The 57,093-nt window shown below is 71.4% G+C and carries 51 protein-coding genes, 2 pseudogenes and 1 riboswitch (2 of these 54 cut by a window edge); of the genes and pseudogenes, 45 read left to right on the plus strand and 8 right to left on the minus strand.

The window, feature by feature from the left end:
- The 8 genes and pseudogenes from recG to mutM all read left to right on the plus strand — a co-directional run.
- On the plus strand, positions 1-1,188 hold the 3' portion of the coding sequence (recG, locus tag ACH4S7_RS18480) for an ATP-dependent DNA helicase RecG (protein ID WP_398522254.1). Its footprint begins 1,095 nt before the window's first position; only the last 1,188 of its 2,283 coding nucleotides appear in the window; its start codon lies beyond the left edge, outside the window; its stop codon occupies positions 1,186-1,188.
- Between the two features lie 91 nt (positions 1,189-1,279).
- A complete protein-coding gene (gene rsmD / locus ACH4S7_RS18485) occupies positions 1,280-1,882 on the plus strand; it encodes a 16S rRNA (guanine(966)-N(2))-methyltransferase RsmD (protein ID WP_398522255.1) in 603 nt (200 codons plus the stop codon).
- Positions 1,883-1,908: 26 nt separating this feature from the next.
- Positions 1,909-2,403: a pantetheine-phosphate adenylyltransferase gene (coaD, locus tag ACH4S7_RS18490; RefSeq protein ID WP_398522256.1), complete on the plus strand. Its 495-nt coding sequence runs from the start codon at positions 1,909-1,911 to the stop codon at positions 2,401-2,403.
- 135 nt (positions 2,404-2,538) lie between these two features.
- Positions 2,539-3,870, plus strand: coding sequence for a cell division initiation protein (locus ACH4S7_RS18495; protein WP_398522257.1), 1,332 nt, complete (start codon positions 2,539-2,541; stop codon positions 3,868-3,870).
- 221 nt (positions 3,871-4,091) lie between these two features.
- On the plus strand, positions 4,092-4,730 hold the full coding sequence (locus ACH4S7_RS18500) for a YceD family protein (RefSeq protein WP_398522371.1): 639 nt from the start codon (positions 4,092-4,094) through the stop codon (positions 4,728-4,730).
- A 2-nt stretch (positions 4,731-4,732) separates the two neighbouring features.
- Complete coding sequence (gene rpmF, locus ACH4S7_RS18505; protein ID WP_052579726.1) at positions 4,733-4,906, plus strand: 50S ribosomal protein L32; 174 nt, start codon at positions 4,733-4,735, stop codon at positions 4,904-4,906.
- A 19-nt stretch (positions 4,907-4,925) separates the two neighbouring features.
- Positions 4,926-5,664: pseudogene (rnc, locus tag ACH4S7_RS18510) on the plus strand (ribonuclease III); the annotation flags it as partial.
- A 406-nt stretch (positions 5,665-6,070) separates the two neighbouring features.
- A complete protein-coding gene (gene mutM, locus ACH4S7_RS18515) occupies positions 6,071-6,940 on the plus strand; it encodes a bifunctional DNA-formamidopyrimidine glycosylase/DNA-(apurinic or apyrimidinic site) lyase (RefSeq protein ID WP_398522258.1) in 870 nt (289 codons plus the stop codon).
- A gap of 64 nt (positions 6,941-7,004) precedes the next feature.
- Here mutM and ACH4S7_RS18520 read toward each other — a convergent pair whose 3' ends face one another.
- Complete coding sequence (locus tag ACH4S7_RS18520; RefSeq protein WP_398522259.1) at positions 7,005-7,865, minus strand: CAP domain-containing protein; 861 nt, start codon at positions 7,863-7,865, stop codon at positions 7,005-7,007.
- A 196-nt stretch (positions 7,866-8,061) separates the two neighbouring features.
- On the opposite strand from ACH4S7_RS18520, the gene ACH4S7_RS18525 reads away from it, so the two are divergent.
- From ACH4S7_RS18525 to ACH4S7_RS18540, 4 genes are all read left to right on the plus strand, one after another.
- Entirely contained in the window at positions 8,062-8,343 is a 282-nt protein-coding gene (locus tag ACH4S7_RS18525) for an acylphosphatase (protein ID WP_392020349.1), read from the plus strand.
- Between the two features lie 395 nt (positions 8,344-8,738).
- On the plus strand, positions 8,739-8,957 hold the full coding sequence (locus ACH4S7_RS18530; protein WP_313943858.1) for a hypothetical protein: 219 nt from the start codon (positions 8,739-8,741) through the stop codon (positions 8,955-8,957).
- Positions 8,958-9,118: 161 nt separating this feature from the next.
- The gene (gene smc / locus ACH4S7_RS18535; protein WP_398522260.1) at positions 9,119-12,754 is read left to right on the plus strand and encodes a chromosome segregation protein SMC; all 3,636 of its coding nucleotides are present in this window, start codon (positions 9,119-9,121) and stop codon (positions 12,752-12,754) included.
- Positions 12,755-13,042: 288 nt separating this feature from the next.
- Positions 13,043-14,464, plus strand: a complete 1,422-nt coding sequence (locus ACH4S7_RS18540; protein ID WP_398522261.1) for a sugar porter family MFS transporter — start codon at positions 13,043-13,045, stop codon at positions 14,462-14,464.
- Positions 14,465-14,588: 124 nt separating this feature from the next.
- Here ACH4S7_RS18540 and ACH4S7_RS18545 read toward each other — a convergent pair whose 3' ends face one another.
- Both ACH4S7_RS18545 and ACH4S7_RS18550 read right to left on the minus strand, forming a co-directional pair.
- Positions 14,589-15,560 carry an LLM class flavin-dependent oxidoreductase gene (locus ACH4S7_RS18545; RefSeq protein ID WP_398522262.1) on the minus strand — a complete coding sequence of 324 codons (972 nt, stop codon included), beginning with the start codon at positions 15,558-15,560 and terminating at the stop codon, positions 14,589-14,591.
- Between the two features lie 106 nt (positions 15,561-15,666).
- Positions 15,667-16,908 (minus strand): GNAT family N-acetyltransferase, encoded by a 1,242-nt coding sequence (locus ACH4S7_RS18550; protein WP_398522263.1) that lies wholly within the window; start codon positions 16,906-16,908, stop codon positions 15,667-15,669.
- Between the two features lie 122 nt (positions 16,909-17,030).
- Between ACH4S7_RS18550 and ftsY the strand changes: the two genes are divergently transcribed.
- Positions 17,031-18,248, plus strand: coding sequence for a signal recognition particle-docking protein FtsY (ftsY, locus tag ACH4S7_RS18555; protein WP_398522264.1), 1,218 nt, complete (start codon positions 17,031-17,033; stop codon positions 18,246-18,248).
- Positions 18,249-18,381: 133 nt separating this feature from the next.
- Here the strand turns inward: ftsY and ACH4S7_RS18560 are convergent, their stop codons facing one another.
- Entirely contained in the window at positions 18,382-19,056 is a 675-nt protein-coding gene (locus ACH4S7_RS18560; protein ID WP_398522265.1) for a bifunctional DNA primase/polymerase, read from the minus strand.
- Between the two features lie 426 nt (positions 19,057-19,482).
- On the opposite strand from ACH4S7_RS18560, the gene ACH4S7_RS18565 reads away from it, so the two are divergent.
- The 23 genes from ACH4S7_RS18565 to ACH4S7_RS18675 all read left to right on the plus strand — a co-directional run bounded on the left by ACH4S7_RS18565 (position 19,483) and on the right by ACH4S7_RS18675 (position 43,555).
- A complete protein-coding gene (locus ACH4S7_RS18565; protein WP_398522266.1) occupies positions 19,483-20,955 on the plus strand; it encodes a hypothetical protein in 1,473 nt (490 codons plus the stop codon).
- 340 nt (positions 20,956-21,295) lie between these two features.
- Positions 21,296-22,681 (plus strand): ammonium transporter, encoded by a 1,386-nt coding sequence (locus ACH4S7_RS18570; RefSeq protein WP_398522267.1) that lies wholly within the window; start codon positions 21,296-21,298, stop codon positions 22,679-22,681.
- On the plus strand, positions 22,678-23,016 hold the full coding sequence (locus ACH4S7_RS18575) for a P-II family nitrogen regulator (protein WP_398522268.1): 339 nt from the start codon (positions 22,678-22,680) through the stop codon (positions 23,014-23,016). The genes ACH4S7_RS18570 and ACH4S7_RS18575 overlap by 4 nt, the downstream gene beginning before the upstream one ends.
- 127 nt (positions 23,017-23,143) lie before the next feature.
- Positions 23,144-25,633: a [protein-PII] uridylyltransferase gene (locus ACH4S7_RS18580; protein ID WP_398522269.1), complete on the plus strand. Its 2,490-nt coding sequence runs from the start codon at positions 23,144-23,146 to the stop codon at positions 25,631-25,633.
- Positions 25,634-25,781: 148 nt separating this feature from the next.
- Positions 25,782-27,332: a signal recognition particle protein gene (gene ffh, locus ACH4S7_RS18585; protein WP_398522270.1), complete on the plus strand. Its 1,551-nt coding sequence runs from the start codon at positions 25,782-25,784 to the stop codon at positions 27,330-27,332.
- 86 nt (positions 27,333-27,418) lie between these two features.
- On the plus strand, positions 27,419-29,332 hold the full coding sequence (gene ftsH / locus ACH4S7_RS18590; RefSeq protein ID WP_398522271.1) for an ATP-dependent zinc metalloprotease FtsH: 1,914 nt from the start codon (positions 27,419-27,421) through the stop codon (positions 29,330-29,332).
- Between the two features lie 471 nt (positions 29,333-29,803).
- Positions 29,804-30,397 (plus strand): hypothetical protein, encoded by a 594-nt coding sequence (locus ACH4S7_RS18595; protein WP_398522272.1) that lies wholly within the window; start codon positions 29,804-29,806, stop codon positions 30,395-30,397.
- Between the two features lie 205 nt (positions 30,398-30,602).
- A complete protein-coding gene (gene rpsP / locus ACH4S7_RS18600; RefSeq protein ID WP_398522273.1) occupies positions 30,603-31,049 on the plus strand; it encodes a 30S ribosomal protein S16 in 447 nt (148 codons plus the stop codon).
- Between the two features lie 2 nt (positions 31,050-31,051).
- Positions 31,052-31,291: an RNA-binding protein gene (locus ACH4S7_RS18605; RefSeq protein WP_215097147.1), complete on the plus strand. Its 240-nt coding sequence runs from the start codon at positions 31,052-31,054 to the stop codon at positions 31,289-31,291.
- Between the two features lie 80 nt (positions 31,292-31,371).
- Complete coding sequence (gene rimM, locus ACH4S7_RS18610; protein ID WP_398522274.1) at positions 31,372-31,995, plus strand: ribosome maturation factor RimM; 624 nt, start codon at positions 31,372-31,374, stop codon at positions 31,993-31,995.
- A complete protein-coding gene (trmD, locus tag ACH4S7_RS18615) occupies positions 31,995-32,816 on the plus strand; it encodes a tRNA (guanosine(37)-N1)-methyltransferase TrmD (protein WP_398522275.1) in 822 nt (273 codons plus the stop codon). The genes rimM and trmD overlap by 1 nt, the downstream gene beginning before the upstream one ends.
- Positions 32,817-32,946: 130 nt before the next feature.
- Complete coding sequence (rplS, locus tag ACH4S7_RS18620) at positions 32,947-33,297, plus strand: 50S ribosomal protein L19 (protein WP_398522276.1); 351 nt, start codon at positions 32,947-32,949, stop codon at positions 33,295-33,297.
- 372 nt (positions 33,298-33,669) lie between these two features.
- Complete coding sequence (gene lepB, locus ACH4S7_RS18625; RefSeq protein WP_398522372.1) at positions 33,670-34,443, plus strand: signal peptidase I; 774 nt, start codon at positions 33,670-33,672, stop codon at positions 34,441-34,443.
- Positions 34,436-35,569: a signal peptidase I gene (gene lepB / locus ACH4S7_RS18630; RefSeq protein ID WP_398522278.1), complete on the plus strand. Its 1,134-nt coding sequence runs from the start codon at positions 34,436-34,438 to the stop codon at positions 35,567-35,569. Before lepB (ACH4S7_RS18625) ends, lepB (ACH4S7_RS18630) begins: the two co-directional genes overlap by 8 nt.
- Positions 35,490-36,353: a signal peptidase I gene (gene lepB, locus ACH4S7_RS18635; RefSeq protein ID WP_398522279.1), complete on the plus strand. Its 864-nt coding sequence runs from the start codon at positions 35,490-35,492 to the stop codon at positions 36,351-36,353. Before lepB (ACH4S7_RS18630) ends, lepB (ACH4S7_RS18635) begins: the two co-directional genes overlap by 80 nt.
- Positions 36,354-36,456: 103 nt before the next feature.
- A complete protein-coding gene (gene lepB, locus ACH4S7_RS18640) occupies positions 36,457-37,224 on the plus strand; it encodes a signal peptidase I (protein ID WP_398522280.1) in 768 nt (255 codons plus the stop codon).
- Between the two features lie 145 nt (positions 37,225-37,369).
- Positions 37,370-37,879, plus strand: a complete 510-nt coding sequence (locus ACH4S7_RS18645; protein ID WP_398522281.1) for an NUDIX hydrolase — start codon at positions 37,370-37,372, stop codon at positions 37,877-37,879.
- A 54-nt stretch (positions 37,880-37,933) separates the two neighbouring features.
- The gene (locus ACH4S7_RS18650) at positions 37,934-38,242 is read left to right on the plus strand and encodes a DUF2469 domain-containing protein (RefSeq protein ID WP_003965949.1); all 309 of its coding nucleotides are present in this window, start codon (positions 37,934-37,936) and stop codon (positions 38,240-38,242) included.
- An 84-nt stretch (positions 38,243-38,326) separates the two neighbouring features.
- Positions 38,327-38,689, plus strand: a complete 363-nt coding sequence (locus ACH4S7_RS18655) for a YraN family protein (RefSeq protein WP_398522282.1) — start codon at positions 38,327-38,329, stop codon at positions 38,687-38,689.
- Positions 38,689-40,314, plus strand: coding sequence for a YifB family Mg chelatase-like AAA ATPase (locus ACH4S7_RS18660; protein ID WP_398522283.1), 1,626 nt, complete (start codon positions 38,689-38,691; stop codon positions 40,312-40,314). Before ACH4S7_RS18655 ends, ACH4S7_RS18660 begins: the two co-directional genes overlap by 1 nt.
- 329 nt (positions 40,315-40,643) lie before the next feature.
- On the plus strand, positions 40,644-41,837 hold the full coding sequence (gene dprA / locus ACH4S7_RS18665; RefSeq protein WP_398522284.1) for a DNA-processing protein DprA: 1,194 nt from the start codon (positions 40,644-40,646) through the stop codon (positions 41,835-41,837).
- Between the two features lie 252 nt (positions 41,838-42,089).
- Positions 42,090-42,926 (plus strand): RNA polymerase sigma factor WhiG, encoded by an 837-nt coding sequence (gene whiG / locus ACH4S7_RS18670; RefSeq protein ID WP_398522285.1) that lies wholly within the window; start codon positions 42,090-42,092, stop codon positions 42,924-42,926.
- A gap of 71 nt (positions 42,927-42,997) precedes the next feature.
- Entirely contained in the window at positions 42,998-43,555 is a 558-nt protein-coding gene (locus tag ACH4S7_RS18675; RefSeq protein WP_398522373.1) for a TetR/AcrR family transcriptional regulator, read from the plus strand.
- Between the two features lie 177 nt (positions 43,556-43,732).
- Here the strand turns inward: ACH4S7_RS18675 and ACH4S7_RS18680 are convergent.
- A pseudogene (locus ACH4S7_RS18680) lies at positions 43,733-44,224 on the minus strand (peptidoglycan DD-metalloendopeptidase family protein); the annotation flags it as partial.
- Between the two features lie 217 nt (positions 44,225-44,441).
- Between ACH4S7_RS18680 and rpsB the strand changes: the two are divergent.
- The 9 genes from rpsB to ACH4S7_RS18725 all read left to right on the plus strand — a co-directional run bounded on the left by rpsB (position 44,442) and on the right by ACH4S7_RS18725 (position 54,523).
- Complete coding sequence (rpsB, locus tag ACH4S7_RS18685; protein ID WP_398522286.1) at positions 44,442-45,389, plus strand: 30S ribosomal protein S2; 948 nt, start codon at positions 44,442-44,444, stop codon at positions 45,387-45,389.
- Between the two features lie 143 nt (positions 45,390-45,532).
- A complete protein-coding gene (gene tsf / locus ACH4S7_RS18690; protein WP_398522287.1) occupies positions 45,533-46,369 on the plus strand; it encodes a translation elongation factor Ts in 837 nt (278 codons plus the stop codon).
- A gap of 193 nt (positions 46,370-46,562) precedes the next feature.
- Positions 46,563-47,354 (plus strand): UMP kinase, encoded by a 792-nt coding sequence (gene pyrH / locus ACH4S7_RS18695; protein ID WP_398522288.1) that lies wholly within the window; start codon positions 46,563-46,565, stop codon positions 47,352-47,354.
- 152 nt (positions 47,355-47,506) lie between these two features.
- Positions 47,507-48,064, plus strand: coding sequence for a ribosome recycling factor (frr, locus tag ACH4S7_RS18700; RefSeq protein ID WP_398522289.1), 558 nt, complete (start codon positions 47,507-47,509; stop codon positions 48,062-48,064).
- Positions 48,064-49,215, plus strand: coding sequence for a phosphatidate cytidylyltransferase (locus ACH4S7_RS18705; protein WP_398522290.1), 1,152 nt, complete (start codon positions 48,064-48,066; stop codon positions 49,213-49,215). Before frr ends, ACH4S7_RS18705 begins: the two co-directional genes overlap by 1 nt.
- Before the next feature lie 101 nt (positions 49,216-49,316).
- The gene (gene rlmN, locus ACH4S7_RS18710) at positions 49,317-50,423 is read left to right on the plus strand and encodes a 23S rRNA (adenine(2503)-C(2))-methyltransferase RlmN (RefSeq protein WP_398522291.1); all 1,107 of its coding nucleotides are present in this window, start codon (positions 49,317-49,319) and stop codon (positions 50,421-50,423) included.
- A gap of 86 nt (positions 50,424-50,509) precedes the next feature.
- Positions 50,510-50,620, plus strand: a riboswitch (TPP riboswitch).
- Between the two features lie 74 nt (positions 50,621-50,694).
- Positions 50,695-51,810 carry a thiamine ABC transporter substrate binding subunit gene (locus tag ACH4S7_RS18715; protein WP_398522292.1) on the plus strand — a complete coding sequence of 372 codons (1,116 nt, stop codon included), beginning with the start codon at positions 50,695-50,697 and terminating at the stop codon, positions 51,808-51,810.
- A 59-nt stretch (positions 51,811-51,869) separates the two neighbouring features.
- Positions 51,870-53,489, plus strand: a complete 1,620-nt coding sequence (locus ACH4S7_RS18720) for an ABC transporter permease (protein ID WP_398522374.1) — start codon at positions 51,870-51,872, stop codon at positions 53,487-53,489.
- On the plus strand, positions 53,489-54,523 hold the full coding sequence (locus ACH4S7_RS18725) for an ABC transporter ATP-binding protein (protein WP_398522293.1): 1,035 nt from the start codon (positions 53,489-53,491) through the stop codon (positions 54,521-54,523). Before ACH4S7_RS18720 ends, ACH4S7_RS18725 begins: the two co-directional genes overlap by 1 nt.
- A gap of 29 nt (positions 54,524-54,552) precedes the next feature.
- On the opposite strand, the gene ACH4S7_RS18730 is transcribed toward ACH4S7_RS18725, so the two are convergent.
- The 3 genes from ACH4S7_RS18730 to ACH4S7_RS18740 all read right to left on the minus strand — a co-directional run.
- Positions 54,553-55,089 carry a nuclear transport factor 2 family protein gene (locus ACH4S7_RS18730; RefSeq protein ID WP_398522294.1) on the minus strand — a complete coding sequence of 179 codons (537 nt, stop codon included), beginning with the start codon at positions 55,087-55,089 and terminating at the stop codon, positions 54,553-54,555.
- 245 nt (positions 55,090-55,334) lie between these two features.
- Positions 55,335-56,474, minus strand: a complete 1,140-nt coding sequence (locus ACH4S7_RS18735; protein ID WP_398522295.1) for a hypothetical protein — start codon at positions 56,472-56,474, stop codon at positions 55,335-55,337.
- Positions 56,456-57,093: the 3' portion of an ABC transporter ATP-binding protein gene (locus ACH4S7_RS18740; RefSeq protein ID WP_398522296.1), read on the minus strand. It continues 85 nt past the right edge of the window; the window shows 638 of its 723 coding nt (coding positions 86-723); its start codon lies off the right edge, out of view; the stop codon is at positions 56,456-56,458. Before ACH4S7_RS18740 ends, ACH4S7_RS18735 begins: the two co-directional genes overlap by 19 nt.

The following is a 57,093-nucleotide window of genomic DNA, read 5'->3' on the forward strand; positions in this document are numbered from 1 at the left end:
CACCACCGGTCCACGGTGGAGATGATGGGCGAGCTGGCCGGGGCGGGCGTGCTGGGCGCCGCCGAGCAGGCCACGAAGGTGGTGCTGCTGACCGGCTCGATGGGGGTCCCCGCGCGGCGCCAGGCCCTGCTCGACCTGGTGACCGGTGAGGCGGGCATCGTCATCGGCACCCACGCCCTCATCGAGGACAAGGTCCGGTTCCACGATCTGGGCCTGGTCGTCGTGGACGAGCAGCACCGCTTCGGGGTGGAGCAGCGCGACGCCCTGCGCTCCAAGGGGAAGCAGCCGCCGCATCTGCTGGTCATGACCGCCACCCCCATCCCCCGCACGGTGGCGATGACGGTCTTCGGCGATCTGGAGACCTCGGTGCTGGACCAGCTCCCGGCCGGACGTTCGCCGATCGCCAGCCATGTGGTCCCGGCCCAGGACAAGCCGCACTTCCTGGCGCGCGCCTGGGAGCGGGTGCGCGAGGAGGTGGACAAGGGCCACCAGGCGTATGTGGTCTGCCCCCGCATCGGGGACGGCGAGGACGAGAAGACCAAGAAGAAGTCCCAGGCGGACGAGGCGGAGAAGCGCCCGCCGCTCGCGGTGCTTGAGGTCGCGGACGAGCTGCGCGGGGGTCCGCTCGCCGGGCTGCGGGTCGAGGTGCTGCACGGCCGGATGCAGCCCGACGACAAGGACGCGGTGATGCGCCGCTTCACCGCGGGCGAGGTGGATGTCCTGGTCGCCACCACCGTCATCGAGGTCGGGGTGAACGTCCCCAACGCCACCGCGATGGTGATCATGGACGCCGACCGGTTCGGCGTCTCCCAGCTCCACCAGCTCCGCGGCCGGGTGGGCCGGGGCTCGGCCCCCGGGCTCTGTCTGCTGGTCACCGATATGCCGGAGGCGAGCCCGGCCCGCGCCCGGCTCGGCGCGGTAGCCGCCACGCTCGACGGCTTCGAACTCTCCCGTATCGACCTCGAACAGCGCCGAGAGGGCGATGTGCTGGGCCAGGCCCAGTCCGGGGCGCGCACCTCGCTGCGGATGCTCACCGTCATCGAGGACGAGGAGATCATCGCGGCGGCCCGCGAGGAGGCCGTCGCCGTCGTCCGCGACGACCCGGAGCTGACCCGTTCCCCCGGGCTGCGCACCGCCCTCGAAGCCCTCCTGGACACCGAGCGCGAGCAGTATCTCGACAAGGGCTGAGAGACTGATCGGAAAGGATTCCCGGACCGATCCCGGGTCCGGCCCGGACACCGTCCGGACCCGGCCCGGACCCGACTCTGTAAGGAACGAGATGACCCGCGTGATCGCCGGTTCGGCCGGCGGACGCCGCCTCGCCGTCCCGCCCGGCACCGGCACCCGCCCGACGTCCGACCGCGCTCGTGAAGGGCTCTTCTCCAGTTGGGAGTCGTTCCTCGGCACGCTCGACGGCGTCCGCGTCGCCGATCTGTACGCCGGCTCCGGCGCGGTCGGCCTGGAGGCGCTCTCCCGGGGCGCGTCCCACGCCCTGCTGGTCGAGGCGGACGCCCGCGCCGCCCGCGTCGTCCGGGAGAACGTCCGGTCGCTCGGACTGCCGGGTGCCGAGGTCCGTACCGGCAAAGCGGAACAGATCGTTACAGGTCCGGCCCCCGATGCCCCCTATGACGTGGTTTTCCTCGACCCTCCGTACGCCGTCACCGACGACGATCTTCGGGAGATCCTCCTCACACTCCGGACCCAGGGCTGGCTCACGGACGACGCGCTCGCCACCGTGGAACGCAGCACACGGGGCGGCACCTTCGTCTGGCCACCGGGCTTCGAGCCGTTGAGGGCCCGTCGTTACGGCGAGGGGACCCTTTGGTACGGTCGCGCCGCCTCCTCGTGCGAAGAGGCTTCCACCTGCGAAGACAGCCCATGACCGGACCGGAGAGCGAGGGACTTCCAGTGCGCCGCGCAGTCTGTCCGGGGTCATTCGACCCCATCACCAACGGACACCTCGACATCATCGGCCGCGCCTCGAAGCTGTACGACGTCGTACATGTCGCGGTGATGGTCAATCAGTCGAAGAAGAGTCTGTTCAGCGTCGACGAGCGCATGGACCTGATCCGCCGGGTCACCACGGAGTACGGAAACATCTCCGTCGAGTCCCACCACGGACTCCTCGTCGACTTCTGCAAGGCGCGTGACATCCCCGCCATCGTCAAGGGACTGCGGGCGGTCAGTGACTTCGACTACGAACTCCAGATGGCCCAGATGAACAACGGCCTCTCGGGCGTCGAAACGCTCTTCGTGCCGACCAACCCGACCTACAGTTTCCTCTCCTCCAGCCTGGTGAAGGAGGTCGCCGCCTGGGGTGGCGACGTCTCCCACCTGCTGCCGCCCGTCGTCCATGAGGCGCTGGTCCAGCGACTCGCGGAGCGGGCCGGCGAAGCCGGGTGAGCCGCTACGGCGGTCGGGGGATGACGGTTCGTCATTCGGCGACGGGGTGGCACTCCCCGCCGTAGAGTTTTTCCGTCCGGCTCGGCCGGGCCGGACGGCGGCTCCGACGTACCAGGCAGAGAGTGGCGAACCACGGTGGACGTGCAGAAGAAGCTCGATGAGATCGTCGAGGCGGTCGGGGGCGCCCGGTCCATGCCCATGTCGGCCTCGTGCGTGGTCAACCGCGCCGAACTGCTCGCCATGTTGGAGCAGGTGCGCCAGGCCCTGCCCGGTTCGCTCGCCCAGGCCCGGGAGCTGATCGGCGGCCAGGAACAACTGGTCGAGCAGGCCCGCCAGGAGGCCGAGCGGATCATCGAGGGCGCCCACGCCGAGCGCGGCTCGCTGATCTCGGACACCCAGGTCGCGCGCCGGTCCCAGGACGAAGCCGACCGGATCCTCGCCGACGCCCGCCGGGAGGCCGAGGAGATCCGCGCCGAGGCCGACGACTACGTCGACTCCAAGCTGGCCAACTTCGAGGTGGTCCTCACCAAGACCATCGGCTCCGTGGACCGGGGCCGGGAGAAGCTCCTCGGCCGGGGGCCCGGACTGGACCAGGACGGATACGCGGACGACGACGCCCCCGAGTACAGCGCGGACCCGGCGATCCTCGTCCAGCGCGCCGACGGCTATGTGGACGCCAAGCTCGGCGCCTTCGAGGCGGTGCTCTCCAAGACCCTCGAAGCCGTCGGCCGGGGCCGGCTGAAGCTGCACGGCCGCACCACCAGTGACGCGCTCGGCGAGCACATGGCCGCGCAGGACGCGGCGGCCGGTGGCCGCCACCATGCCAGTGACGCGGAGTACCTGGCCGGTCTCGCGGAGCTGGCGGACGCCGGGCCGGTGGCCGAGCGGCCCTCCCCGGCGCCTGCGGAGCGGCCGGCCGCGGTGCCCGAGCCCCGGCGCGGCGCCGTACCGCTGACCGCCGAGCCGACTCCCGCCCCCGAGCCGCTACCCGCACTGGCCACCCAGCCGCTCCACCACCCCCAGGCGCCCCCGTCACCGCCCCAGCAGCCCGCCTATGCGCCGACCGCCGAACAGCCGCCGCCGTTCCCGGACCCGTACGACCGCCGGGACCCGTACGACCAGCGGAACCAGTACGACCAGCAGGGCGGGCACGACCCCTTCGCCGGATACCAGGCCCAGGACGCCTACCCGGGCTACCAGCAGGACCCGTACGCCGGAGCCGGGTACCAGCAGCAGGGGTACGACCCCCAGCCGTACGCCCCCCAGACGCCGGAGACGTACGGCGGGCAGTACGCGCAGCAGGACCCCTACGCTTATCAGCAGCAGCAGCAGCAGCAGCAGCAGCAGCAGCAGCAGCAGCAGCAGCAGCCCGCCCAGCCGGCGGCTGCCGGCCTCGATGAGACCAGTCTCTTCGACACCAGCATGATCGACCTCGACCAGCTCCGCCGGTACGAACAGGGGCGGTGAGCCCCCGGCACCCCCGGGCAATGCGCCCCGCGGCGGTCCCGTACGGTGTTCCCCGGCCGTCCTCGCAGGCCGAGGGGGTCCGATTGGGCCCACGGCGACCGGTCAAGTATCCTGGTTCTTCGGTCGCGCGTACTGTCGTGATCTCGGCTGCTCGCATCCCTCGTCAACCAGGGACGGCAGCACCTCCCCCCAGCATTACCGGATCGAAAGTAGGAAGACCCCTGAACGCCCGCCTCGACCACCGCAACCCCCTCGTGTTCGACACGCACGAGCTGGGTCGGCGTCCCGGCGCGCTCCAGCGGCTCTCCCGCTCGATCCAGGCGCCGAAGAATCTCGGTGTCGAAGGGGTCGTCGGCGTGCCGGAGGGCGCGGCCGTGGAGATCGACCTCCGCCTTGAGTCCGTCATGGACGGTGTGCTCGTCACCGGCACCGCCCGTGCGTCGGCCGAGGGGGAGTGCGTAAGGTGTCTGGAGCCGCTGCGCCTCGATGTCGCGGCGGACTTCCAGGAGATGTTCACGTACCCCGACGCCGATGACCGGAGCCGCAGTCGTACCGCGGAGCCCGGCGACGACGCCGAGGGCGAGGACATCCTCACTCTTGAGGACGGCTTGTTCGACCTCGAACCCGTGCTGCGTGACGCGGTGGTACTCGCACTGCCGATGCAGCCGGTGTGCCGGGAGGACTGTGCCGGTCTCTGCGTCCAGTGCGGAATCAGGCTGGACGACGACCCGGACCACCATCACGATGCCGTCGACATTCGTTGGGCGGCACTGCAAGGACTCGCCGAAACCATCACGGACGGCGAGAAGGACAACATGGGCGGCGCCGAAGCGGGCGTCGACGAGAAGCAGGAGAAGTAGCCGTGGCTGTTCCGAAGCGGAAGATGTCGCGCAGCAACACGCGCCACCGCCGGTCGCAGTGGAAGGCTGCGGTCCCCGTCCTGGTTTCGTGTGAGCGTTGCCAGGAGCCCAAGCTGCAGCACATCGCGTGCCCGAGCTGTGGAACCTACAACAAGCGCCAGGTCCTCGAGGTCTGAGCGGCTGGTGAGAGGCCCGATGTCTGAGCTGTCCAATGCCAAGAAGTTGGCGGACAACGTCAACGCAGCCTCGTCCCACACGCTTCTGGAAGGGCGGCTCGGTTATCAGATCGAGTCCGCCCTTCTGGTGCGTGCGCTGACCCACCGGTCGTACGCCTACGAGAACGGCGGCCTGCCCACCAACGAGCGGTTGGAGTTCCTCGGGGACTCCGTGCTCGGTCTGGTGGTCACCGACACGCTCTACCGCACCCACCCGGATCTGCCGGAGGGGCAGCTCGCCAAGTTGCGGGCCGCGGTGGTCAACTCGCGAGCACTCGCCGAGGTCGGCCGTGGGCTCGAACTCGGTCTCTTCATCCGGCTCGGCCGGGGCGAAGAGGGCACGGGTGGCCGGGACAAGGCATCCATCCTCGCCGACACCCTGGAAGCGGTGATCGGCGCGGTCTATCTCGACCAGGGCCTCGAAGCGGCGTCGGAGCTGGTGCACCGCCTCTTCGATCCACTGATCGAGAAATCCTCCAACCTCGGTGCCGGCCTGGACTGGAAGACCAGTCTCCAGGAGCTGACGGCTGCCGAGGGTCTCGGGGTTCCGGAGTATCTCGTCACCGAGACCGGTCCGGATCACGAGAAGACCTTCACCGCTGCCGCCCGCGTCGGTGGTGTCTCGTACGGCACCGGCACCGGCCGCAGCAAGAAGGAGGCCGAGCAGCAGGCGGCGGAGTCCGCGTGGCGGGAGATTCGTGCCGCTGCGGACGAACGCGCGGTTGCCGCGAAGGCCGAAAAGGCCGAGCAGACGGCGAAGGTGGCGTCGGCGGTCGAGCCGGAGCCGTCCGGCGAATCCCAGGAGGGCGCGGTCGATCAGGCCGGGCCCGCCGAAGACTCCATCTCGTCGCAGGAACAGCAGGAACGGTCGGTGCAGCCGGAACTGTCGGGACCCGCTCCCGTACGGGCCCGGCCCACCGCGGAGCAGCCCGCTCCGGCACAGGCTGATCCGGCTCAGCCCGCTCCGGAACAGGTGGACCGGGCCTCGGCCTGAACCCCGCCCTCCGTATCGATGGCGCCGAGGCCCCTCGTCCCTCCGTGGGCGAGGGGCCTCGCCGTCTTCCCCCCGCCGGTCGGGGAGTACGCTGCGGGCGTCGTCACGAGTGTGTATGCCGAAGGAGGCCCGTGCCCGAGCTGCCCGAGGTCGAGGTCGTACGTCGCGGACTCCAGCACTGGGTCAGCGGACGCACGATCGCCGATGTGCAGGTCCTGCACCCGCGCGCGGTCCGCCGCCATCTCGCGGGCGCCGAAGACTTCAGGGCCCGGCTCAGGGGACACAGCGTCGGCATCGCCCGCCGCCGGGGGAAGTATCTCTGGCTGCCCCTCGCGGACACCGGCTCCTCGGTCCTCGGCCATCTCGGCATGAGCGGTCAACTGCTGGTGCAGCCCGAGGACGCGGAGGACGAGAAGCACCTCCGGATCCGACTCCGCTTCGACGACTCCATCGGCACCGAGCTGCGCTTCGTCGACCAGCGGACCTTCGGCGGCCTCTCGGTCCACGACAACACCCCCGACGGACTGCCCGAGGTCATCGCGCACATCGCCCGTGATCCGCTCGACCCCGCCTTCGACGACGACGCCTTCCACACCGCGCTGCGGCTGCGCCGTACGACGGTCAAGCGGGCGCTGCTCGACCAGTCACTGATCAGCGGGGTCGGCAACATCTACGCCGACGAGGCGCTCTGGCGCGCACGGCTCCACTACGAACGCCCGACGGCCGGCCTCGGCCGCCCCCGCTCGGTGGAACTGCTGGGTCATGTACGGGATGTGATGAACGCGGCCCTGGCCGTCGGCGGGACCAGCTTCGACAGCCTCTATGTGAACGTGAACGGCGAGTCGGGGTACTTCGACCGCTCACTGGACGCGTACGGGCGGGAGGACGAGCCCTGCCGTCGCTGCGGGACCCTGATGCGCAGAAGCCCCTGGATGAATCGGTCCAGCTACTACTGTCCGCGCTGCCAGCGACCGTCGCGCGCCGCCCGCGCCGCGTCGTAGCGCGCACCGCGGGGGGAACGCTCACCCCCGCCGGGGGGGACGGGGACCGTCCGGTGCGGGCCGCTCAGAAGCCGAAGTTCTGCGTCCACCAGGGGCCGCCGTCGCGCATGTCGACCCCGACCCCCAGCGTCTTGTAGTCGCAGTTGAGTATGTTCTCGCGGTGGCCCTGGCTGTTCATCCACGAGTTCATCACGGCACCGGCGTCGGCCTGGCCACGGGCGATGTTCTCGCCGCCCATGTTCGCCACCCCCGCCTGCTCGGCCCGGTCCCACGGGGTGTCACCATCCGGGTCGGTGTGCGAGAAGAAGCCACGCTGGGCCATGTCACTGCTGAAGGCACCGGCCAGCCGGGCCAGTGAGGCGTCGAACCGGACCGGGGCGCAGCCGACCTTGGCGCGCTCCTGGTTCACCAGGGCGAGCACCTCGGCCTCGGCGGCCCGCTCCGACGGCGAGGAGGCCTCAGCCAGCGAGGGCGAGTCGGACGTGTCGGCGGCCGGGGGCGGTGTGGACGGCGCGGCGGGGCGTTCGGGTGCGGGGGCCGGAGGCTTCGCCGGCGCCGGCACCTTGGGCTTCGGTGCCGGCGTCTTCACCGCCGGGGCGGACGCCGCCGCCGACGGCTTGGCCGGGCTCGGGGCGGGGGCCTTCGACGGAGACTGCGGAGGCGTGGGACGTGTGCTCGGGGACGCGCCGGCCGAACCCGCGCCGGCGTCACCCTGAGTCTGGAGCTCCGGCAGACCGTTGGCGGTGCCGCGCACCTGGCCCCCGGAGGAGGGCGAGGGGTCGTCACCGGAGACGAAGCCGACACCCCCCGGCAGCAGACCGGTGGCGACGGCCACGGCACCCATCGCCAGGGCCGCGGAGGCGCCGAGCAGCCCGGTGCGTACGGGCCTGCCCGCACGCTTGGCGGAGCTTCGATGGCGTCCCATTGCTGTGCCTTTCTTCGCAGATCGTCGACTATCGGGCCGATATACGGCCTGTTGAGGGGCGTATATCGGCCCGACAGCCGACTGACTCACCCGAACGGGTGATGTTCATTGCGTCCGGACTGTACGCCATGGCGCATCGGCGAGAAGGGGCTGATGCGCAATTCGGCGACGGCGTCCGGGCGGCTACCGTGCAGCTATGAACGATGCAGCACGGCTCACCGCCTGGGTACGCGGTCGAGTACAGGGAGTGGGATTCCGCTGGTTCACCAGGGCAAACGCTTTGGAGATCGGAGGGCTCACCGGATTCGCGCTCAATCTCGACGACGGCAGAGTGCAGATCGTGGCCGAGGGGTCACGTGAGAATTGCCACCGTCTGCTGGAGTGGTTGCGCTCCGCCGACACACCCGGCCGTGTGGACGGTGTGACTGAGATATGGGACACGCCGCGCGGTGGTTACGACGGCTTCGCGATCCGCTGACCGATCTTCGGATCCGACCGCTTCCGGACCCCCCGCCGGCTCCTGCCGCCAGCACCCGCCAAAGGCGGAAACGTCCTGGTGGTTGCCAACAAGTGCGGGTCGTGCCAGGCTGCCCGCGTGGGCATGATCTCGATGCCCCCGGGCCCCGGAGTAGAGGCTTCGCCGCTGCGTCAGCGACAGCGCGCCTCCGGGTCTGCCCCTCGATACGGACTGTGATCGTGTTGACCGTCAAACTTTTTGGTGAGACTCTGGAAGCCCCGCGCACCTTAGCTGTTTGGCAGTAAGAACCGCAGTGATATCAGCACAGTACCTATGCACTGTCGAGCACCGCGGGTGCGAATCCCTCACGACCCACACCGCATCGGTCGGTCACTCAGTGTGGAGGACCATCCATCATGGCAAAGGCGCTTCTCGGTTACGTCGGCGGTTCTGACCCGCGACTCCTCGCCGAGATGCGACGGCTTCAGCAGCGCGTCCAGGACCTCGAATCCGAACTCGTACGGATTCAGTCCGAGAACGACGCGCTCAACGCTGCCGTCGCCAAGCACCCCGGAGAGTCGTTGCTTGACGGCATCGACATCGACGTACCGCAGGCGGAGCCCGCACTCACCTGAGTCCGGTGGTCCGCTGGAGATCCATCGCGCAAGATATGCAAGGGACGCCATCGGCGTCCCTTCTTTCTTTCCCCCAAAGCCCTGTGCTCCCATCCCTTACCGTCTGATGTGCCCCCCGCCTTCCCGGGCGAAACCGGGCGGGAAAGGTAGAGTCCGGCTGCGTGCACCTCAAGGCCATGACCCTGCGCGGGTTCAAATCTTTCGCTTCCGCCACGACCCTGCGGTTCGAGCCCGGCATTACCTGTGTGGTCGGCCCGAATGGCTCCGGTAAGTCCAATGTGGTGGACGCCCTCTCCTGGGTCATGGGCGAGCAGGGCGCGAAATCGCTGCGCGGCGGAAAGATGGAGGACGTCATCTTCGCCGGGACGACCGGCCGGCCGCCGCTCGGCCGCGCCGAGGTCTCCCTGACCATTGACAACTCCGACGGCGCGCTCCCCATCGACTACGCCGAGGTCACCATTACGCGGATCATGTTCCGCAATGGCGGCAGCGAATACCAGATCAACGGCGACACCTGCCGGCTCCTCGACATCCAGGAACTGCTCTCCGACTCCGGTATCGGCCGTGAGATGCATGTCATCGTCGGACAGGGGCAGCTCGATTCGGTGCTGCACGCCGATCCGATGGGACGGCGCGCCTTCATCGAAGAGGCCGCGGGTGTTCTCAAACACCGCAAGCGCAAGGAGAAGGCGCTGCGGAAACTGGACGCGATGCGGGCCAATCTCGCCCGGGTCCAGGACCTCACCGACGAACTCCGCCGCCAGCTCAAACCGCTCGGCCGGCAGGCGGCGGTCGCCCGGCGGGCCGCCGTCATCCAGGCCGAGCTGCGCGACGCCAGACTGCGGCTGCTCGCCGACGACCTCGTGCGGCTCCGGACCGCCCTGGGCGCCGAGATCGCCGACGAGGCCGCGCTCAAGGCGCGCAAGGAGGCGGCCGAGGCCGAGCTGAGGGCGGCGCTCGCCCGGGAGGCCGCGCTGGAGGAGGAGGTGCGGCGGCTGGCGCCCCGGCTGGGACGGGCCCAGCAGAGCTGGTACGAACTCTCCCAGTTCGCCGAGCGGGTCCGGGGCACGGTCTCGCTGGCCGACGCCCGGGTGAAGAGCGCCACCGAGCAGCCCCCCGACGAGCGGCGCGGGCGTGATCCCGAGGACCTGGAGCGCGAGGCGGCGCGGGTCCGCGAGCAGGAGGCGGAGCTGACGGCGGCGCTGGAGGCGGCCGAGCACGCCCTCGACGACACGGTCGCCCACCGGGCCGAGCTGGAACGGGAACTCGCCGTCGAGGAACGCCGGCTCAAGGACGTCGCCCGCGCCATCGCCGACCGGCGCGAGGGGCTCGCCCGGCTGGGTGGCCAGGTCAACGCGGCCCGGGGCAGGGCCTCGTCGGCCCAGGCCGAGATCGACCGGCTGACCGTCGCCCGGGACGAGGCCGGGGAACGGTCGACCGCCGCGCGCGAGGAGTACGAACTGCTCCGGGCCGAGGTCGAAGGACTCGACGCGGACGACACCGAGCTGGGCGAACGCCATGACACCGCGCGGCGCGAACTGGCCGCGGCGGAGGCGGCGCTGAACGCGGCCGGAGAGGCCCTCACCGTCGCCGAACGCGAACGCGCCGCCGTCACCGCCCGCCGCGACGCGCTCGCCCTGGGCCTGCGCCGCAAGGACGGCACCGGCGCGCTGCTCGCGGCCCGGGACCGGCTGGGCGGGGTGCTCGGCCCGGCGTCCGAACTGCTGACGGTGGCCCGCGGCTATGAGATCCCGGTGGCCGCCGCCCTCGGCGCGGCGGCGGACGCGGTGGCGGTCACCAGCACGGCGACGGCGGCCGATGCGCTGCGGCTGCTCCGCAAGTCCGACGCGGGCCGTGCGTCGATACTGCTGAGCGGCGCCCCGGAGGCGTCCGCGCCGGAGCGGACCGTACGGGGGCCGGGCGACGCCCCCGGGGCCCTACCGGACCATGGCCCCGGGCCCCACCCGTACGCCGTCGATCTGGTGCGCGGGCCGGATGAGCTGATGGGGGCCGTGCGACGGCTGCTGGCCGGGTTCGTGGTCGTCGAGACGCTGGCGGACGCGGAGGACCTCGTCCACGCGCGCCCCGGACTGACCGCCGTGACCGCCGAGGGCGATGTCCTCGGCGCGCATATCGCCCACGGCGGCTCCGCCGGGGCGCCCAGCCTGCTGGAGGTGCGGGCCTCCGTCGACGAGGCCACCGCCGAGCTGACCGGGCTGACCGAGCGCTGCGCCGCGCTGACCGAGGAGAAGCGGCTCGCGGCCGGGCGGCGCGCCGAATGGGTCGCGCTGGTGGAGGAGCTGGGGGAGCGGCGCCGGGCCGCCGACCGGGAGAAGTCCGCCGTCTCCGGACGGCTCGGCGCCCTCTCCGGGCAGGCCCGTGCCGCCGAGGGCGAGGCCGAGCGCACCGCCGCCGCCGTCGCGCGGGCGCGGGAGGCGCTGGAGCGGGCCCGTGAGGAGGCGGAGGAGCTGGCCGAACGGCTGCTCGTGGCCGAGGAGACCCCGGCGGACGAGGAGCCGGACACCCAGGTCCGGGACCGGCTCGCGGCCGACGGGGCAAACGCCCGACAGACCGAGATGGAGGCCCGCCTCCAGGTCCGTACGCACGAGGAGCGGGTGAAGGGGCTCGCTGGGCGGGCGGACGGTCTGGACCGGGCGGCGCGCACCGAACGGGAGGCGCGGGCGCGGGCCGAACAGCGGCGCGCCCGGCTGCGCCGGGAGGCCGCCGTCGCCGCGGCCGTGGCCGCCGCCGCCCGACAACTCCTGGCACACACCGAGGTCTCGTTGGTCCGAGCCGATGCCGAACGGGCCGCCGCGGAGGCGGCGAAGGCCGTACGGGAGCGGGAGCTGACGGCCGCCCGGTCCCGGGGCCGCGACCTCAAGGGCGAGCTGGACAAGCTGACGGACTCGGTGCACCGGGGCGAGGTCCTGGGCGCGGAGAAGCGCCTGCGGATCGAGCAACTGGAGGCCAGGGCGCTGGAGGAGCTGGGGGTGGAGCCGGCCGGTCTGATCGCGGAGTACGGGCCCGACCAGCCCGTACCGCCGGCACCGACCGCCGACGGGGAGACGCCGCCCGACGAGGAGGCGCCGGTCGAGGGGCCCGGGGGCACGGCCGGCTCCGACGATCCCCGGTACCGGCCCGGACGTTTCGTCCGCGCGGAACAGGAGAAACGCCTGAAGTCGGCCGAACGGGCGTACCAACAGCTCGGAAAGGTGAATCCGCTGGCTCTGGAGGAGTTCGCGGCCCTGGAGGAGCGTCATCAGTTCCTCTCGGAGCAACTGGAGGACCTGAAGAAGACACGGGCCGACCTGCTTCAGGTGATCAAGGAGGTGGACGAGCGCGTCGAACAGGTCTTCACGGAGGCGTTCCGGGACACGGCCCGGGAGTTCGAGGGTGTCTTCTCGCGGCTCTTCCCCGGCGGCGAGGGCAGGCTCGTCCTGACCGACCCGGAGTCCATGCTCACCACGGGCGTGGACGTCGAGGCGAGGCCGCCGGGCAAGAAGGTCAAGCGGCTCTCCCTGCTCTCCGGCGGTGAGCGTTCGCTGACGGCGGTGGCGATGCTGGTGTCGATCTTCAAGGCCAGGCCGAGTCCGTTCTATGTGATGGACGAGGTGGAGGCGGCGCTGGACGACACCAACCTCCAGCGGCTGATCCGGATCATGCAGGAGCTCCAGGAGTCCTCGCAGTTGATCGTGATCACGCATCAGAAGCGGACGATGGAGGTGGCGGACGCGCTGTACGGCGTCTCGATGCAGGGCGACGGCGTCTCCAAGGTCATCAGCCAGCGGCTCCGCTGAGGCCCCCCAGGCGGGGGGCCCGGTCCCTGGAGCATCCGTTGCCGCTGAGCGCCTCAGACCGCGGCTGACCGCCGACCGACGCCCACCAGTGCTGACCACCGCGTCGGTGACGCGGACCCGGACGCAGTGCCGCGCCGGAGACCGGAGACCGGCCTCCGCCCGACAGCGCAGGCCGAGTGGTGGGGCGCCTGAACCTGTGCGCCACTTGAAGGGCTCGCGCTCCGCCCTCCCCGGCGGGAGTGCGCTGTCGGAGACGGCCCCAGGAGTTAACGGCCCCAGGAGTACACGTTGACCAGCACTTCGCAGCCACCACCGGCGTCGGGGGCCCGCGAGGCCCATCCGGACCATCTCGGCCACGTCATCTTCATCACGGCCTCCGCCGCGATGGGCGGATTCCTCTTCGGGTACGACAGCTCGGTCATCAACGGCGCCGTGGAGGCCATCCGCGACCGCTACGACATCGGCTCCGGCGAGCTGGCCCAGGTCATCGCCATCGCCCTGATCGGCTGCGCCATCGGTGCCGCCACCGCGGGCCGGATCGCCGACCGGATCGGCCGGATCGCCTGTATGCGGATCGCCGCCGTGCTCTTCACCGTCAGCGCGGTCGGCTCGGCCCTGCCGTTCGCCCTCTGGGACCTGGCGATGTGGCGCATCATCGGCGGATTCGCCATCGGCATGGCGTCGGTCATCGGCCCCGCCTACATCGCCGAGGTCTCCCCGCCCGCCTACCGGGGCCGGCTCGCCTCCTTCCAGCAGGCCGCGATCGTCATCGGCATCGCCATCTCCCAGTTGGTGAACTTCGGCATCCTCCAGCTAGCCGACGGCGACCAGCGCGGCGAGATCGGCGGCCTGGAGGCATGGCAGTGGATGCTCGGCGTGATGGTCGTACCGGCGCTGCTGTACGGGCTGCTCTCCTTCGCCATCCCCGAGTCGCCCCGCTTCCTGATCTCCGTGGGCAAGGTGGGCCGGGCCAAGAAGGTCCTCGCCGAGGTCGAGGGCGAACACATCGACCTGGACGCCCGTGTCGCCGAGATCGACCACGCGATGCGCAGCGAGCACAAATCCACCTTCAAGGATCTGCTCGGCAGCCGCTTCGGCTTCCTGCCCATCGTCTGGATCGGTATCGGTCTCTCGGTCTTCCAGCAGCTCGTCGGCATCAACGTGGCGTTCTACTACTCCTCCACGCTCTGGCAGTCGGTCGGCATCGATCCGACCAGTTCGTTCTTCTACTCCTTCACCACCTCGATCGTGAACATCATCGGCACGGTCATCGCGATGATCCTGGTCGACCGGATCGGGCGCCGGCCGCTGGCCCTCATCGGCTCGTCGGGCATGGCCATCGCGCTGGCCTTCGAGGCATGGGCGTTCTCCGCCACCCTGGTGGACGGCAAACTGCCCAGTACCGAGGGCACGGTGGCGCTGGTCGCCGCCCATGTCTTCGTGCTCTTCTTCGCCCTCTCCTGGGGCGTGGTGGTCTGGGTCTTCCTCGGTGAGATGTTCCCGAACCGGATCCGCGCCGCCGCGCTCGGTGTCGCCGCGTCCGCGCAGTGGATCGCCAACTGGGCCATCACCGCGAGCTTCCCGAGCCTGGCGGACTGGAACCTCTCGGCCACGTACATCATCTACGCGTCGTTCGCGGTGCTCTCGATCCCGTTCGTGCTCCTCTTCGTCAAGGAGACCAAGGGGAAGGCGCTGGAGGAGATGGGCTGACGCACCCCGGGCCTGTCGCGGCGGCACCTCTGGTCTGTCGCGGCGGCACCCCGGGCCTGTCGCGGCGGCGGCACCTCTGGTCTGTCGCGGCGGCGCTTCTGGGAGCCGCCGCGGCCCTCCCCCGTCAGGCCGTCAGCCGGGGCGCCACGCTCTCGCAGAACAGCCGGAGCGAACGCCAGCCCTCGTCCAGCGGCATTCCGCCGCACAGCGGATGCAGCACCAGGGACTCCGCGCCGAGACCGGCGCACTGGTCCGGTGTCAGCACCCGGTACACGCCCTCCGCGCGCAGCTCCGCCACCGTCGTCGCGGTGGACCGCACCGCCGAGCGGATCTCCTGGGACTGCCAGGAGGCGTAGGCCCGCGCTTCGTACAGGAAGTGTTCGCCGTACGCGGCCCAGGTGCGGTCCGGGTCCTCGGAGAGATGGAGCAGCGGGGTCTCCGCGGCGGGCATCATGGTCCAGCCGGTGGTGCCGTGGTGCACGCACTGCTCGTGGTAGTAGGCCGCCAGTTGCGGCAGGTGCGCGCTCGGGAAGAACGGCAGTCCGAGCCGCGCCGCCCGCCGGGCCGCCGCCCGGGACGAGCCGCCCACCAACAGCAGGGGGTGCGGCTGGGTGTACGGGCGGGGCGTCACCCGTACGGTCCGCCCCTGGTACGGGAACGGTTCGCCGGTCCACGCCTGGAGCAGCGTCTCCAGCAGCTCGTCCTGGAGCCGGCCGCGCCGCTGCCAGTCGACGCCGAACTGCTCGTACTCCTCCTGCCGGTAGCCGATGCCCGCGACCGTGGTCAGCCGGCCCCGGCCGATCAGATCGAGGACGGCGATCTCCTCGGCGAGCCGCAGCGGGTCGTAGAGCGGGCCGATGATCGCGGAGACGGTGACGGAGACGCGCCGGGTGGCGCCGAGTACCGCTCCGGCGAAGACGAAGGGGGACGGCAGCCAGTTGTCGCGGGCTCCGTGGTGCTCCTCGGTCTGGACGGTGTCGATGCCGTGGGTGTCGGCGTACGCGGCCATCTCCAGCGCCGCCCGGTAGCGGGCCGCGAGGGTCACGGGCGTCGCGTCGGGATCGACCAGATTGAAACGGGCCACGGTGAAGGCCATGGGGAAGTCCCCCTTCGTGGGCTGTGGAGCCGGGCGAAGGGGGACCATAGTTGACGACGCGTCAGATTGACAGAGGATCTGCCCGCGCGACGCGAGGTGGCACGACTCAGAATTCGTCCGTGGTGTGCGGCAGCAGTTCCGTACGGAGCGCGGCGCCGAGTCCCCGGGCCGCGCCCGGCGTGTGCTCGGTCACGAGCCCCGCCCGGACCAGCTCGGCGGTGTCCACGTCACCCAGATAGCCGGCCGCGAGTTCCCGTACGTCGAGGGTGAGGTCGGGAGCGTCGTCGGTACGGGTCACCAGCGCCCGGTGACCGTCCGCCCCGGCCTCCTCGGTGGTGAGGCGGTAGCGGCCCGCATTGGCCGGAATCCCCGTGTCCGTCACCTCCAGCACCAGATCGACCGGTGCCGACCAGGCGCGGCCCCGGAGCGCCGCGGCCACGTCGACCAGCCGCAGCCAGAGCGCCGGGAACTCCTGGGCGACCCTCACCAGGTCGCGGTCGCCCGCGAAGCGCAGCAGCGGATCGTCCAGCGGGCGCCCCCAGGCCCGTACCTTGTCGACCAGATCGATCGAGGCCACGTACTGCCAGAGCGCCGCCGCGACGGCGGGTGAGTCCGCCTCCAGCTCGCGCAGGTGGAGGGTGCCCCGGCCCTCGCTGTCGGAGAGCGTGCGGTAGATGACATACCCCGCGGGCACCTCGCCCGGATCGCCGATGGTCACCACCCGGGGCGCGGTGAGGTCGTCGTTCTCCTCGTCGGTCTCCGGCAGGATGTGCGTCCGCCACCAGAAGTCGTCCCGCGCCACCCGGCCCGCGCGCTCCGCCCGCGCCGCCGCGTGCCGGGCGCCGATCACCGCGGGCGCTTCCTCCGGCGGCACCAGCCGCAGCGGCCGGCCGTCGGGTGCCGTCCGCAGCTTCAGCGGCCAGCCGGCGTCGATCTCCACGGTGTACGAGCGGGTGGCCGGGTCGAATCCGAACCGGCCGTAGATGTCCGCCTCCGACACCCAGAGCGCGGCCAGCGGCTGCCCGGCCGCCGCGCACCGCCGCCACAGCTCGTCGATCATCCCGCTGAGCACCCCCCGGCGACGGTGCGTCGGCGCCACCGACACGAAGGTCACCCCCGCGCACGGCAGCTCCCCGCCGGGCACCGACAGCCTCAGCGGATGGGCCACCAGCAGTCCGACGAGGTCGTCCCCCTCATAGGCGCCGATCCGGTCGCCGTACGCCAGGATCTCGCGGTGGCGCTTCCGTACTTCGTCCTCGCAGTCCTTCTCCAGGAATACGAGGTAATGCAGGTCCAGGGCGCGGTCCAGATGCGCGTCCGAAATGGTCCGGTACTCCACGACGGTCATGAATCGGACGCTAACCCGACCGGCGCGGAAGCGTCATCCGGATTTTCCGGTGACCCTGCCCGGAGACCGTCCGGAGCGGGGGCGACCCGCTCCGCCGAGCCGTGACCGATACTGGGTGGGTTATGGAATTCGTCATCCTTGCTGTAGTCATCGCCCTGGTCGCCGTCGGCGCGATCAGCGGGCTCGTGATCAGCGGCCGCAAGAAGAAGCAGCTGCCGCCATCGGCCCCGCCCACCGCGCCGACCATCACCGCTCCGCCCGCCGAGCCGCATGTCGGCGACGAGGCGGAGACACCGCGGGAAGAACCACGCCGCACCATCGAGGAGGTCGACCTCCCGCCGGCCGACGACGCTGCCGGTACCCCGGTCGCCGTCGAGGATCCGGTGGTCGCCCCGGCCCCCGAGATCGAGGTCCCGGAACCGACCGCGGGCCGGCTCGTCCGGCTGCGCGCCCGCCTCGCCCGCTCGCAGAACTCCCTCGGCAAGGGGCTGCTCACGCTGCTCTCCCGGGAGCACCTCGACGACGACACCTGGGACGAGATCGAGGAGACGCTGCTCATCGCGGACGTCGGTGTCGCCCCCACCCAGGAGCTGGTGGAGCGGCTGCGTGAGCGGGTCCGGGTGCTCGGTACCCGTACGCCCGACGATCTGCGCGCCCTGCTCCGCGAGGAGCTGCTCACCCTGGTCCGCACCGATCTGGACCGTGCGGTCAAGACCGAGAGCGGTCTGGACACCCCGGCCGTCGTCATGGTCGTCGGGGTCAACGGCACCGGCAAGACCACCACCACCGGCAAGCTCGCCCGGGTCCTGGTCGCGGACGGCCGCTCGGTCGTCCTCGGCGCCGCTGACACCTTCCGCGCCGCTGCGGCCGACCAGCTCCAGACCTGGGGCGAGCGCGTCGGCGCGCGCACGGTGCGCGGCCCCGAGGGCGGCGACCCGGCGTCGATCGCGTTCGACGCGGTCAAGGAGGGCATCGCCGAGGGCGCCGATGTGGTGCTGATCGACACGGCCGGCCGGCTGCACACCAAGACCGGTCTGATGGATGAGCTGGGCAAGGTCAAGCGGGTCGTGGAGAAGCACGGCCCGCTGGACGAGGTGCTGCTGGTCCTGGACGCCACGACCGGTCAGAACGGTCTGGTGCAGGCGCGGGTCTTCGCGGAGGTCGTGTCCATCACCGGCATCGTGCTGACCAAGTTGGACGGTACGGCCAAGGGCGGCATCGTCGTCGCGGTCCAGCGGGAGCTGGGTGTGCCGGTGAAGCTGATCGGCCTGGGCGAGGGTCCGGACGATCTGGCGCCGTTCGAGCCGGAGGCGTTCGTCGACGCACTGATCGGCGACTGAGACCGGCGCTCGGCCGGTTCCCCCCGGACGGTCACTTGGAGTTCCGACAGTCAAAGGCCCCGTTGGACCAGTTACTTTCTTAGTAACTGGTGGTCCAACGGGGCCTTCCCTATGCCCGTCCGGTCCGGTCCCGTCACGCCGCCGAACGGTGGCAGATGTACGCCAGGGTCCCCAGCAACAACCGGGCCTCCGGCGGCGCGGTCGCCGTGGCGCCCGTACTGACGGACGGGGGTCGCAGCCAGCTCACCGGCCCCAGGCCCGCGTGGTCGGACGGCGGGGCCGTGATGTGGTCGCCGGGGCCCAGACAGTGCAGGTCCAGCTCCGCGTCGTCCCAGCCCATCCGGTAGAGCAGCTCGGGAAGGTCGTCGGCGGCCCCCGGGGCGACGAAGAACTGGCAGCGCGCGTCCGGGGTCGCCGCGACCGGGCCCAGCGGCAGGCCCATCCGCTCCAGCCGCACCAGGGCCCGACGCCCCGCTGGTGCGGGCACGTCGAGGACGTCGAAGGTCCGTCCCACCGGCAGCAGCAGCGCCGCGCCGGGTGTCCGCTCCCACGCCCCGGTCACCGTGTCCAGGGTTGCACCCGCGGGGATCTCGGTCGCGTGCGGTAACGGGTGCGCCCCCGGGGCCGGACACCGCGCCTCGCCGCAGGAACAGCCGTCAGAGGTGACCCGGGCCCCGGGCACCACCGCCCAGCCCCACAGGCCCGTGTACTCGGCCACCGCGGTGCGCTCCGTGGTGCGGCCGCGGCGCCGTGAGCCGGACCGGATGTCCCGGATCCCTCGACTGCCGCTGCCGATCGTGAAGCCCATGCCCCCTCCAACGGGTCGTGCTCGCCGGTGGTTACGACCCGAAGTCTCCCCGTGACACAGCGTCGCGAGCGGTGAAGCTTCGGCGGCGCACAGTGGCGCGAGGGGGAGTGCGGATGGCGATATGCGCCTCGGTGTGCGCTGTCGCCGCCGACCCCCGATCGTCGTGTGTCAAGTGAATCGCGCCCGGCTGAGGGGGAGTTCATTCGAAGGGGTGGCGAATGGTGGCGTTTCTGGAATCGCGCTCACGGGACGGGTGATCGTAGGATTACTTTCAGTGCTCGAACCCTTGAGTTCCGCGCACCCCCTGGGTATGCCGGACACACCTCGCGTTTCTGTTCGGCGGCGTGAGATCTCCGGGCGGACGTCTCAACCCACGACATTCTGGTAAGGGTTCTGGCTTCGGGGTTCTATGGATGGGGGCTTGCAGTGGACGGCAGCGGCGCCGGGACGAATTCCGGCAAGCGCCCGAACGACCGACTGGGGTCGTGGTTCGTGCGCAGCGGTTGGTCCAAGGGCGAGCTGGCCCGCCAGGTCAACCGCCGCGCCCGGCAGCTCGGCGCCCACCACATCAGCACCGACACCTCACGCGTACGGCGCTGGCTCGACGGCGAACAGCCGCGCGAACCCATTCCCCGCATCCTCTCCGAGCTGTTCTCGGAGCGCTTCGGCACCGTCGTCGCCATCGAGGACCTCGGACTGCGCAGCGCGCACCAGTCGCCGTCGGTCTCCGGCGTCGACCTGCCCTGGGCCGGACCGCAGACCGTCTCCCTGCTCAGCGAGTTCTCGCGCAGCGATCTGATGCTGGCCCGGCGCGGCTTCCTCGGCACCTCGCTGGCGCTGGCCGCCGGACCCGCGCTGGTCGAGCCCATGCAGCGCTGGCTGGTGCCCACCCCCGGCGGTGCGCCCGACCGGCCCGATCCGCAGCTCATCGGGCAGCGGCCGTCCCGGCTCTCCCAGCCCGAGCTGGAGCTGCTGGAGTCCACCACCGCGATGTTCCGCCAGTGGGACGCGCAGTGCGGCGGCGGGCTGCGCCGCAAGGCGGTCGTCGGCCAGCTCCACGAGGTCACCGACCTGTTGCAGGAGTCGCACCCCGAGGCCACCACCCGCCGCCTCTTCACCTGCGCCGCCGAGCTGGCCGAGCTGGCCGGCTGGATGAGTTACGACGTCGGGCTCCAGCCCACCGCGCAGAAGTACTTCGTGCTCGCGCTGCACGCGGCGAAGGAGGCGGGCGACAAGCCGCTCGGCTCGTACATCCTCTCCTCGATGAGCCGTCAGATGATCCACATCGGACGGCCCGACGACGCCCTGGAGCTGATCCACCTCGCCCAGTACGGCAGCCGCGACTGCGCCACCCCGCGCACCCAGTCGATGCTGTATGCGATGGAGGCCCGCGCGTACGCGAACATGGGTCATCCCAGCAAGTGCAAACGCGCCGTCCGGATGGCCGAGGACACCTTCGCCGACATCGGGATCGACGGCGAGCCCGAGCCCGACTGGATCCGCTTCTTCTCCCAGGCCGAACTGAACGGCGAGAACGCCCACTCCTACCGCGATCTCGCCTATGTCGCGGGCCGCAGCCCCACCTACGCCTCGCTCGCCGAGCCGGTCATGGCCCGCGCCGTCGACCTCTTCGAACGGGACGAGGAGCACCAGCGGTCGTATGCGCTCAATCTGATCGGCATGGCCACCGTCCACCTGCTGAAGCGCGAGCCCGAGCATGCCACTGACCTTGCGTCCAAGGCGCTCACCGTCGCCCGGCGGGTCCGCTCCGAGCGCGTCAACACCCGGCTGCGCAAGACCGTCGACACGGCCGCCAGGGACTTCGGTGACGTGGCCGAGGTCGTCCGGCTGACGGACCAGCTCACCGCCCAGCTCCCCGAGGCCGCCGAGGCGGTCTGAGCCCGCTCCCGGCCGGTCCCGGCCACCGCCCCGGCGCCACCCGGTGCGGGGCCCTCACCCGCGCCCGTACGGGCTCCCCGACCGTCGCGCCACCGCGCTCCCGCACAGGCCCCCGGCCGTCCCGTCACCGGTGCGGTGGGCCGACCGTACGACCGGCATCCGGACCCCGGCCGTCCGTTCATGGCCGCGTAACACGCCGAACCTCTTCGTCACCGCCGTGAAACATCGAGCGGCCCTGGCCGAAACCGCGCTGCGCCAATCTCAGGGCGCATACCGGCCCGCCGCCCGATCCGCTCCGGCTCCCCCCGCACGAGGCCGCACCGACGACGAGGAGACGCCGATGCCCCCAGGCATCTCGACCCTTGCCGCAGAGACCCCGACGCTCTCTGCCGCCAACACCGGCTTCATGCTCATCTGCTCCGCCCTGGTGATGCTGATGACCCCGGCCCTCGCCTTCTTCTACGGAGGCATGGTCCGCGTCAAGTCCACCCTCAACATGCTGATGATGAGCTTCATCAGCATGGGGATCGTCACCGTCCTCTGGGTCCTCTACGGCTTCAGCATGGCCTTCGGCACCGACATCGGCTCCGTCGTCGGCTGGTCGGGCGATTACCTGGGGCTCAGCGGGATCGGCGTCGACGAACTGTGGGACGGCTACACCATCCCCGTCTACGTCTTCGCCGTTTTCCAACTGATGTTCGCGGTCCTCACCCCCGCCCTGATCAGCGGCGCCCTCGCCGACCGGGTCAAGTTCGGCGCCTGGGCGCTGTTCATCACCCTCTGGGCCACCGCCGTCTACTTCCCGGTCGCGCACTGGGTCTGGGGCGCTGGCGGCTGGCTCTTCGAGATGGGCGTCATCGACTTCGCGGGCGGCACCGCCGTCCACATCAACGCCGGCGCCGCCGCCCTCGGCGTGATCCTCGTCATCGGCAAGCGGGTCGGCTTCAAGAAGGACCCGATGCGCCCGCACAGCCTGCCGCTGGTCATGCTCGGCGCGGGCCTCCTGTGGTTCGGCTGGTTCGGCTTCAACGCCGGTTCCTGGCTCGGCAACGACGACGGCGTCGGCGCGGTCATGTTCGTCAACACCCAGGTCGCCACCGCCGCCGCCATGCTCGCCTGGCTCGCGTACGAAAAGGTCCGCCACGGGGCCTGCACCACCCTCGGCGCCGCCTCCGGCGCGGTCGCCGGCCTCGTCGCCATCACCCCGGCCGGCGGCTCCTGCTCCCCGCTGGGCGCCATCGCCATCGGTGCCATCGCCGGTGTGCTGTGCGCCATGGCCGTCGGTCTCAAGTTCCGGTTCGGCTACGACGACTCCCTCGACGTCGTCGGCGTCCACCTCGTCGGCGGTGTCGTCGGCTCCCTCCTCGTCGGCTTCTTCGCCACCGGAGGCGTCCAGTCCGACGCCAGGGGCCTGTTCTACGGCGGCGGACTCGAACAGCTCGGCAAGCAGGCCATCGGCGTCGGCGCCGTACTCGCCTACTCTCTGGTGGTCTCCGCCCTCCTCGCCCTGATCATCGACCGGACGATCGGGATGCGGGTGGACGAGGACACCGAGATCGCCGGCATCGACCGGAGCGAGCACGCCGAGACCGCGTACGACTTCAGCGGCGCGGGCGGCGGTACCGGCACCCGCCCGTCCGTCACCGCCCCCGTCGCCGCGCCGGATGAGGCCGTGCCGACGGCCCCCGCCAAGAACCCGCAGCAGGACAGGAAGGTGGACGCATGAGGCTCATCACCGCGGTCGTGAAACCCCATCGGCTGGACGAGATCAAGGAGGCCCTCCAGGCTTTCGGGGTCCAGGGGCTCACCGTCACCGAGGCCAGCGGATACGGCCGTCAGCGCGGCCACACCGAGGTCTACCGGGGCGCCGAGTACACCGTCGACCTGGTGCCCAAGATCCGTATCGAGATCCTGGTCGAGGACGCCGACGCCGACCAACTCATCGAGGTCGTCGTGAAGGCCGCCCGCACCGGGAAGATCGGCGACGGCAAGGTGTGGAGCGTGCCGGTCGAGACGGCGGTACGGGTCCGGACGGGCGAACGCGGCCCCGACGCGCTCTAGGCCGCCCGCCTGAGGGGGGCTCGAACCGCCGCCCGGCGGTACGGGCACACCAGCAGTACTACGGGGGGCTCCAGCGGTACGGGCGCCGGGTTCGCGCCGGCGTCACGAGCACGGAAAGGTCGGTCCTGTGTCGAGCCTTGAGACGATCACCGAAGCGGAGGACTCGGGACCCAGCGGCTATGCGGCGGCCCGGCTGCGCCTCCTCAGTGAGAGGACGCGGTCCGGGCCGGACCGCCGCGCCGCCCTCGCCGGGCTGACCGACCGCTGGCTCACCGCCCTCTTCGCCGCCGCCTGCCGGGACACCGGCGTCCGGGGCGCCTGCCTCGTCGCCGTCGGCGGCTACGGCCGCGGCGAACTCTCCCCCCGCAGCGACCTCGATCTGCTGCTGCTCCACGACGGCTCCACCGACCCCGGCGCGCTCGCCACCCTCGCGGACCGGATCTGGTACCCCGTCTGGGACCTCGGGCTCGCCCTCGACCACTCCGTACGCACCCCCGCCGAGGCCCGCCGCACCGCCGCCGACGACCTCAAGGTCCAACTCGGGCTGCTCGACGCCCGCCCCGTCGGCGGCGACCCGGCACCGGTCGCCGCCCTGCGCACCGCCGCACTCACCGACTGGCGCAACCAGGCCGCCCGGCGCCTGCCCCACCTGGACGAACTCTGCCGCGAACGCGCCGAACGCCACGGCGAGCTGCGCTTTCTGCTGGAACCCGATGTGAAGGAGGCGCGCGGCGGACTGCGGGACGCCACCGCCCTGCGCGCCGTCGCCGCCTCCTGGCTCGCCGACGCGCCCCGCGAAGGACTCGCCGAGGCCCGCCGCACCCTCCTCGACACCCGCGACGCCCTCCACCTCACCACCGGCCGTGCCACCGACCGCCTCACCCTCCAGGAACAGGACGACGTCGCCGCCGCGCTCGGCCTGCTCGACGCGGACGCGCTGCTGCGCCGGGTGTACGAGGCGGCCAGGACCGTCTCGTACGCCTCCGACATCACCTGGCGCGACGTCCACCGGGTGCTCAGGGCTCGCTCCGTACGGCCCCGGCTGCGCGCGCTCGCCCGCGAGCCCGGCGACTTCATCCGCCGCATGGTCACCGGGGACGGCGCCCGTCGCCCCGAGACCGAGCGCGCCCCGCTCGCCGACGGCGTGGTCGAACAGGACGGCGAGGTCGTGCTCGCCCGTACCGCCCGACCCGAACGGGACCCCGTACTGCCGCTGCGCGCCGCCGCCGCGGCGGCCCAGTCCGGCCTGCCGCTCTCCCCGTACGCGGTACGGCGGCTCGCCACCGCCGCCCGCCCGCTGCCGGTGCCCTGGCCCGCCGAGGCCCGCGACGAGTTCGTCACCCTGCTCGGCGCCGGTGGGCCCACGGTCGCCGTCTGGGAGGCCCTGGAGGCCGACGGGCTGATCACCCGACTGCTCCCGGACTGGGAACGGGTCCGCTGCCGGCCGCAGCGCAACGCCGTGCACACCTGGACCGTCGACCGCCATCTGGTCGAGACGGCCGTCCGGGCGTCCGCGCTGACCCGCCGGGTCGGCCGCCCCGACCTGCTGCTCGTCGCGGCCCTGCTGCACGACATCGGCAAGGGCTGGCCGGGGGACCACTCGGTGGCGGGCGAGACCATCGCCCGGGACACGGCCGCCCGGATCGGATTCGACCGCACCGACGCGGCCGTCGTCGCCACCCTCGTACGCCACCATCTCCTGCTGGTCGAGACCGCGACCCGGCGCGATCTGGACGATCCCTCGACCGTACGGTCGGTCGCGGCGGCCGTCGGATCGACCGGCACCCTGGAACTCCTGCACGCCCTCACCGAGGCCGACGCGCTCGCCACCGGACCCGCCGCCTGGTCCGCCTGGCGCGCCGCGCTCGTCGCGGACCTCGTCCGGAGGGTCGCCGCCGTGTTCGCGGGGCGGCCGGCCGATGAACCGCCGTCCGCCGCTCCCGACGCCGAGCAGGAACGGCTCGCGGTCGAGGCGTTGCGCACCGGCGGCCCGGTCCTCTCCCTGCGCGCCGACGCGGAACCGCGGCAGCAGGAGGGCGAGCCCGAGCCCGTCGGCGTCGAACTGCTGATCGCGCTGCCGGACCGGCCCGGGGTGCTCCCGGCGACGGCCGGGGTGCTCGCCCTCCACCGGCTCACCGTCCGCGCTGCCGATCTGCGGGCGGTGGAGCTGCCCGGCGGGATGGGCCCCGGCGCGGTCCTCCTGTTGAACTGGCGGGTCGCGGCGGCCTACGGCGCACTGCCGGAGGAAGCCCGGCTCCGGGCGGACCTGGTCCGGGCGCTGGACGGCTCGCTGGACATCCGGGCGCGACTCGCCGAGCGGGAGGCCGCCCGCCCGCGACGGCGCGGGCTCACCGCCCCGCCGCCCCGGGTCACGGTCGCGCCCGCCGCCTCCCACCACGCCACGGTCATCGAGGTCCGCGCCCAGGACGCCCCCGGGCTGCTGCACCGGATCGGGCACGCGCTGGAGGACGCGGGGGTACGGGTGCGGAGCGCCCATGTCTCGACGCTCGGCGCCAACGCGGTGGACACGGTGTACGTGACCGACGCGGAGGGCGCCCCGCTGACGGAGCCGGCCGCCGCCGGTCTTGCCCGGTCGCTGGAGCGGGCCCTGGGGTGAGTTCCCCCGCGTCGGAAGGAGCTCGCGCGGTGCCGCCGCCCCCGGCCCCCGCGGGGCCCTCCCGGAAGGCGGGGGCGCACTCTTCGCCCGGCCGGATACCCTGGAGGACGATTCCCCCTGCCCCCGACCCTGAGGACCGACGAGCGCCGTGTTCGATACTCTCTCCGACCGCTTGGCGAACACCTTCAAGACACTGAGGGGCAAGGGCCGCCTCAGTGAGGCGGACATCGACAGCGCGGCCCGGGAAATCCGTATCGCACTGCTCGAAGCCGATGTCGCCCTTCCCGTCGTCCGCGCCTTCATCGCGAACGTCAAGGAGCGGGCGCGGGGTGCCGAGGTCTCCAAGGCGCTCAACCCCGGCCAGCAGATCATCAAGATCGTCAACGAGGAGCTCGTCTCCATCCTCGGTGGCGAGACGCGCCGGCTCCGCTTCGCCAAGACCGCGCCCACCGTCATCATGCTCGCCGGTCTCCAGGGTGCCGGTAAGACCACCCTCGCCGGAAAGCTGGGCCGCTGGCTCAAGGGCCAGGGACACTCCCCGCTGCTCGTCGCCTGTGACCTCCAGCGCCCCAACGCCGTCAACCAGCTCTCCGTCGTCGCCGAGCGCGCGGGCGTCTCCGTCTACGCGCCGCAGCCGGGCAACGGCGTCGGCGACCCCGTCCAGGTCGCCAAGGACTCCATCGAGTACGCGAAGTCCAAGGTCCACGACGTCGTCATCGTGGACACCGCCGGCCGGCTCGGCATCGACCAGGAGCTGATGCGGCAGGCCGCCGACATCCGCGACGCGGTCTCCCCCGACGAGATCCTCTTCGTCGTGGACGCGATGATCGGCCAGGACGCGGTCAACACCGCCGAGGCGTTCCGCGACGGCGTCGGCTTCGACGGCGTGGTCCTGTCCAAGCTCGACGGCGACGCCCGAGGCGGTGCCGCGCTCTCCATCGCGCACGTCACCGGCCGTCAGATCATGTTCGCCTCCAACGGCGAGAAGCTGGACGACTTCGACGCGTTCCACCCCGACCGGATGGCGTCCCGCATCCTCGGCATGGGCGATGTCCTCTCGCTGATCGAGAAGGCCGAGCAGACCTTCAGCCAGGAAGAGGCCGCCAAAATGGCCTCCAAGCTGGCGAGCAGCAAGGGCAAGGACTTCACCCTCGACGACTTCCTGGCGCAGATGGAGCAGGTCAGGAAGATGGGCTCCATCTCCAAGCTGCTGGGGATGCTGCCGGGCATGGCCCAGATGAAGGACCAGATCAACAGCATCGACGAGCGCGATGTGGACCGTACGGCGGCGATCATCAAGTCGATGACCCCGGCCGAGCGCCATGAGCCGACGATCATCAACGGCTCGCGCCGGGCCCGTATCGCCAAGGGTTCGGGCGTCGAGGTCAGCGCGGTGAAGAGCCTGGTGGAGCGGTTCTTCGAGGCGCGCAAGATGATGTCGCGGATGGCCCAGGGCGGTGGGATGCCGGGCATGCCGGGGATCCCCGGCATGGGCGGCGGCGCGGGCCGCCAGAAGAAGCAGCAGAAGCAGGCCAAGGGCAAGCGCAAGAGTGGCAACCCGATGAAGCGGAAGGCCGAGGAGCAGGCCGCCGCCACCCGGCGCGAGGAGGCGGCGCAGGGCGGTGCCTTCGGGCTCCCGGCCGGCACGCAGGCGCAGGACTTCGAGCTGCCGGACGAGTTCAAGAAGTTCATGGGCTGAGGCACATCCGGCCCGATGGTGACAGGGGCGTCGGCATCCGCGAGCGCGCGGGTGCCGACGCCGTTTTTCTGGCTTAACGTCCGGATATGAGCAATGCCGCCCCGCCGCGCCGGACCCCGGACGAGCCCTGGCGCTCCGAAGGCGCGCCGCCGCCCGCGCCGCCCCGGAAGCGGATGCCGGGCGGCTGGGGCGGGCTGGTGCTCACCGCGCTCGTCGTCTACCTGATCGCCAATCTGGTGCTGTCGTTCTTCGACGAGAGCGGCGAGCCGACCGTTTCGTACACGGAGTTCGGCAAACAGGTCGACGCGGGCAATGTGTCGAAGATCTACTCCAAGGGCGACGCGATCCAGGGGCAGCTCAAGAAGAAGGCGCCGATCCCCGGGGGTGATGGCGACTACACCAAGTTCACGACGCAGCGACCCGCCTTCGCCGACGACAACCTGTGGAGCGAGCTGACCGCGAAACAGGTCACCGTGACGGCCGAACCGGTCGTCAAGGAGCGCGGCTTCCTCCCCAACCTGCTGCTCGCGCTGGCGCCGATGCTGCTGCTGATCCTGCTGTGGGTGTTCATCGCCCGGCGCATGGGCGCGGCGATGGGCGGCGGCGCGTTCAGCCGCAAGCCGCCGCCGAAACCCGTCGAGGTGGCGGCGGACAAACGGACGACGTTCGCGGACGTCGCCGGGATCGACGAGGTCGAGGGCGAGCTGAACGACGTCGTCGACTTCCTGAAGAATCCCCGGGCGTACCGGAAGATGGGCGCCCGGATGCCGGGCGGGGTGCTGCTCGCCGGGCCGCCGGGTACGGGCAAGACCCTGCTCGCCCGCGCGGTCGCGGGGGAGGCGGGAGTGCCGTTCTTCTCGGCCTCGGCGTCCGAGTTCATCGAGATGATCGTCGGTGTCGGCGCGGGCCGGGTGCGCGAGCTGTTCGCGGAGGCCCGCAAGGTGGCCCCGGCCATCGTCTTCATCGACGAGATCGACACCATCGGCCGGGCCCGCGGCGGCGGGGGAATGGGCGGCCATGACGAGCGGGAGCAGACGCTCAATCAGATCCTCACCGAGATGGACGGCTTCAGCGGCTCCGAGGGCGTTGTCGTCCTCGCGGCCACCAACCGGGCCGATGTGCTCGATCCCGCGCTGACCAGGCCGGGCCGCTTCGACCGGATCGTCCAGGTGTCGCCGCCCGACCGGGGCGGCCGGGAGGCGATCCTCCGGATCCACACCCGGGAGATTCCGCTCGCCGACGGTGTGGACCTGACGCGGATCGCCCGTGCCACCCCCGGTATGACCGGCGCGGAGCTGGCCAACCTCGCCAACGAGGCCGCGCTCATCGCCGTCAAGCGCCGGGGGGACTCGGTCACCCAGGCCGATCTCTCCAGCGCGCTGGAGAAGGTCCAGCTGGGCACCGAACGCCCGCTGGTGATGCCGGACGAGGAGCGCCGCCGCACCGCGTACCACGAGAGCGGCCACGCGTTGCTGGGCATGGTGCAGCCGGGCGCTGACCCGGTCCGCAAGGTCACCATCGTCCCGCGCGGCCGGGCGCTCGGCGTCACCCTCTCCACCCCGGACGCGGACCGGTACGCGTACACGGAGGAGTACCTGCGCGGCCGGATCATCGGGGCGCTCGGCGGTATGGCGGCCGAACAGGTCGTCTTCGGGGTGATCACGACGGGCGCGGAGAGCGATCTGGAGCAGGTCACCCAGTTGGCGCGGGGCATGGTCGGCCGGTGGGGGATGAGCGAGCGCGTCGGCCGGCTGACCGCGATCCCGGCCGACGCGCAGCAGGCGTACGGCCTCTCCGCCGCGCCGGCGACGCTGGACATGGTGGACCACGAGATGCGCCGGATCGTGGACGAGTGTTACGAGAGCGCCTCCCGTCTGCTGCGGGAGAACCGGGAACGGCTCGACGCCCTGGCCGGCGCCCTGCTGGAGCACGAGACGCTGGACGAGGAGGCGGCCTACCGGGCGGCCGGGGTCGTCCGGCTGTCGAAGGACGCTCCTTGAGCGGAGCCGGTGCCCATGGCGTACGACGCCCCCGGTACTGTCGGCGTTCACAACGGCTTCACGGCGCGGTGTGGTGGTTCCCACGGGGCCCGCTCGCTGTCCGCGGGGGCTCCGTCGAGCTCCTCGGGTCCGCACCGGGCGTCGTCGCGAGGCTTCGCCACACGGGCAGTACGGGCAGCCCAGGCAGTACGGGCGGCATGGGCAGCATGGGCGGCTCCGCCTGCACGGGCCGGCTCCGTCCACAGGGGCCGGCTCGCTCGAATGGCCGAAGAGCCACCGGCGTGCGGGCCTGAGCCACGCGCCGGGGCGTACGCGGTGTTACATGCCACCTTGGTGCGACCTGTGAAACTTCTCCGCAGATCCGCGCACCCGCCCTCGTCGCGGCACATCAATGCCAACTGACTGGTACGTGCAAATTATTTGGGATGCCCCGGAATGGAACCCGGGGACGGTTCGGCTCGTTATCACGACGTGAGCACGACACCACCTGTTCTCGCCGCAGAGCTGGCACAGGCATGGGCCGATATTCAGCGGCACCACCCTGAGCTGCCAGATCTTGCCGCGCCCGAGTCCCTGATCGGAGAGTCGTCGTCCGCCTGTGGCGCCGAGCTCTCCTTCGAGCGACTGCTTCATGAGGCAGTCCACGGCATCGCCGCCGCCCGAGGTGTCCGCGACACCTCACGCGCCGGCCGCTATCACAACCGTCGATTCCTGGCCATCGCCGAGGAAATGGGCCTCGACCACCCGGAGGAGCCGCACCCCAGCAGCGGATTCTCCCTGGTCGCGCTCAGCCCCGAGGCGAAGCGCCGGTACCGCCCGACCATCGAGAGACTCCAGCGCGCCCTCCGGGCGCACACGGTCGCCACCGCGTCCGACACCAAGCGCTCCTTCCGTGGGCCTGCCGCCCGGCACGGCTCATCGGGCGGTGGCGTCCGGGTCAAGGCCGTCTGTGACTGCGGTCGCAATGTGCGTGTGGTGCCGTCGGTCCTCGCGCAGGCCCCCATCGTCTGCGGCGGCTGCGGCAAGCCGTTCCGCATTCCCGAGCCGGTCGCCGCGGCGAGCTGACCCCCCGCCCGGCCCGCCTGACGGGGGCGGCGCAGGTCCGGGGGAAGGTGCGCCGTCGGTGTGTGGCACAATGGATAGCTGTACTCGCGGCCGATCAGGACCCCTCTCTCCTCCGGCTGACGCGTCCTCCGGGCACCCGAGTACCGCAACCCCACGCGGCATCTCGTCGTACCCAACCACGTCAAGACCAGGAGACACCACTTCCGTGGCAGTCAAGATCAAGCTGAAGCGTCTGGGCAAGATCCGTTCGCCTCACTACCGCATCGTCGTCGCCGACTCCCGTACCCGCCGTGACGGCCGGGCCATCGAGGAGATCGGCCTGTACCACCCGGTGCAGAACCCCTCTCGCATCGAGGTCGACTCGGAGCGCGCGCAGTACTGGCTCTCCGTCGGCGCCCAGCCGACCGAGCCGGTCATGGCCATCCTGAAGCTCACCGGTGACTGGCAGAAGCACAAGGGCCTGCCGGCCCCGGCGCCGCTGCTCGTGGCCGAGCCGAAGGTCAGCAAGCGTGCTGCGTTCGACGAGTTCGCCAAGGCCCTTGAGGCCGGCGAGCCGAAGGGTGAGGCCATCACCCCGAAGGCGAAGAAGGCCGACAAGAAGGCGGACGAGGCGGCTGACACCGCCGAGTCCACCGAGTCCACCGGGGCCTGAGCATGCTCGAGGAGGCTCTCGAGCACCTCGTGAAGGGCATCGTCGACAACCCCGACGATGTGCAGGTCGCCTCTCGCGATCTGCGTCGTGGGCGTGTGCTTGAGGTCAGGGTTCACCCCGACGACCTCGGCAAGGTGATCGGCCGTAACGGCCGCACCGCGCGCGCCCTGCGCACCGTCGTGGGCGCCATCGGTGGCCGTGGTATTCGCGTCGACCTCGTCGACGTGGACCAGGTCCACTGAACAGTTGAACACCGGCTCGGGCCGGGGAGGGCCATCCGGCCGTCCCCGGCCCGTAGTCGTATGACAGGAGTGAGTGCGAAGTGCAGTTGGTAGTCGCCCGGATCGGCCGTGCGCACGGCATCAAGGGTGAGGTCACCGTCGAGGTGCGGACGGACGAGCCGGAGCTGCGGCTCGCCCCCGGAGCCGTACTGGCCACCGATCCGGCCACCGTCGGACCGCTGACCATCGAGTCCGGCCGGGTGCACAGCGGCCGGCTGCTGCTCCGCTTCGCGGGCGTACGGGAGCGCAATGGCGCCGAGGCGCTGCGGAACACCCTGCTGATCGCCGAGGTGGACCCGGACGAGGTGCCCGAGGACCCCGAGGAGTTCTACGACCATCAGCTCATCGACCTCGATGTGGTCACCGTGGACGGGACGGAGATCGGCCGGATCACCGAGATCAGCCATCTGCCCTCGCAGGACCTGTTCATCGTGGAGCGGCCGGACGGGACCGAGGTGCTGATCCCGTTCGTGGAGGAGATCGTCACGGAGATCGATCTCGACGAGCAGCGGGCCGTGATCGACCCGCCGCCGGGGCTGATCGACGACCGCGCGGAGATCGCGTCCGCCAGGGACGCCGAGGCGCCGGCTGCCGGGACCGCCGAGGCGCCCGGCACCGACCGTGCCGAGGGCACCGACGGAGCCAACCGCGGGGACGGCTCCTGATGCGGCTCGACGTCGTCACGATCTTCCCCGAGTATCTGGAACCGCTGAACGTCTCGCTCGTCGGCAAGGCGCGCGCCCGGGGGCGGCTCGACGTCCAGGTGCACGACCTGCGCGCATGGACCCACGACCGGCACAACACGGTCGATGACACCCCTTACGGCGGCGGCCCCGGCATGGTCATGAAGACCGAGCCCTGGGGAGAGGCCCTGGACACGATCCTGGCCGACGGCTACGAGGCCGGCGCCCAGGGCCCGACCCTGGTCGTCCCCACCCCCAGCGGCCGGCCCTTCACCCAGGAGCTGGCGGTCGAACTGGCCCAGCGCCCCTGGCTGCTCTTCGCCCCCGCCCGCTACGAGGGCATCGACCGCCGGGTCATGGACGAGTACGCCACCCGGATGCCGGTCCACGAGGTCTCCATCGGCGACTACGTCCTGGCCGGCGGCGAGGCGGCGGTCCTGGTGATCACCGAGGCGGTCGCGCGGCTGCTGCCCGGCGTCCTCGGCAATGCCGAGTCGCACCGGGACGACTCCTTCGCGCCCGGCGCCATGGCGAATCTCCTCGAAGGGCCCGTCTACACCAAGCCGCCCGAGTGGCGCGGGCGCACCATTCCCGATGTGCTGGTCAGCGGCCACCACGGGAAGATCGCGCGGTGGCGCAGGGACGAGGCGTTCCGCCGCACGGCGCTCAACCGCCCGGACCTGATCGAGCGCTGTGACGCCGGCTCCTTCGACAAGAAGGACCGGGAGACCCTCTCCATCCTGGGCTGGGCACCGGAGCCCGGTGGCCGATTTTGGCGCAGGCCGGAGGCCGTGGAAGAATAGGTCGCTGCCGTGCGTCCGGCGTGCGCCCCTGCCACGGGGGGACACGACGCCCGCTCCGACGCGGCGGCCCCTGAATTTCATCCTCTCTCCCGCTGATGACCTGTGGCATCGGCGAAGAAAGCAGACACATATGTCGCACCTGCTCGACGGTCTCAACTCCGCCTCGCTGCGGACCGACCTCCCCGCGTTCCGTCCCGGTGACACCGTGAACGTCCACGTTCGCGTCATCGAGGGCAACCGCTCCCGTATCCAGCAGTTCAAGGGTGTCGTCATCCGCCGTCAGGGCGCGGGCGTCAGCGAGACCTTCACGGTCCGCAAGGTCTCCTTCTCCGTCGGCGTCGAGCGGACCTTCCCGGTGCACAGCCCGATCTTCGAGAAGATCGAGCTCGTCACCCGTGGTGACGTCCGTCGCGCCAAGCTGTACTACCTCCGTGAGCTGCGCGGCAAGGCCGCGAAGATCAAGGAGAAGCGCGACAGGTGATCCCAGGGCCGGGAGGCCGACGCCTCCCGGCCGCCGTGAGCCCCGGCTCACAGGGCACCAGGGTCCACAGCGGCGCCGGATAGGCTTCCGCCTCGTATGGACACCGAAGCCAAGAACACAGAGCGTGACCACTCCTCCGTCCCCGTCACCGGGGCCCCGGACGAGGGGTCGCGCTCTGTGCGTATGAGCGGCCACTCCGGCGCGAGGCCGGACGGGTCCCCCGGGGAGCCGTCGGACGGGCCGGCCGGCGCGCCGCCCGGGGCACAGCCGGACGGAGCCGTGCAGGAATCCCCGGACGGGCCGGAGGTGGTCGTGGCGGAATCCCCGGACGGGCCCGCGCGGCGCTCCGGGATCGCTCGCCGCCTGGCCGGGATGTCCTGGCGCAGAACCGTGCTCCTGGGGGTGGCCGTCGCGGGTGCCGTCCTGCTGTTCAGCCACTTCGTGGTGCAGCCCTTCCAGATCCCCAGCAACTCGATGGAACCCACGCTGCGCGTCGGCGACCGGGTGCTGGTGAACAAGCTCGCCTACGCGGGCGACGCCGAACCCGAACGCGGGGACCTGATCGTCTTCGACGGCACCGGTTCCTTCGTACGGGGGAGTGCGGAGGAGAACCCGGCCGGCGAGGTGACCCAGGAGGTCCTGGCGGTGCTGGGGCTCGCGAAGCCCGACGAGACGGACTTCGTGAAGCGAGTGGTCGGCGTGGGCGGTGACCGAGTCGTCTGCTGTGACGGGAGCGGCCGGCTCCAGGTGAACGGCACGGCGGTCGACGAGGGGTATCTGCACCCCGGTGACGCGCCGTCCGAGGTCCCCTTCGACATCGTGGTCCCGGAGGGCACCCTCTGGGTCATGGGAGACCACCGGAGCAATTCCCGTGACTCCCGGGACCATCTCGGGGCGCCCGGCGGCGGGATGGTGCCCGTGGACAGGGTCATCGGGCGGGCGGACTGGATCGGCTGGCCGTTCGGCCGGTGGTCCGCGCTGGAGCGGGCCGACGCCTTCTCCCGCGTACCGGAACCCTCTCCCGACCACGGTCCTTCTCCCGACCGCGGCTCCTCTCCCGACCGTGGCCCCGACTGGTCCCCGGCGCCCCCGTCCGTACCGCCGCCCGTACCCCCGTCCGTACCGCCGTCCGGCGCCGATGGGTAGGCGGGGGCGCCGCCGGGGCCACGCTGCCGATACCGGGGCGCCGCCGGGGGGCCGGCCCGCCGAGGGCGGCGGGCCGCTGCCCGGCCGCGCGGAGCGGCGCCGGCTCGCCCGCAAGGTGAAACGCCGACGACGACGGTCGGCCATCCGGGAGATTCCGCTCCTGATGGGCGTCGCGCTCCTGATCGCCCTGGTCCTCAAGACCTTTCTGGTGCAGGCGTTCGTCATCCCTTCGGGTTCGATGGAGCAGACGATCCGGATTCAGGACCGGGTCCTGGTGGACAAGCTCACCCCGTGGTTCGGCTCGAAACCGGAACGCGGTGACGTGGTCGTCTTCAAGGACCCCGGCGGCTGGTTCCAGGGGGAGGCCGCGGCCGTCACCGCCGACGACCCGATCGTCCTCAAGCAGATCAAACAGGGGCTGGCCTTCATCGGGCTGCTGCCGTCGGACGATCAGCAGGATCTGATCAAACGGGTGGTGGCGGTCGGCGGGGACACGGTGAAGTGCTGTGCCGACGACGGCCGGGTCACCGTCAACGGCGTACCGCTCGACGAGCCGTATCTCAAGCCCGGGAACGCCCCCTCAACGCTCACCTTCGAGGTCCGGGTCCCGGCCGGACGGCTCTTCGTGATGGGGGACCACCGCGCGAATTCGGCCGATTCCCGCTTCCACCTCGATGAGCCTGACCAGGGCACCGTCTCTGAGGACGAGGTGGTCGGACGCGCCGTCGTCATCGCCTGGCCGGTCGGGCACTGGGGCGGGCTGGCGGAGCCGGAGACATACGCTTCGGTCCCGAACGCGCGTACGGACTCGACGGCGGGACCGCGTGTGTCGAATAGTGTGTCCTCCCAGGATCACAACGGATTGGTCCTGCTCCCGAGCCCTGGGGAACTCCCGCTCGTTATGGGAGTGGTGGGCCTGCTCTTTCTCGGGGCAGGCGGTTCGCACGGAGTGAGGAGTGGATGTGGGGGACGTGGCGCTCGGCGCACGATCCGGACACGAGCAGCCGGAGGACAGGTCGGGGAAGCCGGCCGAGTCACCGGCGCCCGTGACGGGCGACTCGACGGGGCAGCCCCCGACAGACAATGGTTTCGGCGGCACGGGTCCCGGCGACGGAGACAGCAGTGACCGGGGCCAGAAGAAGCAGCGGTCGTTCTGGAAGGAACTGCCGCTGCTGATCGGTATCGCCCTGATTCTCGCGCTGTTGATCAAGACATTTCTGGTGCAGGCGTTCTCGATCCCCTCGGATTCGATGCAGAACACCCTGCAACGGGGTGACCGGGTCCTGGTGGACAAGCTCACCCCGTGGTTCGGCTCGGAGCCGGAGCGCGGCGAGGTCGTGGTCTTCCACGACCCGGGCGGTTGGCTGGACGGCGAGCCCACCCCCGATCCCAACGCGGTGCAGAAGTTCCTCAGCTTCATCGGCCTGATGCCGTCGGCCGAGGAGAAGGACCTGATCAAGCGGACGATCGCGGTCGCCGGTGACACGGTGGAGTGCAAGAAGGGCGGCCCGGTCAAGGTCAATGGGAAGGCGCTCGACGAGACGTCGTACATCTTCCCCGGGGACACCCCCTGCGACGACCAGCCCTTCGGTCCGTTCAAGGTTCCGAAGGACCGGATCTGGGTGATGGGCGACCACCGCCAGAACTCCAAGGACTCGCGCTACCACATGGAGGACGTCAACGACGGCTTCGTCCCGGTCGACGAGGTTGTCGGGCGCGCTGTCGTGGTCGCGTGGCCGATCAACCGCTGGTCGACGCTGCCGATCCCGTCGACGTACGACCAGTCCGGCCTCAACGCCGCCGCCGCCGTCGTCACGTCGAGCGCGCCGCTGGCGATGGGCTTCGTGGGCGCGCTGCCGTTGGTGTGGTGGCGCAGGAAGCGGCTGACCTCCGGGAGTACCGCCGGGTAGGGTGCCGTCCCGGATCGTGGATCCGCCGGGGGGGATTCGACCCCCTCCGGCGTCCCGGGGCATACCTCCTCGGGGTGGAATCTCCGAGGTGGGGAGTGCTGGGATGGGTACCGGACATACGGACGACGGCCGCGGCCGGCTCGGCGGAGTGCTGTCGGGCGTGGCGGTGGCCGTCGGCTCTGTCCTCTTCCTCGGAGGTTTCGGCTGGGGCGCCGTGCTCTACCGGCCCTACACCGTGCCCACCGAGTCGATGGCGCCGACCGTGGGCGCCGGGGACCGGGTACTGGCCCAGCGGATCGATGGTGACCAGGTGCGGCGTGGGGACATCGTGGTCTTCCGTGACTCGGCGTGGGGCGATCTGCCGATGGTGAAGCGGGTCGTCGGGGTCGGGGGCGACACCATCGCCTGCTGCGGTGCCGACGGGCTGCTGACCGTCAATGGTCGGGCGATCGAGGAATCGTATCTGCGGGATGGGGGCCCCGCTTCGCCGACCACCTTCACGGCCACGGTGCCTCAGGGACAGCTCTTCCTGCTCGGGGACGACCGGCAGGGCTCGATGGATTCCCGGACCCACCTGGATGACCCGGGGCGGGGATCGGTCCCGCGCTCGGCCGTGGAGGCGCGGTTGGACGCGGTGGCGTGGCCGCTGGACGGTGGGGTGCTGGAGCGTCCGGGGGGTTTCGCGGAGTTGCCAGGCGGGGTCTCGCGACCGGGGCCCGTGAAGCCGCTCGTCGGCGCGATCGTGGCCGGTGCGGTGCTGATCGTGGGCGGTGCGGCGTACGGTCCGCTGGCGCGGGGGCTCGGGCGCCGGACGCCCCGGGAGCGGCACCCGGAGAAGGCCGCGGCGGATGCGGGAACGCCAGGTGCCTGAGCGACCGGAGGCACCTGAGCCGGAGCGGTCGGCCCTTTCCGGCGCTGAGCGACCGGAGGCGTCCGAGCCGGAGCGGCCGGACCCTTCCGAGGCCGAGCGGCCGGGGCGGGATGATCGCCCGCGTTCGGTGACAGGGGTGACAGGGGTGACGGAAGCGCCGCTCCGGCCCGGTGGCGCGCTGCGGAAGGTCGCGCGGGTCGTGCTGCTGGACCCGGACGATCGCGTACTGCTGATGCACGGGTGCGAGCCCGACGATCCGGCCGACGACTGGTGGTTCACTCCGGGCGGTGGCCTGGAGGGCGACGAGAGCCGGGCGGAGGCCGCTCTGCGGGAGCTGGCCGAGGAGACCGGGATCACCGAGGTCGCGCTGGGGCCGGTGCTGTGGCGGCGGATCTGCTCCTTTCCCTTCGACGGCCGCCGCTGGGAACAGGACGAGTGGTACTTCCTGGCGCGTACGGAACAGACCGCCACCGACCAGCGCGGGCTGACCGAGCTGGAGCGGCGGAGCGTCACGGGACTGAGGTGGTGGACTTCCGCCGAACTGTCGGCGGCGCGTGAGACGGTGTACCCGACCAGGCTCGCCGAGCTGCTGCGCACGCTGCTCGACGAGGGTCCTCCGCGTGTGCCGCTGGTCCTGGCCCCAGAAGTCGCTTAGGGGCGGGAAGGGGCGGCGCACAATGGGGGGACGTACGGCTGAAGGGGAACTGCCATGAGCGCCGAGGACCTCGAGAAGTACGAGACCGAGATGGAGCTGAAGCTCTACCGGGAGTATCGAGACGTCGTCGGACTGTTCAAATACGTGATCGAGACCGAGCGTCGCTTCTATCTCACCAATGACTATGAGATGCAGGTCCACTCCGTGCAGGGCGAGGTGTTCTTCGAGGTCTCGATGGCCGATGCCTGGGTCTGGGACATGTACCGGCCGGCTCGGTTCGTCAAGCAGGTGCGAGTGCTCACGTTCAAGGATGTGAACATCGAGGAGCTGAACAAGAGCGATCTCGAACTTCCGGGTGGCTGAGTTGTCCACAAGCGAGCGGTTGTCCACCAAGATCCACCGCTGAGGGGCCGAGGCGTCACTGTCGGTACCGGAGGTGGTGCCGAGATGAACGCGACGGGGGCACTGGGACGGTACGGCGAGGAGTTGGCGGCACGGCTGCTGACCGACGCCGGTATGACGGTGCTGGCGAGGAACTGGCGCTACGGCCGGGCCGGGGAGATCGATATCGTCGCCCGGGACGGCGACACGGTGGTCGTCTGTGAGGTCAAGACCCGCAGGGCGAGCCCGTTCGAGCACCCCATGGCTGCGCTCACCCGGACCAAGGCGGAGCGGCTGCGACACCTCGCCGCCTGCTGGTTGGAACGGCAGGGCGGGATGCCGCCCGGTGGGGTGCGCATCGACCTGGTGGGGGTGGTGCTGCCCCGACGCGGCGCGCCGCTCCTGGAGCACGTCCGGGGGGTGGCCTGATGGGGTTCGCCAGGGCGTGTTCCGTGGCGCTGGTGGGCGTCGAGGGCGTGGTGGTGGAGGTCCAGGCCGACCTGGAGCGCGGGGTGGCCGCCTTCGCCCTGGTGGGACTCCCGGACAAGAGCCTGGTGGAGAGCCGGGACCGGGTCAGGGCCGCCGTGGTCAATTCGGGCGCGGAGTGGCCGCAGATGAAGCTCACGGTCGGGCTCAGCCCGGCCTCCGTGCCCAAGAGCGGCAGCGGTTTCGATCTCGCCGTGGCCAGCGCGGTGCTCGGCGCGTCCGAGCGCATCGACCCGAGGGCCATCGCCGATCTGGTGCTGATCGGGGAGCTGGGGCTGGACGGCCGGGTGCGGCCGGTGCGCGGAGTGCTGCCGGCGGTGCTCGCCGCCGCTGAGGCGGGGTACCGACAGGTGGTCGTGCCCGAGCAGTGCGCCGGGGAGGCGGCGCTGGTGCCGGGTGTCTCGGTGCTCGGGGTGCGCAGCCTGCGGCAGCTCATCGCGGTGCTGACCGACGAGCCGGTGCCGGTCGAGGAGCCCTTGCCCGAAGGCAGCCCCGATCCCATGCTGGCCGGGCTGATGGTGCCGGGCGCCGGGGTGGGCACGGGCCTCGCGGCTCCGGTCGACGGTCCCGATCTGGCCGACGTGGCGGGACAGGGGCTGGCCCGCCGGGCGCTGGAGGTGGCCGCCGCCGGTGGGCACCATCTGATGCTGCACGGGCCACCGGGGGCGGGGAAGACCATATTGGCGGAGCGGCTGCCGGGGGTGCTGCCGCCGCTGACCCGCCAGGAGTCCCTGGAGGTCACGGCCGTGCACTCGGTGGCGGGCATCCTGCCGCCCGGCGAGCCGCTGGTGCGCACACCGCCGTACTGCGCACCGCACCACTCGGCCACGATGCCCTCGCTCGTCGGCGGGGGAAACGGGCTCCCGAGACCCGGGGCGGTCTCGCTGGCCCATCGGGGGGTGCTCTTTCTCGACGAGAGCCCCGAGTTCGCCGCCAAGGCGCTCGATTCGCTGCGACAGCCGCTGGAGTCGGGGCATGTGGTGGTGGCGCGCAGCGGGGGAGTGGTCCGGCTGCCCGCGCGCTTCCTGCTGGTCCTCGCGGCCAATCCCTGTCCGTGCGGGCGGCACACCCTGAGTGGCGCCGGGTGCGACTGCCCGCCGTCGGTGGTCCGGCGCTATCAGGCGCGGCTCTCGGGTCCGCTGCTCGACCGGGTCGATCTCCGGGTCCGGGTCGAGCCGGTCCACCGCGCCGAGCTGCTGGGGCGGAGCGGCCGGAGCGAGTCGACGGCGGCGGTCGCCGCCCGGGTCCTCGCGGCCCGTCAGCGCGCCGCGGTCCGGCTCGGGGGCACGCCCTGGACGGTGAACAGTGAGGTACCGGGCCATGAGCTGCGCACCCGGTGGCCGGTCGCCCCCGGGGCGTTCGCCGCGGCGGAGCATGACCTGGAGCGCGGCCTCCTCACGGCCCGGGGTCTGGACCGGATCCTGCGGGTGGCCTGGACGATCGCGGACCTCGCGGGCCGCGACCGCCCGGAGGCGTACGACGTCGGCCTGGCCCTGGAGCTGCGTACGGGTGTCGCACGCGGCACTCCTCTGCCGTCCGGCGCCAGAGAAGAGCGGGGCGCGTGGTGAGCGCGGGCGACCCCGCGCCGGGCCCGTCCCTGTCCGGGAGCGGCGCCGGTGCGGCGGCCGGGTCACCGTCCCCGGCCGGCAGCAGCAGCACCGGCAGTACCGGCAGCACCGACGGTGCCGACAGTGGGAAGGAGGGTATGGCGGCGCTCGAAGGCGCGCGGGACCGGAGCCGCGGGGGCGGCGGAGAGCGGGGCGGAGCCGGGAGCCCCCGGCGGCGGGGTCCGGCCCCCGCGTCGGGCGACCGGTCCGGGGCCGATGGGAGCCCGCGGGACGGCGGCGGGGGCGGCGCGGCTCCGGGCACGCGGGCCGGGGCGCGGCCGGAGGTCGGTGTGCGGGCCGGTCCGCGGCGGGCGGGGTCGGCCTCCACGGCGGCGGCCGGGTCGGAGCGGGTCGCTCGCGCCGCCCTCACCCGAGTCATCGAGCCCGGTGACGAGTGCGGCGGGCGATGGCTGCGCGAGTTCGGGGCTCAGGAGCTGCTCGGCCGGCTGACCGCCGCCGAAGACACCGAGGCGCTTCCCGGAGCCACCGTGCGTCGCCTCGCCGGTTACCGCGCCCGCGCCGCCACCGCCGACCCCGCCCGCGATCTGGAGGCGATCGCCGCCGCGGGGGGCCGCTTCCTCTGCCCCGGGGACAGGGAGTGGCCGACCCAGCTCGACGCCCTCGGAGACGCCAGACCCGTGGGGCTCTGGGTCAGGGGCGGACCCGACCTGCGGAAATGGGCCGTGCGCTCGGTCGCCGTCGTTGGCGCCAGAGCCTGCACGCCGTACGGGGCGCATATGGCGACCCTGCTCGGCACCGGGTTGGCGGAGCGCGGCTGGGTGGTGGTGTCGGGGGCGGCGTACGGGGTCGACGGATCGGCGCACCGGGGCGCGTTGGCCGCCGGCGGTGCCACGGTTGCCGTGCTCGCCTGCGGGGTCGATGTGGGCTATCCGCGCGGCCACGCCCGGCTGATCGGCCGGATCGTGGAACAGGGCCTGGTCATCGGCGAGTTACCGCCGGGGGACCACCCCACGCGCAGCCGGTTCATTCTGCGCAATCGGGTGATCGCCGCACTCACCCGGGGCACGGTCGTGGTCGAGGCCGAGCACCGCAGCGGTTCCCTGGTCACGGCCCGCTGCGCGGCGAAGCTGGGACGCCACACCATAGGGGTCCCCGGACCGGCCACCAGCGGGCTCTCGGCCGGGGTGCACGAACTGCTGCGCGGCGAGGGAGTGCTGGTCACCGACGCGGACGACGTCGCCGAGCTGGTCGGGGAGATAGGGGAGCTGGCCCCGGACCGGCGGGGGCCAGTACTGCCCAGGGATCTGCTGGACCCCGCCAGCGCCCGGGTACTCGAAGCCCTTCCGGCCGGAGGCGCCGTCACCGTGACGCGACTCGCCCATGGCGCAGGTACGACGCCCGACGACACGCTCGGCAGGTTGTACGAACTGCACGCGCTGGGGTTCGTAGAACGGCACGGCGACGAGTGGCGGCTGGCCCGGCACCCGGTCCGCCCCCCGAACGGACGCCGAGGTGGCTTCTGACCTGGGTCATTCGGGTGAAATGGTCATGTCGACGGCCTTTGTGTACCTACGGATGGCGCCGGAGGGGGCGGTGCGCGCCGTCCCGCCGGCGGTTCGAAGGTGTGGCCGATGGCGGATACCCCGCACAGGGGTCATCCCCTGAACTTCGCCCACCGCAACCACGCAGTCACGCTACGCTCACCCTTCCTGGCCAGACGCTCGTCCCCGCCCCTCTCAGCTCCTCCCTTACAGCAGAACGGGTCAAGGCAACGCATGCCCCAGCACACCTCCGGGTCTGACCGCGCGGCAGTGCCCCCCGCCGCCCGCGGCACCGTGCGACCCCCCGCGCCCTCATCGCTCGATGAGTTGTGGCGGTCGTACAAGTCCACGGGTGACGAGCGGCTGCGTGAGCAGTTGATCCTGCACTACTCGCCCCTGGTGAAGTACGTCGCGGGTCGGGTGAGTGTCGGGCTGCCGTCCAATGTGGAGCAGGCGGATTTCGTCTCCTCCGGGGTCTTCGGCCTCATCGACGCCATCGAGAAGTTCGACATCGAGCGGTCCATCAAGTTCGAGACCTATGCGATCACCCGCATCCGGGGCGCCATGATCGACGAACTGCGGGCCCTGGACTGGATCCCGCGCTCCGTACGCCAGAAGGCGCGGGCCGTGGAACGTGCCTACGCCACGCTGGAGGCACAGCTCAGACGCACCCCGTCGGAGGCCGAGGTGGCAGCCGAGATGGATATCGCGGTGGAGGAACTCCATGCGGTCTTCAGCCAGTTGTCGCTGGCGAACGTCGTCGCGCTGGAGGAGTTGCTCCATGTGGGCGGCGAGGGCGGTGATCGGCTGAGTCTGATGGACACCTTGGAGGACACCGCCGCTGACAATCCGGTCGAGGTGGCCGAGGACCGGGAACTGCGCCGCCTCCTGGCCCGCGCGATCAATACGCTTCCGGAGCGGGAGAAGACCGTGGTGACCCTCTACTACTACGAGGGCCTCACCCTCGCCGAGATCGGCAATGTGCTCGGCGTCACGGAGAGCAGGGTCAGTCAGATCCACACAAAATCGGTCCTTCAACTCCGAGCGAAGCTCGCCGACGTGGGACGTTGACGCCCGAATAGTGCCTGCCTCTTGCGCGATATCCGTACAGTGGATACGTGCCCAGGATTCGAGCGGCCTCCGTGGCCGAGCACAGGACCATGCAGCGCGACGCCCTGCTCGACGCCGCGCGTTCCCTGCTGTCGGAGGGCGGTACGGAGGCTCTGACCTTCCCCGCCCTCGCCGAGCGCACCGGACTGGCCAGGTCGTCCGTGTACGAGTACTTCCGCTCGCGGGCGGCGGTCGTCGAGGAGCTGTGCGCCGTCGACTTCCCGGTCTGGGCGGCGGAGGTCGAGGCCGCCATGGAGCGGTCGGAAACGCCTGAGGGCAAGGTCGAGGCATATGTGCGCCAGCAGCTCACGCTGGTCGGGGACCGGCGCCACCGGGCGGTCGTCGCCATCTCCGCCAGCGAGCTGGACGCCGGGGCCCGGGAGAAGATCCGAGCCTCCCACGGGGCCCTGATCGCCCTGATCGTTGAGGCGCTCGGCGAGCTGGGCCATGAGCAGCCCCGGCTGGCGGCGATGCTCCTCCAGGGCGTGGTCGACGCGGCGGTCCGGCGCATCGAATTCGGTGTGGCGGAGGAGCCGGACGCCATCGCGGACGCGGCGGTCTCCATGGCCCTCAGGGGCGTCAGCGGCTGACTCCAGGCGGGGGAGGTCCCACCCGCCGGGGGGCGTCGCGTGACCCCAGGCCCCGCGCGACTCAGGGTGGTCCCCCATCGGCAGCAGCCTCGACGGGGCCCGGCGCAGCAGTGCGAGCGGGTTCAGATACTCCCGGTCGCGCAGCAGGCCCCAGTGCAGACATCCCGTGACGCAGTGTGACGGCCCGGGCTCGACATGGGCCACCAGCCGGCCCGCGGCCACCTCTGCGCCGGCCGGGAGCAGTGCGCGGACCGGCTCGTAGGTGGTGCGCAGCGGTCCGCCCGCCCCGGCCGCGAGGGCGATGGTGAGCACCCCGCGCCCCGCCACCCGTCCCGCGAAGGCAATCCGCCCGGCCGCCGCCGCCCGCACCGGTGTCCCCGGTGGCGCGGCGAGATCCACCCCCCGGTGCCCGGGCGCGTACGTCGACGGAGGCGGTTCCCATCCCCGTACGACCCGGGGATTCGGAGGACCCAGTGGCCAGATCCGGCCGTCACGGAGCGTTGCCGGGCGGGCCTCCCGCGGAGTCGGGGCCGCTGCCGCGGGAAGCGGTGGGGGCAGCGGGAACAGAAGGGAAATCAGCAGCGGGAGCAGGAGTGGTGAAAGACGGGAAATTCGGCTGCGATCCATGGGGCAGACCGTCCCGCACCCCGCCCCTGCTGAGTGGATCATGCTCCCGATCTGTGGAGTACCGACCGGTTGTGGACAGCGCCGTCACCCGGGGCCGCCTCGGTCCCGTACACTTCTTCTGGCGATCCGGGTCACCGGGTCGACTTCGCACGCCCCGCCACCACTCACCTTTTCTGGTTGGTGGCCGCGCTCCTCGGTCCCTCGTGGCACGGCGCGTCGGGGCGTCAGGAAACAACCGAGAATCCAAGGAGATACGGCCATGGCCGTCGTCACGATGCGGGAGCTGCTGGAAAGCGGCGTCCACTTCGGTCACCAGACCCGTCGTTGGAACCCGAAGATGAAGCGATTCATCTTCACGGAGCGCAACGGCATCTACATCATCGACCTGCTCCAGTCGCTGTCGTACATCGACCGCGCCTACGAGTTCGTCAAGGAGACCGTCGCCCACGGCGGCTCCATCATGTTCGTCGGTACGAAGAAGCAGGCCCAGGAGGCCATCGCCGAGCAGGCGACGCGCGTGGGCATGCCCTACGTCAACCAGCGCTGGCTGGGCGGCATGCTCACCAACTTCTCGACCGTCTACAAGCGTCTGCAGCGCCTCAAGGAGCTTGAGCAGATCGACTTCGAGGATGTGGCCGCCTCCGGCCTCACCAAGAAGGAGCTGCTCGTCCTCTCCCGCGAGAAGGCCAAGCTGGAGAAGACCCTCGGCGGTATCCGCGAGATGCAGAAGGTGCCGAGCGCCGTCTGGATCGTGGACACCAAGAAGGAGCACATCGCCGTCGGTGAGGCGCGCAAGCTCCACATCCCGGTCGTCGCGATCCTCGACACCAACTGTGACCCCGACGAGGTCGACTACAAGATCCCGGGCAACGACGACGCGATCCGCTCCGTCACCCTGCTCACCCGCGTGATCGCCGACGCCGTCGCCGAGGGCCTCATCGCCCGTTCCGGCGTGGCCACCGGTGACTCCAAGCCGGGCGAGAAGGCCGCCGGCGAGCCGCTCGCCGAGTGGGAGCGCGACCTGCTCGAGGGCGACAAGAAGGCCGACGACGCTGAGAAGCCGGCTGAGGCCGCCGCCGAGGCGCCCGCTGCCGACGCCGCTGAGGCCGAGGCTGCTCCGGCCGCCGAGGTCGAGGCGCCTGCCGCTGAGGCGCCCGCCGCCGAGGCCGAGGCTGCCGCTCCGGCCGCCGACGCCGAGCAGGGCTGACCACCGCCGCACAGCTTCGGTAGGTGAACGGCGGGGGACGGTGTCATCTGCACCGGCCCCCGCCGCACACCCGTAGATCGTCGACGGACTTCCCGACTTCGACAGATCTTCGATTTTCGACTTTCGAGAAGAGATTCAAGGACATGGCGAACTACACCGCCGCTGACGTCAAGAAGCTCCGTGAGCTGACCGGCGCCGGCATGATGGACTGCAAGAAGGCGCTCGACGAGGCCGACGGCAACGTCGACAAGGCCGTCGAGGTGCTCCGCGTCAAGGGCCAGAAGGGCGTGGCCAAGCGCGAGAGCCGTAACGCCGAGAACGGCGCCGTCGTCTCCCTCATCTCCGAGGACAAGACCTCCGGCGTCCTCCTTGAGCTGAAGTGCGAGACGGACTTCGTCGCCAAGGGCGACAAGTTCCAGGCCGTCGCCAACACGCTCGCCGCCCACGTCGCCGCGACGTCCCCGGCCGATCTGGAGGCGCTGCTCGCCTCCGAGATCGAGGCCGGCAAGACCGTCCAGGCGTACGTCGACGAGGCCAACGCCAACCTCGGCGAGAAGATCGTCCTCGACCGCTTCGCGCAGTTCACCGGCGCGTACGTCGGCGTCTACATGCACCGCACCATGCCCGACCTCCCGCCGCAGGTCGGCGTCCTGGTCGAGCTGGACAAGGCCGACGCGGACATCGCCAAGGACGTCGCGCAGCACATCGCCGCCTTCGCGCCGAAGTACCTCACCCGTGAGGACGTTCCGGCCGATGTCGTCGAGAACGAGCGTCGCGTCGCCGAGGCCACCTCGCGCGAGGAGGGCAAGCCCGAGGCCGCCCTCCCGAAGATCGTCGAGGGTCGCGTCAACGGCTTCTTCAAGGAGATCACTCTCCTCGACCAGCCGTTCGCGAAGGACAGCAAGAAGTCCGTCAAGAAGATTCTTGACGAGGCCGGTGTCGAGCTGAAGCGCTTCGCGCGCATCCGCGTCGGCGCCTGAGCGACTACGGCGAGTACGCGATCGGTCCGGGAGCCCGCTAGGGTTTCCCACGCGGTCATCGGCCGCGTGTGCCAGGCGGCACAACTCCGTTGAAGCGCCGGACGACCGCAGATCTGACGAGGAGGCCATTGCCGACAGGGACACCAGCACCCACCGGCAATGGCCTCCTTCGTATGTGCACGAGGAGATCTCCATGAACAAGGGCGCGGACGCCTCTCAGGCTGTCGGCAACAGTGACCACGACGGGAAGCATGACGTGAACAAGGCCGGGCGCTTCATGCTGAAGCTGTCCGGAGAGGCGTTCTCCGGCGGCGGGGGTCTCGGCGTCGACCCCAATGTCGTGCACGACATCGCCCGCGAGATCGCCGCGGTCGTCCGCGACGGTGCCCAGATCGCGGTCGTCATCGGCGGTGGCAACTTCTTCCGCGGCGCCGAGCTCCAGGTGCGCGGCATGGACCGGGCCCGCTCCGACTACATGGGTATGCTCGGCACCGTCATGAACTGCCTCGCCCTCCAGGACTTCCTGGAGAAGGAGGGCATCGACTCCCGCGTCCAGACCGCCATCACCATGGGTCAGGTCGCGGAGCCGTACATCCCGCTGCGGGCCGTACGGCATCTGGAGAAGGGCCGGGTCGTCATCTTCGGCGCCGGCATGGGCATGCCCTACTTCTCCACCGACACCACCGCCGCCCAGCGGGCCCTGGAGATCGACGCCGAGGCCCTGCTGATGGGCAAGAACGGCGTCGACGGAGTCTATGACTCCGACCCCAAGACCAATCCTGACGCGGTGAAGTTCGACGCGCTGGAGTACGGCGAGGTGATCACCCGCGACCTGAAGGTCGCCGATGCCACCGCCGTCACCCTCTGCCGCGACAACGCCCTGCCCATCCTGGTCTTCGAACTCCTCGCGGCGGGCAATATCGCGCGCGCCGTCAAGGGTGAGAAGATCGGCACGCTCGTGAACGCCAAGGGCACCCGAGCCTGACCGCGGGTGTCCAGGGATGTCCGGAGCCGGACACCCGGGAACAGACGGGGATAGACAGAGTCCTGCCGGTCGGACACCGTGCAGGGGAAGACGCGACAGGTCCGCCCGCCCAGGTGCATACCGGGCCCACTCAAGACACGCAGGAGCAAGTGGTGATCGAAGAGACCCTCCTCGAGGCCGAGGAGAAGATGGAGAAGGCCGTCGTCGTCGCCAAGGAGGACTTCGCCGCGATCCGCACGGGACGTGCGCATCCGGCGATGTTCAACAAGATCGTGGCCGACTACTACGGTGCGCTGACCCCGATCAACCAACTGGCCTCGTTCTCGGTGCCGGAGCCGCGGATGGCCGTGGTGACCCCGTTCGACAAGAGCGCGCTGCGCAACATCGAGCAGGCGATCCGTGACTCGGACCTGGGAGTCAACCCCAGCAACGACGGCAACATCATCCGAGTGGTGTTCCCTGAGCTGACCGAGGAGCGCCGCCGCGACTACATCAAGGTCGCGAAGAGCAAGGCCGAGGACTCCAAGATCTCGATCCGTGCCGTCCGCCGCAAGGCCAAGGAAGGCATCGACAAGCTGGTCAAGGACGGCGAGGTCGGCGAGGACGAGGGCCGCCGCGCGGAGAAGGAGCTCGACGACACCACCGCGAAGTACGTCACGCAGGTGGACGAGCTGCTGAAGCACAAGGAATCCGAGCTGCTTGAGGTCTGATGAAAGACTCTTCCTGGGGGGCCCCGCCGAGCACCGGCCTCTGGGGACCGCCCGACCAGGGTCCTGCCTCGGCGGGTCCCGCCTACGATCAGCATGTGGCACAGCAGACTCGGCCCATGCCCATCGTGCCGGACTTCCCCGACGCAGGTAGAGACGCCGAAGACCCTGATGGCCGTGACGGACGCGAGGCGCGCGACCAGGGGGCCGCTCGGCCGAGCGGTCCCCTGTTCCGTGACGACATTCCGCAGGAGCCCATGTCCCCTCCGCCGCACCCCGAGCCGTCCCGGCCGGGCCGCGCAGCCGGGGAATCCGGCAGGGCGGCCGGCCGGCAGAAGAAGCGGGCCGGTCGGGACCTCCGGGCGGCCATAGGGGTCGGTGTGGGGCTCGGCGCGGTGATCGTCGCCTCGCTCTTCATCGTCAGGGCCGTGTTCGTCGGCGTGATCGCGGTCGCCGTCGTCGTCGGCCTCTGGGAGCTCACCACCCGGCTCCGGGAGCGCAAGGACATCAAGGCGCCGCTCGTCCCGCTCGCGGTCGGCGGTGCGGCGATGGTCGTCGCCGGCTATGTGCGGGGCGCGGAGGGTGCCTGGGTCGCCATGGCGCTCACGGCGCTCGCCGTGCTCGTCTGGCGGATGACCGAACCGCCCGAGGGATATCTGAAGGACGTCACCGCGGGGGTCTTCGCGGCGTTCTACGTGCCGTTCCTGGCGACGTTCGTGGCGATGATGCTCACCGCGGACGACGGTTCGCAGCGGGTGCTCACCTTCCTCCTGCTCACGGTGGTCAGTGACACCGGCGCGTACGCGGTGGGCTGGCGCTTCGGGAAGCGCAAGCTGGCGCCGCGCATCAGCCCCGGGAAGACCCGCGAGGGACTGCTCGGCGCGGTGGCTTTCGCGATGGTGGGCGGCGCGCTCTGCATGGAGTTCCTGATCGACGGCGGGAGCTGGTGGCAGGGGCTGCTGCTCGGCCTCGCGGTCGCGGTCACCGCCACGCTCGGCGATCTGGGCGAGTCGATGATCAAGCGGGATCTGGGCATCAAGGACATGGGCACGCTGCTCCCGGGCCACGGGGGCATCATGGACCGGCTGGATTCGCTCCTGCCGACGGCGCCGGTGGTGTGGTTGCTGTTGGTGATCTTCGTCGGAAGCGGTTGATCGCCTTCCCGAGGCGTTTGACCTGCGGTTTTTCTTGTGAGGGGCTCGTTATCCACAGGGTGGCGAGCCCCTTCTCGTATCTCTGCGACACTGGATGCACCATGCCCAAGCCCGGAGAACTCACCTTTGTCGCGCCGCGCGGAGCCAAGAAGCCCCCGCGGCACCTCGCCGACCTCACGCCCGCCGAGCGCAAGGACGCCGTCGCCGCCATCGGCGAGAAGCCGTTCCGCGCCAAGCAGCTCTCGCAGCACTACTTCGCGCGGTACGCCCACGACCCGGCCCAGTGGACCGACATCCCGGCCGCCGCGCGCGAGAAGCTCGCCACCGAACTGCTGCCCGACCTGATGTCCGTCGTACGGCACATCTCCTGTGACGACGACACCACTCGTAAGACGCTGTGGCGGCTGCACGACGGCACGCTGGTCGAATCGGTGCTGATGCGCTATCCGGACCGGGTCACGATGTGCATCTCCTCGCAGGCCGGCTGCGGGATGAACTGCCCCTTCTGCGCCACCGGGCAGGCGGGGCTCGACCGCAATCTGTCGACCGCCGAGATCGTCCACCAGATCGTCGACGGCATGCGCGCACTGCGCGACGGCGAGGTCCCCGGCGGGGCCGCGCGGCTGTCCAACATCGTGTTCATGGGGATGGGCGAGCCGCTCGCCAACTACAAGCGGGTCGTCGGTGCCATTCGCCGGCTCACCGACCCGGAGCCGGACGGCCTCGGCATATCGCAGCGCGGGATCACCGTCTCGACGGTCGGTCTGGTGCCCGCGATGCTGCGCTTCGCCGACGAGGGCTTCAAATGCCGACTCGCCGTCTCGCTGCACGCTCCGGACGACGAGCTGCGCGACACCCTGGTCCCGGTCAACACCCGCTGGCAGGTCCGCGAGGTGCTGGACGCCGCGTGGGAGTACGCGGAGAAGTCCGGCCGCCGGATCTCCATCGAGTACGCGCTCATCCGGGACATCAATGACCAGGGATGGCGTGGCGATCTGCTCGGCCGGCTACTCAAGGGCAAGCGCGTCCATGTGAACCTGATCCCGCTCAACCCGACGCCGGGGTCGAAGTGGACCGCCTCCCGGCCCGAGGACGAGAAGGCATTCGTGGCGGCCATCGCCGCCCATGGGGTGCCGGTGACCGTGCGGGACACCCGGGGGCAGGAAATCGACGGGGCCTGCGGGCAGCTCGCCGCGACCGAGCGCTGACCCCGGCTCCCCACCTGGGGCTCGGGGCCGGGGCGCCGCCGTCGCGCGGTGGCGGCCTTGTACTCTGAAGTCGAACACATTTGCATATTTTCCGACAGGGGAGCGCCACAGCGCTGAGAGTGCGGTGCCCATCAGACCGCAGACCCTCTGAACCTCGCCCGGGTCATTCCGGGTAGGAAGTTCGGTCGATACTCAAGCTGTTGCGCCCTGCCCGGATTCTCTCGCGAGAACCGGGCGGGGCCGCGTCTCTTCCTGGTCATACCCAGGAGGAATGTCAGTGAGCACCACCAAGAGGATCACGGTCACCGCGCTGGCCGCAGCGCTGGGCGTGACCACGCTCGCCGCCTGTGGCGGCGGTTCGGACGAGTCCAAGGAATCGGGGTCCGGTTCGTCCGGCGGCTCGGCGTCCAAGACCGTGACGCTCGTGACCCATCAGTCGTTCGCCGCGTCCGACACCGTACTGAAGCGGTTCACCCAGGAGACCGGCTACACCGTCAAGGTGCTCAAGAGCGGCGACGCCGGCACCGCCCTCAACAAGGAGATCCTCACCAAGGGCTCCCCGCAGGGCGATGTGTTCTTCGGCGTCGACAACACCCTGCTCTCCCGCGCCCTCGACAACGGCCTGTTCACTCCGTACGAGGCCAAGGGCCTGGACCGGGTCTCCGACGCCGTCCAGCTCGACCGGGAGAAGCACCGGGTCACCCCCGTCGACACCGGCGACGTCTGCGTCAACTACGACAAGAAGTTCTTCGCCGACAAGAAGCTGGCGCCCCCGAAGACCTTCGACGACCTGATCAAGCCCGAGTACAAGAACCAGCTCGTCGTGGAGAACGCGGCGACCTCGTCGCCCGGGCTCGGCTTCCTCCTCGGCACCGTCGCCGAGTACGGGGAGACCGACTGGCAGGACTACTGGAAGAAGCTCAAGGACAACGGCGTCAAGGTGGTCGACGGCTGGGAGCAGGCGTACAACGAGGAGTTCTCCGGATCGGCCGGGGGCAAGAAGGCCAAAGCGGACCGGCCGCTGGTCGTCTCGTACGCCTCCAGCCCGCCCGTGGAGGTGCTCTACTCCGAGCCGCAGCCCACGCAGGCGCCGACCGGGGTCGCCACCGGCACCTGCTTCCGGCAGATCGAGTTCGCGGGCCTGCTGAAGGGCGCGGCGAATGACAAGGGCGGCAAGGCCCTGCTGGACTTCCTGGTCTCGCCGGCCTTCCAGGAGGACATGCCGCTGAAGATGTTCGTCAACCCGGTCATCGAGGGCGCCAAGCTGCCCAAGCTCTTCACCGACTTCGGCGCGGTGGTCGGCACGCCGAAGACCGTCACCCCGGAGAAGATCTCCAGGAACCGTGAGCAGTGGGTTCAGACGTGGTCCTCGCTCGTCGTGAAGTAACTCCGGCCGGCCGCGGGGCCGGGTCAGGGGTACGGGGAAACGTGACGCGGCTCGGTCTGATGATCGTGCCCGTCGCGTTCTTCGCCGTCTTCTTCGCCTATCCCGTCGCCTCCATCGTCGGCCGCGGCCTGCGGATCGACGGAGTCTGGCAGTTCGGCGGGATCGGTGAGGTGCTCGGCCGGGCCGACCTCCAGCGGGTGCTCTGGTTCACCACCTGGCAGGCGCTCGCCTCGACCGCGCTGACCCTGGTGATCGCCCTGCCCGGCGCGTATGTGCTCGCCCGTTTCGACTTCCCCGGCAAACGGCTGCTGCGGGCGGTGGTGACGGTTCCGTTCGTGCTGCCGACCGTGGTCGTCGGCACCGCCTTCCTGGCGCTGCTGGGCCGGGGCGGGCTGCTGGACGAGGCGTGGGGTGTCCGGCTCGACACCACCGTGTGGGCGATCCTGCTGGCCCATGTCTTCTTCAACTACGCGGTGGTCGTCCGGACCGTGGGCGGGCTGTGGGCGCAGCTCGACCCCCGGCAGGAGGAGGCCGCCCGGGTGCTGGGCGCCGGTCGGTTCGCGGCCTGGCGCCGGGTGACCCTCCCGGCGCTGGCGCCCTCCGTGGCCGCCGCCGCCCTGATGGTCTTCCTCTTCACCTTCACCTCCTTCGGCGTCGTGCAGATCCTCGGCGGACCCACCTTCGCCACCCTGGAGGTGGAGATCTACCGGCAGACCGCCCAACTGCTGGACCTGCGGACGGCCGCCGTGCTCACCCTGGTGCAGTTCGCGGCGGTCGGCGCCGTGCTCGCCGTGCACGCCCGGACCGTGCGGCGGCGGGAGGGCGCGCTCAGCCTGGTGGATCCGGCGCGGACCGCGCGCAGGCCGCGCGGGGCGGGCCAGTGGACCCTGTTCGGCGGGGTGCTCCTCTCCATCGTCCTGCTTCTGCTGCTCCCGCTCGGTGTGCTGGTGGAGCGCTCCCTCGCCACGCCCACGGGGTACGGCTTCGACTACTACCGGGCGCTCGGCTCGATCGATGAGCGCGGGGGCGCCTTCCTCGTCCCGCCGATCGACGCCGTGGCGAACTCCCTCCAGTACGCACTGGTCGCGACCGTCATCGCGGTGGTCGTCGGCGGGCTGGCGGCGGCCGCGCTCACCCGACGGGCCGGGCGGCTGGTGCGGGGCTTCGACGCGCTGCTGATGCTGCCGCTCGGGGTGTCGGCGGTGACCGTCGGCTTCGGTTTCCTGATCACGCTCGACGAGCCGCCGCTCGATCTGCGGACCTCCTGGATCCTGGTGCCGCTGGCCCAGGCCCTGGTCGGGGTGCCCTTCGTGGTGCGGACGATGCTGCCCGTGCTGCGGGCGGTGGACGGGCGGCTGCGGGAGGCCGCGGCGGTGCTCGGCGCCTCCCCGTTCCGGGTGTGGCGGGAGGTCGATCTGCCGCTGGTGCGGCGGGCGACGCTGATCGCGGCGGGGTTCGCCTTCGCCGTCTCGCTCGGCGAGTTCGGCGCGACCGTCTTCATCGCCCGGCCCGACCGGCCGACCCTGCCGGTCGCGGTGGCGGCACTGCTCGGCCGGCCCGGTGAACTCAACTACGGCCAGGCGATGGCCCTGAGCACGATTCTGATGGTGGTGTGCGCGGTGGCGCTGTTGTTGCTGGAGCGGATCCGGGTCCGTACGACGTCGGCCGGGGAGTTCTGATGGCCCTGCTCGCACTGGACGAGGTGACCGTACGGTTCGGGGCGCGCGCCGCCCTCGACGCCGTGGCGCTGGAGGTCGCCGAGCACGAGATCGTCTGCGTGCTCGGTCCGAGCGGCAGCGGCAAGTCCACGCTGCTGCGGGTCGTCGCCGGGCTCCAGGGGGTGAACTCCGGGCGGGTGCTGCTGGCCGGGGCGGACCAGTCAGCGGTGCCCGTGCACCGGCGCGGGGTCGGGCTCATGTTCCAGGACCACCAACTCTTCCCGCAGCGCGATGTCGGCGGCAATATCGACTTCGGGCTGCGGGCGCGCGGGATCGGACGGACCGAGCGGGAGCGTCGGGTCGGTGAGCTGCTGGAGCTGGTCGGACTGCCCACCGCACGGCGCCGCGCGGTGGCCTCGCTCTCGGGTGGCGAGCAGCAGCGGGTCGCCCTGGCCCGCGCGCTCGCGCCGGAACCCCGGCTGCTGATGCTGGACGAGCCGCTCGGCCAGCTCGACCGGGGGCTGCGCGAACGGCTGGTCGTCGAATTGCGCGGTCTCTTCGGCCGGCTGGGCACCACGGTGCTCGCCGTCACCCATGACCAGGGGGAGGCGTTCGCGCTCGCCGACCGGGTGGTGGTGATGCGGGACGGACGGATCGCCCAGGTGGGCACGCCCCTGGAGGTCTGGCGGCGGCCCGCCGACGCGTTCGTGGCGCGCTTCCTCGGCTTCGAGAATGTGGTGGCCGCGACGGTCCGCGGTACGACGGCGGACACGGTGTGGGGGCCCGTCCCGGTCCCCGTGGACTCGCGTCCCGGCGCGTGCGAGGTGCTGATCCGGCCGGCGGGCGTCCGGCTCACGGACGCCGCGGACGGGCTGCGCTGTGTGGTCGCGGGGCGGACGTTCCGGGGGCACCGGGTCGCCGTACGGCTGCGGCCGGCCGACGACCCGGGGGCGCCGCCGCTGGAGGCGGAGGTCTCCCCGTGGGAGGCGCCGGAGGAGGGCGCCGACGTGGGTGTCGTCTTCGCCGCCGACGATGTGGTGGTACTGCGGGACTGAGGCGCCCGGCCTCCCGGCGCCGGGCCGGGTCAGTCCGCTGTGCAGGCCGCCGCGATGGCGAGGCTGTCCTCGACCACGTGGTAGCGGACGATCAGACCGTGTTCCACCGTCAGCCGCATCGCGAAGGGGGAGCGGAACGACTTCCCCGTCGCAAGGACCGTGCCCGCGAGCCAACCGCTGAGCATGGCCTCCGGGCCGGCCACGACGATCGCGTCGACGGAGGTGCCGGACGGGTCCGGGCGCTGGCCCTCGCCCAGCTCTCGGAAGTGGGCGGCGACATCCGCGCGGGTGGAGCGGGGGCGGAGCCAGGGGACGGCGGGGTTCTCGGCGATCATCCAGTCGACCCGCTCGGCGAACAGTTCGGCGACCCGGTCCGGGGAGCCCTCCTGGAGCCGGGTCAGAAACGCCTCGACGGCGGCCCGGGTGGCGGCCGTGGTGTCCGTGACCTCACCGGGGGCCGCGGCGTCGGTGGGGCCTGTGGTGCTGAAGCCGGCCGCTGTGGTGGTGGCGTTGGTGTCGGCGGTGCGGGGGGTACGGGGGGTACGGGGCGGGGGTGCGGTGGTCATCGGATCCTCGCGGTTCTCGCGTTGCTCGGGCGCCTTCCGGGGCGCGCTCCCGGGCGGGGACGCGCTCCCCGCCGTACCCGATCCTGCCCTCGCCCGGGGAAGCGGTCGATGACCCCGGAGGTAATGCCCGGCCCGGCCCCGTACTCACGTACGGGAACCGCCACCGCCGTCCCGTACCCGGGTGCCGTGTCCGCGTCCCGTACCGCCGTCGCGTACTTCCGTCCCGCACCCCGGCCCCGTACTCCTCACCTCGCCAGCGGTACCGCGGCCAGCGTCCCCACCAGCCAGGTCAGCGGGGTGAGGACCACCAGCAGGGCGCCCGCCCGCAGTAGCGCCGCCCGGCGCAGGGTGGTGACCGGCGCGCCCAGCAGCCGCAGGTCGTCGGTGGTTGTCGCGCGGAGTTGGCGGGCCTCCAGCGCCGAGGTCAGCAGGGTCGCGGTGGTACAGGTGATGACCAGGGTGGCGCCCAGACCGGTCAGCGGGCCGAACGGGCGCGGCCCCGACTCGTACAGCGTCAAGGCCGCGATCACCCCCGAGGCGACCGCGCACACCACCCCGAGAGGACGGCCGATCCGCCGGGCCTCCGCCATCAGTGTGCGACCCGCCAGCAGCCGGGTCGCACCGGGCCGGACCAGTTGCAGCAGCCGGCCGCAGAAATGGGTGAGGGCCGGGCCAGCGACGGCCAGCCCCACGGCGGTCAGCGCCCAGCCGGTGAGCACCCCGGCCGGGTTGGCGTCCACATCGCCGGGCAGGGGCAGCGCCCCGCCCTCGTGGGTACGGGCCGCGTAGGTGCCGATCGCCAGGCCCACCGCCGTCAGCGCGCAGCCCCACGGCAGCCCGCCCGGTGGTTTCACCGGCGTCGGGCGGGGGGCGCTCCGGCGCGGGCGCAGGGTCAGCGCCGCCGCGGCGGTGGCCGTGAGCGGGACCAGGGCGAGCAGGGTCAGCGCCCCCGCCAGGGGCAGCGGCCGGTCGGCGGCGAGCAGCTCCGCCGCCGAACCGTCGAACGGCATCCCGGTCAGATCGCCGCGCAGATGCAGGAAGAACAGCAGCGCGAGCGCGCTGCCGAGGGTGCCGGAGACCGCGGTGGAGACCGCCGCCAGCACGGCGAGCCGACTGGGGCCGAGACCGATCGCGGAGAGACCGGACCGGGGCCGGGTGCTCGGGTCCGTACGGGCCACGGCGACGGCGAAGTGCACGGTGGCGGCGAGCGGGATCAGGCACCAGGACAGCCGCAACAGCGAGGTCGTGGACTGGCCGGGATGGGAGAGGGCGTACGTCAGGGAGCTCAGCAGCAGGAATCCGACACCCGCCGATGCCGCCGCGACCATCAGCCGGCGCAGCAGGACCAGGGGGTGGGTGCCACGGGCTAGGCGGAGAGCGAGCACTCGGCCCGGCCTTCCGCATCGGCGGGCGAGCCGGCCCGGCGCCCGTCCACCAGCGTGATCGTACGGTCCGCGACCGCCGCCACCTCGGGGTCGTAGGTGGCGAGGACGACCGTGATGCGGTGGGAGCGGGCGGCGGCCGTCAGCGTCCGCAGCACCTGGGTCCCGTCGCCGCGGTGCAGGGTCGCCGTCGGCTCGTCGGCGAAGAGCACGGCCGGGGTGGCGACCAACGCCCGCGCGGTGGCGGTGCGCTGGCGCTGGGCCTGGGTGAGGGCGTACGGCCGCTGGCGGGCGCAGTCGCCGATGTCGAGCCGCTCCAGCCACTCCAGCGCCGTGGTCTTGGCGTGCCGGCGCGGCGTGCCGCGCAGCAGCAGGGGCAGGGCCGCGTTCTCCCAGACGGTCAGTTCGGGGAGGAGGGAGTCTTCCGGGCCGATCCAGCCGAAGCGCTCCCGCCGCAGCCGTTCGCGCCGCGGCTCGGGCAGGGTGTGGACGGGAGAGCTGTTGAACCACACCTCGCCCTCATCGGCGACGAGCTGGCCGGAGAGGCAGCGCAGCAGGGTGGACTTCCCGCTGCCGCGCGGGCCGCACACGGCGAGGATCTCGCCCTCCCGCACTCCGAGCG

This window comes from Streptomyces sp. NPDC020965, assembly GCF_044333555.1.
Taxonomy (GTDB): domain Bacteria; phylum Actinomycetota; class Actinomycetes; order Streptomycetales; family Streptomycetaceae; genus Streptomyces.

What these genes read in the sequence shown, in the direction of transcription:
- ACH4S7_RS18605 (WP_215097147.1), top strand. Translation starts at nt 31,052, where the DNA reads ATGCTCGAGGAGGCTCTCGAGCACCTCGTGAAGGGCATCGTCGACAAC.
- rlmN (WP_398522291.1), top strand. Translation starts at nt 49,317, where the DNA reads ATGCCCAAGCCCGGAGAACTCACCTTTGTCGCGCCGCGCGGAGCCAAG.
- ACH4S7_RS18530 (WP_313943858.1), top strand. Translation starts at nt 8,739, where the DNA reads ATGGCAAAGGCGCTTCTCGGTTACGTCGGCGGTTCTGACCCGCGACTC.
- rplS (WP_398522276.1), top strand. Translation starts at nt 32,947, where the DNA reads ATGTCGCACCTGCTCGACGGTCTCAACTCCGCCTCGCTGCGGACCGAC.
- ACH4S7_RS18560 (WP_398522265.1), bottom strand. Translation starts at nt 19,056, where the DNA reads ATGGGCTTCACGATCGGCAGCGGCAGTCGAGGGATCCGGGACATCCGG.
- ACH4S7_RS18655 (WP_398522282.1), top strand. Translation starts at nt 38,327, where the DNA reads ATGAACGCGACGGGGGCACTGGGACGGTACGGCGAGGAGTTGGCGGCA.
- ACH4S7_RS18715 (WP_398522292.1), top strand. Translation starts at nt 50,695, where the DNA reads ATGTCAGTGAGCACCACCAAGAGGATCACGGTCACCGCGCTGGCCGCA.
- tsf (WP_398522287.1), top strand. Translation starts at nt 45,533, where the DNA reads ATGGCGAACTACACCGCCGCTGACGTCAAGAAGCTCCGTGAGCTGACC.
- pyrH (WP_398522288.1), top strand. Translation starts at nt 46,563, where the DNA reads ATGAACAAGGGCGCGGACGCCTCTCAGGCTGTCGGCAACAGTGACCAC.
- trmD (WP_398522275.1), top strand. Translation starts at nt 31,995, where the DNA reads ATGCGGCTCGACGTCGTCACGATCTTCCCCGAGTATCTGGAACCGCTG.
- ACH4S7_RS18525 (WP_392020349.1), top strand. Translation starts at nt 8,062, where the DNA reads ATGAACGATGCAGCACGGCTCACCGCCTGGGTACGCGGTCGAGTACAG.
- ACH4S7_RS18545 (WP_398522262.1), bottom strand. Translation starts at nt 15,560, where the DNA reads ATGGCCTTCACCGTGGCCCGTTTCAATCTGGTCGATCCCGACGCGACG.
- rpsB (WP_398522286.1), top strand. Translation starts at nt 44,442, where the DNA reads ATGGCCGTCGTCACGATGCGGGAGCTGCTGGAAAGCGGCGTCCACTTC.
- lepB (WP_398522372.1), top strand. Translation starts at nt 33,670, where the DNA reads ATGTCCTGGCGCAGAACCGTGCTCCTGGGGGTGGCCGTCGCGGGTGCC.
- lepB (WP_398522278.1), top strand. Translation starts at nt 34,436, where the DNA reads ATGGGTAGGCGGGGGCGCCGCCGGGGCCACGCTGCCGATACCGGGGCG.
- ACH4S7_RS18650 (WP_003965949.1), top strand. Translation starts at nt 37,934, where the DNA reads ATGAGCGCCGAGGACCTCGAGAAGTACGAGACCGAGATGGAGCTGAAG.
- whiG (WP_398522285.1), top strand. Translation starts at nt 42,090, where the DNA reads ATGCCCCAGCACACCTCCGGGTCTGACCGCGCGGCAGTGCCCCCCGCC.
- ACH4S7_RS18550 (WP_398522263.1), bottom strand. Translation starts at nt 16,908, where the DNA reads ATGACCGTCGTGGAGTACCGGACCATTTCGGACGCGCATCTGGACCGC.
- ftsY (WP_398522264.1), top strand. Translation starts at nt 17,031, where the DNA reads ATGGAATTCGTCATCCTTGCTGTAGTCATCGCCCTGGTCGCCGTCGGC.
- ACH4S7_RS18720 (WP_398522374.1), top strand. Translation starts at nt 51,870, where the DNA reads ATGATCGTGCCCGTCGCGTTCTTCGCCGTCTTCTTCGCCTATCCCGTC.
- ACH4S7_RS18705 (WP_398522290.1), top strand. Translation starts at nt 48,064, where the DNA reads ATGAAAGACTCTTCCTGGGGGGCCCCGCCGAGCACCGGCCTCTGGGGA.
- lepB (WP_398522280.1), top strand. Translation starts at nt 36,457, where the DNA reads ATGGGTACCGGACATACGGACGACGGCCGCGGCCGGCTCGGCGGAGTG.
- ACH4S7_RS18520 (WP_398522259.1), bottom strand. Translation starts at nt 7,865, where the DNA reads ATGGGACGCCATCGAAGCTCCGCCAAGCGTGCGGGCAGGCCCGTACGC.
- ACH4S7_RS18730 (WP_398522294.1), bottom strand. Translation starts at nt 55,089, where the DNA reads ATGACCACCGCACCCCCGCCCCGTACCCCCCGTACCCCCCGCACCGCC.
- ftsH (WP_398522271.1), top strand. Translation starts at nt 27,419, where the DNA reads ATGAGCAATGCCGCCCCGCCGCGCCGGACCCCGGACGAGCCCTGGCGC.
- ACH4S7_RS18575 (WP_398522268.1), top strand. Translation starts at nt 22,678, where the DNA reads ATGAGGCTCATCACCGCGGTCGTGAAACCCCATCGGCTGGACGAGATC.
- ACH4S7_RS18570 (WP_398522267.1), top strand. Translation starts at nt 21,296, where the DNA reads ATGCCCCCAGGCATCTCGACCCTTGCCGCAGAGACCCCGACGCTCTCT.
- ACH4S7_RS18725 (WP_398522293.1), top strand. Translation starts at nt 53,489, where the DNA reads ATGGCCCTGCTCGCACTGGACGAGGTGACCGTACGGTTCGGGGCGCGC.
- ACH4S7_RS18660 (WP_398522283.1), top strand. Translation starts at nt 38,689, where the DNA reads ATGGGGTTCGCCAGGGCGTGTTCCGTGGCGCTGGTGGGCGTCGAGGGC.
- rsmD (WP_398522255.1), top strand. Translation starts at nt 1,280, where the DNA reads ATGACCCGCGTGATCGCCGGTTCGGCCGGCGGACGCCGCCTCGCCGTC.